The 57,671-nt window shown below is 34.1% G+C and carries 46 protein-coding genes (1 of these 46 running past the window's edge); 22 read left to right on the top strand and 24 right to left on the bottom strand.

Annotation, left to right across the window (positions count from 1 at the left end):
• Positions 1 to 689, top strand: the 3' end of a protein-coding gene (locus J2W48_RS21260) for a family 43 glycosylhydrolase (RefSeq protein ID WP_310284014.1). It extends 919 nt beyond the left edge of the window; 689 of the gene's 1,608 nt are visible here — the last part of the coding sequence; its start codon lies off the left edge, out of view; its stop codon occupies positions 687 to 689.
• A 5-nt stretch (positions 690 to 694) separates the two neighbouring features.
• On the opposite strand, the gene J2W48_RS21255 is transcribed toward J2W48_RS21260, so the two are convergent.
• The 4 genes from J2W48_RS21255 to J2W48_RS21240 all read right to left on the bottom strand — a co-directional run bounded on the left by J2W48_RS21255 (position 695) and on the right by J2W48_RS21240 (position 4,172).
• A complete protein-coding gene (locus tag J2W48_RS21255; protein WP_310284013.1) occupies positions 695 to 1,804 on the bottom strand; it encodes a hypothetical protein in 1,110 nt (369 codons plus the stop codon).
• Positions 1,801 to 2,217, bottom strand: a complete 417-nt coding sequence (locus J2W48_RS21250) for a hypothetical protein (RefSeq protein WP_310284012.1) — start codon at positions 2,215 to 2,217, stop codon at positions 1,801 to 1,803. The genes J2W48_RS21255 and J2W48_RS21250 overlap by 4 nt, the downstream gene beginning before the upstream one ends.
• Positions 2,218 to 2,397: 180 nt before the next feature.
• Positions 2,398 to 3,129 carry a LytR/AlgR family response regulator transcription factor gene (locus J2W48_RS21245; RefSeq protein ID WP_310284011.1) on the bottom strand — a complete coding sequence of 244 codons (732 nt, stop codon included), beginning with the start codon at positions 3,127 to 3,129 and terminating at the stop codon, positions 2,398 to 2,400.
• Positions 3,129 to 4,172 (bottom strand): sensor histidine kinase, encoded by a 1,044-nt coding sequence (locus J2W48_RS21240; protein ID WP_310284010.1) that lies wholly within the window; start codon positions 4,170 to 4,172, stop codon positions 3,129 to 3,131. Before J2W48_RS21240 ends, J2W48_RS21245 begins: the two co-directional genes overlap by 1 nt.
• A 268-nt stretch (positions 4,173 to 4,440) precedes the next feature.
• Between J2W48_RS21240 and J2W48_RS21235 the strand changes: the two genes are divergently transcribed.
• The 3 genes from J2W48_RS21235 to J2W48_RS21225 are packed head-to-tail and all read left to right on the top strand — an operon-like array spanning position 4,441 to position 10,204.
• Entirely contained in the window at positions 4,441 to 5,601 is a 1,161-nt protein-coding gene (locus tag J2W48_RS21235; RefSeq protein ID WP_310284009.1) for an efflux RND transporter periplasmic adaptor subunit, read from the top strand.
• Positions 5,602 to 5,607: 6 nt separating this feature from the next.
• Positions 5,608 to 8,754 (top strand): efflux RND transporter permease subunit, encoded by a 3,147-nt coding sequence (locus J2W48_RS21230; RefSeq protein ID WP_310284008.1) that lies wholly within the window; start codon positions 5,608 to 5,610, stop codon positions 8,752 to 8,754.
• 43 nt (positions 8,755 to 8,797) lie between these two features.
• Positions 8,798 to 10,204 carry an efflux transporter outer membrane subunit gene (locus tag J2W48_RS21225; protein WP_310284007.1) on the top strand — a complete coding sequence of 469 codons (1,407 nt, stop codon included), beginning with the start codon at positions 8,798 to 8,800 and terminating at the stop codon, positions 10,202 to 10,204.
• Positions 10,205 to 10,339: 135 nt separating this feature from the next.
• Here J2W48_RS21225 and htpG read toward each other — a convergent pair whose 3' ends face one another.
• Entirely contained in the window at positions 10,340 to 12,223 is a 1,884-nt protein-coding gene (gene htpG / locus J2W48_RS21220) for a molecular chaperone HtpG (protein ID WP_310284006.1), read from the bottom strand.
• Positions 12,224 to 12,405: 182 nt separating this feature from the next.
• Here htpG and J2W48_RS21215 point away from each other — a divergent pair, with 182 nt between their 5' ends.
• The 3 genes from J2W48_RS21215 to J2W48_RS21205 all read left to right on the top strand — a co-directional run bounded on the left by J2W48_RS21215 (position 12,406) and on the right by J2W48_RS21205 (position 14,671).
• Positions 12,406 to 12,906 carry a lipocalin family protein gene (locus tag J2W48_RS21215; RefSeq protein ID WP_310284005.1) on the top strand — a complete coding sequence of 167 codons (501 nt, stop codon included), beginning with the start codon at positions 12,406 to 12,408 and terminating at the stop codon, positions 12,904 to 12,906.
• A 17-nt stretch (positions 12,907 to 12,923) separates the two neighbouring features.
• Positions 12,924 to 13,619 (top strand): YiaD family glycine zipper/OmpA-like lipoprotein, encoded by a 696-nt coding sequence (locus tag J2W48_RS21210; protein ID WP_310284004.1) that lies wholly within the window; start codon positions 12,924 to 12,926, stop codon positions 13,617 to 13,619.
• Between the two features lie 101 nt (positions 13,620 to 13,720).
• A complete protein-coding gene (locus tag J2W48_RS21205; protein ID WP_310284003.1) occupies positions 13,721 to 14,671 on the top strand; it encodes an ABC transporter ATP-binding protein in 951 nt (316 codons plus the stop codon).
• Here J2W48_RS21205 and J2W48_RS21200 read toward each other — a convergent pair.
• The 4 genes from J2W48_RS21200 to J2W48_RS21185 form a co-directional block, all read right to left on the bottom strand.
• On the bottom strand, positions 14,668 to 14,952 hold the full coding sequence (locus J2W48_RS21200; protein WP_310284002.1) for a GNAT family N-acetyltransferase: 285 nt from the start codon (positions 14,950 to 14,952) through the stop codon (positions 14,668 to 14,670). The genes J2W48_RS21205 and J2W48_RS21200 overlap by 4 nt on opposite strands.
• 8 nt (positions 14,953 to 14,960) lie before the next feature.
• On the bottom strand, positions 14,961 to 15,356 hold the full coding sequence (locus J2W48_RS21195; RefSeq protein WP_310284001.1) for an OsmC family protein: 396 nt from the start codon (positions 15,354 to 15,356) through the stop codon (positions 14,961 to 14,963).
• 3 nt (positions 15,357 to 15,359) lie between these two features.
• The gene (locus J2W48_RS21190) at positions 15,360 to 16,241 is read right to left on the bottom strand and encodes a pirin family protein (RefSeq protein WP_310284000.1); all 882 of its coding nucleotides are present in this window, start codon (positions 16,239 to 16,241) and stop codon (positions 15,360 to 15,362) included.
• A 133-nt stretch (positions 16,242 to 16,374) separates the two neighbouring features.
• The gene (locus J2W48_RS21185) at positions 16,375 to 17,475 is read right to left on the bottom strand and encodes a DNA alkylation repair protein (protein WP_310283999.1); all 1,101 of its coding nucleotides are present in this window, start codon (positions 17,473 to 17,475) and stop codon (positions 16,375 to 16,377) included.
• Between the two features lie 191 nt (positions 17,476 to 17,666).
• On the opposite strand from J2W48_RS21185, the gene nadC reads away from it, so the two are divergent.
• From nadC to priA, 5 genes are all read left to right on the top strand, one after another.
• The gene (gene nadC / locus J2W48_RS21180) at positions 17,667 to 18,524 is read left to right on the top strand and encodes a carboxylating nicotinate-nucleotide diphosphorylase (RefSeq protein WP_310283998.1); all 858 of its coding nucleotides are present in this window, start codon (positions 17,667 to 17,669) and stop codon (positions 18,522 to 18,524) included.
• A gap of 111 nt (positions 18,525 to 18,635) precedes the next feature.
• The gene (locus J2W48_RS21175; protein WP_310283997.1) at positions 18,636 to 19,556 is read left to right on the top strand and encodes a YihY/virulence factor BrkB family protein; all 921 of its coding nucleotides are present in this window, start codon (positions 18,636 to 18,638) and stop codon (positions 19,554 to 19,556) included.
• A 6-nt stretch (positions 19,557 to 19,562) separates the two neighbouring features.
• A complete protein-coding gene (locus tag J2W48_RS21170; protein ID WP_310283996.1) occupies positions 19,563 to 19,994 on the top strand; it encodes a DUF2147 domain-containing protein in 432 nt (143 codons plus the stop codon).
• 6 nt (positions 19,995 to 20,000) lie between these two features.
• Entirely contained in the window at positions 20,001 to 20,741 is a 741-nt protein-coding gene (gene bla-B1-FLAV / locus J2W48_RS21165) for a subclass B1 metallo-beta-lactamase (protein ID WP_310283994.1), read from the top strand.
• A gap of 27 nt (positions 20,742 to 20,768) precedes the next feature.
• Positions 20,769 to 23,216: a replication restart helicase PriA gene (gene priA / locus J2W48_RS21160; RefSeq protein ID WP_310283992.1), complete on the top strand. Its 2,448-nt coding sequence runs from the start codon at positions 20,769 to 20,771 to the stop codon at positions 23,214 to 23,216.
• A 2-nt stretch (positions 23,217 to 23,218) separates the two neighbouring features.
• Here the strand turns inward: priA and J2W48_RS21155 are convergent, their stop codons facing one another.
• A complete protein-coding gene (locus J2W48_RS21155; protein ID WP_310283990.1) occupies positions 23,219 to 23,917 on the bottom strand; it encodes a LytR/AlgR family response regulator transcription factor in 699 nt (232 codons plus the stop codon).
• A gap of 177 nt (positions 23,918 to 24,094) precedes the next feature.
• Here J2W48_RS21155 and rpsF point away from each other — a divergent pair, with 177 nt between their 5' ends.
• The 8 genes from rpsF to ligA all read left to right on the top strand — a co-directional run bounded on the left by rpsF (position 24,095) and on the right by ligA (position 40,914).
• Positions 24,095 to 24,436, top strand: a complete 342-nt coding sequence (gene rpsF / locus J2W48_RS21150; RefSeq protein WP_029269562.1) for a 30S ribosomal protein S6 — start codon at positions 24,095 to 24,097, stop codon at positions 24,434 to 24,436.
• Between the two features lie 5 nt (positions 24,437 to 24,441).
• The gene (gene rpsR / locus J2W48_RS21145) at positions 24,442 to 24,738 is read left to right on the top strand and encodes a 30S ribosomal protein S18 (RefSeq protein WP_007138295.1); all 297 of its coding nucleotides are present in this window, start codon (positions 24,442 to 24,444) and stop codon (positions 24,736 to 24,738) included.
• Between the two features lie 65 nt (positions 24,739 to 24,803).
• A complete protein-coding gene (gene rplI, locus J2W48_RS21140) occupies positions 24,804 to 25,244 on the top strand; it encodes a 50S ribosomal protein L9 (protein WP_310283989.1) in 441 nt (146 codons plus the stop codon).
• Between the two features lie 139 nt (positions 25,245 to 25,383).
• Positions 25,384 to 25,857, top strand: a complete 474-nt coding sequence (locus tag J2W48_RS21135; RefSeq protein WP_310283988.1) for a DUF6495 family protein — start codon at positions 25,384 to 25,386, stop codon at positions 25,855 to 25,857.
• A 1,401-nt stretch (positions 25,858 to 27,258) separates the two neighbouring features.
• Positions 27,259 to 35,763 carry an Ig-like domain-containing protein gene (locus J2W48_RS21130; RefSeq protein ID WP_310283987.1) on the top strand — a complete coding sequence of 2,835 codons (8,505 nt, stop codon included), beginning with the start codon at positions 27,259 to 27,261 and terminating at the stop codon, positions 35,761 to 35,763.
• Positions 35,764 to 35,807: 44 nt separating this feature from the next.
• Positions 35,808 to 36,740, top strand: coding sequence for a PorP/SprF family type IX secretion system membrane protein (locus tag J2W48_RS21125; protein ID WP_310283985.1), 933 nt, complete (start codon positions 35,808 to 35,810; stop codon positions 36,738 to 36,740).
• An 11-nt stretch (positions 36,741 to 36,751) separates the two neighbouring features.
• Positions 36,752 to 38,686, top strand: coding sequence for an OmpA family protein (locus J2W48_RS21120; protein ID WP_310283982.1), 1,935 nt, complete (start codon positions 36,752 to 36,754; stop codon positions 38,684 to 38,686).
• Positions 38,687 to 38,907: 221 nt separating this feature from the next.
• Positions 38,908 to 40,914 (top strand): NAD-dependent DNA ligase LigA, encoded by a 2,007-nt coding sequence (ligA, locus tag J2W48_RS21115; protein WP_310283980.1) that lies wholly within the window; start codon positions 38,908 to 38,910, stop codon positions 40,912 to 40,914.
• Positions 40,915 to 41,022: 108 nt separating this feature from the next.
• On the opposite strand, the gene J2W48_RS21110 is transcribed toward ligA, so the two are convergent.
• The gene (locus tag J2W48_RS21110) at positions 41,023 to 41,610 is read right to left on the bottom strand and encodes a DUF4142 domain-containing protein (RefSeq protein WP_310283979.1); all 588 of its coding nucleotides are present in this window, start codon (positions 41,608 to 41,610) and stop codon (positions 41,023 to 41,025) included.
• A gap of 101 nt (positions 41,611 to 41,711) precedes the next feature.
• Positions 41,712 to 42,197: a DNA-deoxyinosine glycosylase gene (locus J2W48_RS21105; RefSeq protein WP_310283978.1), complete on the bottom strand. Its 486-nt coding sequence runs from the start codon at positions 42,195 to 42,197 to the stop codon at positions 41,712 to 41,714.
• Between the two features lie 164 nt (positions 42,198 to 42,361).
• On the opposite strand from J2W48_RS21105, the gene J2W48_RS21100 reads away from it, so the two are divergent.
• Complete coding sequence (locus J2W48_RS21100; protein WP_310283976.1) at positions 42,362 to 43,387, top strand: helix-turn-helix domain-containing protein; 1,026 nt, start codon at positions 42,362 to 42,364, stop codon at positions 43,385 to 43,387.
• A 196-nt stretch (positions 43,388 to 43,583) separates the two neighbouring features.
• On the opposite strand, the gene J2W48_RS21095 is transcribed toward J2W48_RS21100, so the two are convergent.
• From J2W48_RS21095 to J2W48_RS21065, 7 genes are all read right to left on the bottom strand, one after another.
• Entirely contained in the window at positions 43,584 to 44,783 is a 1,200-nt protein-coding gene (locus tag J2W48_RS21095; RefSeq protein ID WP_310283974.1) for an NAD(P)/FAD-dependent oxidoreductase, read from the bottom strand.
• Between the two features lie 51 nt (positions 44,784 to 44,834).
• Positions 44,835 to 47,633, bottom strand: coding sequence for an AsmA family protein (locus J2W48_RS21090; protein ID WP_310283973.1), 2,799 nt, complete (start codon positions 47,631 to 47,633; stop codon positions 44,835 to 44,837).
• Positions 47,634 to 47,653: 20 nt separating this feature from the next.
• Positions 47,654 to 48,451 (bottom strand): MlaD family protein, encoded by a 798-nt coding sequence (locus J2W48_RS21085; protein WP_310283972.1) that lies wholly within the window; start codon positions 48,449 to 48,451, stop codon positions 47,654 to 47,656.
• Positions 48,452 to 48,477: 26 nt separating this feature from the next.
• A complete protein-coding gene (locus J2W48_RS21080) occupies positions 48,478 to 49,257 on the bottom strand; it encodes an ABC transporter ATP-binding protein (RefSeq protein WP_310283971.1) in 780 nt (259 codons plus the stop codon).
• A gap of 1 nt (position 49,258) precedes the next feature.
• Positions 49,259 to 50,014 carry an MlaE family ABC transporter permease gene (locus J2W48_RS21075; RefSeq protein WP_310284045.1) on the bottom strand — a complete coding sequence of 252 codons (756 nt, stop codon included), beginning with the start codon at positions 50,012 to 50,014 and terminating at the stop codon, positions 49,259 to 49,261.
• A gap of 407 nt (positions 50,015 to 50,421) precedes the next feature.
• Positions 50,422 to 52,695, bottom strand: a complete 2,274-nt coding sequence (locus tag J2W48_RS21070) for a glycosyltransferase (RefSeq protein ID WP_310283970.1) — start codon at positions 52,693 to 52,695, stop codon at positions 50,422 to 50,424.
• Positions 52,676 to 53,734 (bottom strand): glycoside hydrolase family 130 protein, encoded by a 1,059-nt coding sequence (locus J2W48_RS21065; protein WP_310283969.1) that lies wholly within the window; start codon positions 53,732 to 53,734, stop codon positions 52,676 to 52,678. Before J2W48_RS21065 ends, J2W48_RS21070 begins: the two co-directional genes overlap by 20 nt.
• A 275-nt stretch (positions 53,735 to 54,009) precedes the next feature.
• Between J2W48_RS21065 and J2W48_RS21060 the strand changes: the two genes are divergently transcribed.
• Positions 54,010 to 55,101 carry a DNA topoisomerase IB gene (locus tag J2W48_RS21060; protein ID WP_310283967.1) on the top strand — a complete coding sequence of 364 codons (1,092 nt, stop codon included), beginning with the start codon at positions 54,010 to 54,012 and terminating at the stop codon, positions 55,099 to 55,101.
• Here the strand turns inward: J2W48_RS21060 and J2W48_RS21055 are convergent.
• From J2W48_RS21055 to J2W48_RS21035, 5 genes are all read right to left on the bottom strand, one after another.
• On the bottom strand, positions 55,090 to 55,557 hold the full coding sequence (locus J2W48_RS21055) for a DUF1440 domain-containing protein (protein ID WP_310283965.1): 468 nt from the start codon (positions 55,555 to 55,557) through the stop codon (positions 55,090 to 55,092). The two genes, J2W48_RS21060 and J2W48_RS21055, sit on opposite strands and share 12 nt — an antisense overlap.
• Complete coding sequence (locus J2W48_RS21050; protein WP_310283963.1) at positions 55,554 to 56,072, bottom strand: DinB family protein; 519 nt, start codon at positions 56,070 to 56,072, stop codon at positions 55,554 to 55,556. Before J2W48_RS21050 ends, J2W48_RS21055 begins: the two co-directional genes overlap by 4 nt.
• Before the next feature lie 25 nt (positions 56,073 to 56,097).
• Positions 56,098 to 56,475 (bottom strand): VOC family protein, encoded by a 378-nt coding sequence (locus J2W48_RS21045; RefSeq protein WP_310283962.1) that lies wholly within the window; start codon positions 56,473 to 56,475, stop codon positions 56,098 to 56,100.
• 74 nt (positions 56,476 to 56,549) lie between these two features.
• Positions 56,550 to 56,759, bottom strand: a complete 210-nt coding sequence (locus J2W48_RS21040; protein WP_310283961.1) for a hypothetical protein — start codon at positions 56,757 to 56,759, stop codon at positions 56,550 to 56,552.
• 11 nt (positions 56,760 to 56,770) lie between these two features.
• Entirely contained in the window at positions 56,771 to 57,151 is a 381-nt protein-coding gene (locus tag J2W48_RS21035) for a DoxX family protein (protein ID WP_310283960.1), read from the bottom strand.
• Positions 57,152 to 57,671 lie beyond the last annotated feature (520 nt).

Below are 57,671 nucleotides of genomic sequence, written 5' to 3'. Positions count from 1 at the left end.
AGGAAACAATAGTGTATTGTGGGGATCGATGGGCAAATTTTGCCGGCAATGGATTAGGATATAATCAATGGTGTCCTATGTCATTCGATGGAAGTACACCGTATTTTAATTCTCTTAATTCCTGGAATCTCAATGCCAAAACTGGTATTTGGAAAGTAGCCAAAGACAATAATTATGTTATGAATGGCAGTTTTGAAGCTGACAGAAGATATATTCCGAGTCCTGTAAAACCGATTCAAATAAAATTAACTGGCTGGAATGATGAGGTTTTAGAGGGAAATAAAATTGGGCTTGACAGTATAAATTCGCCGGTTATAAATTATTTTAATACAGAAGCCGACAGAAAAATTGTAATAGGAGAGAAAAGTTTAAATATTAGTGATAAGGTTAACTTTAAACGAAAAATATTCCAAATTATAACGTCTTCACCGTATGTAAAACTGGAAAATGGTTTATACAATCTGACTGCCAAAATAAAAAACAGTAATGGTTTTAACAATTTGGAAATGTATGTTCTAAGCAACGGTAAGAGGTTGAAATACAATATTGAAGAAGAAAACGGATTATGGAAAACAATTCATATTTCTAACATTCCGGTTAAAGGAGAGAAAGTAGAAATTGGTTTTTTGGCTGATGGTACAGCAAACGCTAATTGTCAGGTTGATGATGTAACTTTTATTAAAAAATGATTAGATTATTTGTCCACAATATTTAATTCATTGTTGTTGGCAATTCCCCAGCTGATTCCGAGAAAGGAAACCAGATTGTCTGTTTTTTCAAAATTTTTACCAAAACCTCCCGTGATGGTAAATCTTTCATTGATCTTATATTTTAAATTGCCCACCGATCTGTAATTGTCTTTTTGATTAGTTCTGTTTATATATTCGTAGGCAATAGCAAAATCATTCAATTGCAATTCAATTTTGGCTCCTACATCAAAGTTTTTTTCTTTTTTATAAGATAACAGAGTGGTATCATAAGTCATTTCATCAATCAAATATCTTGAGTATTGATAAATGCTAAGATAATTATTAGTGATTTTACTTAATTTAAAATTGGCGTTTAACGTTAACCAGCCACCATATAGTCCCAACTTTCCTGATTGAAACTCATTCTCATCAAAAAAGTGATTATAAGCAGTTGCAATATCGGCTGTAAATACAGGTTTTGAAGCTTCTAAAGTATCAATTACACCATAAATATCAGAAGTCAGTTTTTTGTATTCTTCCAGTTTTGATAATTTATTAATCTGATCTAAATTCCATTTATTATATTCAGCTGTCCCGGATTCATGCGGGTTTTTGTCAAGAGTTAATTGTTCGTCTGTTATTTTTTTAAATCTATCCAATTTCAGAAGCAGGTTATCAATAGATTCCTTTCTGTCTTTTCTGTTGATAGTCAGAAAATTTGTTCGGATTCCAACTGATACATTCTGGATAGTATCTTTTTTTACTGAAGCTAATGAAAAGGAAAGATTCTTATAAGGTTTGGAATAACTTTTTTGATTTTCTTTAATTACATAATCGGTCAAGTTTCTGCCTTTGTTGGCAAATACCCAATATGGAGTGAATTCTAAAGCATAATCAGTAGGGAAACCGCTGTTTCCTGAACTAATGCTATTGATCAGACTCAGTGTAAACGCTTGTGTAGCAGAGGGGGTGCTTATGATAGTCGGAGAATAATCAAGTATAGTAAAAGCCGGAGCGTTCGGTAACTCCAAATCAGTTATTTTAATAGTATTTGATTCTTGCGAAAAGATTTTCAAAGTAACTAAAAACAGGAATATTATTGATCTCGTTTTCATTTGATTTCAATTATTTTAGTTACTAATAAAATTATTTTATCATCTGAAATAAGTATTTCATCTTTTGCACATTTGTAAATTTTGCTGACATGAAAACTCCCGGGCTGATCATCATCTTCAACCAAATGATAATGTATTTTTAATTTATCTATAAAATCATCTGTATCTTTTACTTTCTGTAAATCAAAATAAGTTATTATTATGATTCTGTATTTATCTTTAAAATCAGTTGTTTTACCAACTTCGAAAAAATTGATATTGCCATCACCAGGATTAGAATCATTTATGGTGGCTTTTTTCCAGGTTCCCATTTCTTCTTTCTCTACCCAGGTGCGCGATAAATATTTGTAATCAAAATTGACCTCTAAAAATAATTTTGAATGTTTGGCTTCTTTGGTTTCGAAAATTTCCATGGTTTTAAAATAAAATTCTACATGATTTTTTATACAGAATAAAATTACACAAATACTTCTTACTCAGAACATATCAACTGAATATTTTTAGTTTATTTGAAATAATCTTACTGATTCAGTAAAACAAAACACCTGCAATATAAAGCTTGCAGGTAATATATTGAGGTTCTTTAAATATTATCAGCTTATCCATTTATCAACAATTATTTTGAATGTTTCCTTGTATTGCTCGCCAACAGTTATTTCAGTGGTAGTAATGAATACTGAATTTTTGCTAATGGAATTTATTTTGTCAAGTGATACAATATAAGAGCGGTTGATACGCATAAATTTTGATGAAGGCAATTTTTCTTCTAAAGCCTTTAAGGATATAAGTGAAAGCACCGATTTTTGAGAATTGTCAAAATGGACTTTTACGTAATCTTTTAAACTCTCGATGAATAAAATATCTTTAAGAGAAATGCGAACCCATTGATATTCCACTTTTAGGAAAATAAATTCATCATCTGCATTAATAGGCTGATAGTGATTGGAAGATTCGTCAGTTATTTGAAGTATTTTATTGGCTGCTCGTAAAAACTCCTCATAACTAAAAGGTTTTAATAGATAATCTACCGCATTTACGCGGTATCCTTCTATAGCATAATGATTATAAGCGGTAGTAAAAACAATCTTTGGCACTGGTCCGGGTTGTTCGTGTAAAAGTCTCGCTAACTCCATTCCGGTTAAATTTGGCATATTGATATCCAAAAAAACAAGATCCGGCTGTTTTTCTTTAATTAAAGTCATTGCTTCGACCGCATTATCACAGCTGGCACTTAATTCTAGAAAGGGAGTCTGATTAATAAAGGTTTCAACCAGCTTTAATGCCAGTGGTTCATCATCTACTGCTATACATTTTAATAGTGTCATTATTCTAAAGTTATTTGCAGCTTTACATTATACATTCCGTTTTTGGCTATACCGGCTATCAGTATATGTTTTTGAGGATAAATCAAATGAAGCCTTCGTTTGGTATTTGTTAATCCGATCCCACCTTCATCTGTTGTAGAAGATTTTTCGAAGTAGGTGTTTTCTACTTCAAATTCCAGATTGCTTCCCTTCTGCGTAAGCGAAATATGAATCTCACTTTTATCCGTTGCATGAATGCCGTGCTTAAAAGCATTCTCTACTAAAGGTAGCAATAACATAGGAACAATTGGATAATCATTTATTTTTTCCGGTATTTTTGTCGTAATCGTCAGTTTTCTGTTGGCTCGAAGTCTCATCAGAGCAATAAAATCCCTCATAAATTCGGCTTCTTTAAGCAATGTTGTTCTCTCCTCAGTACTGTAAAGAAGATATCGCATCATTCGGCTTAAAGTATGAAGTGCATTTCTTGAATCTTCAATGTCGGTATAAGTTAAGGAATAGATGCTGTTTAGTGAATTAAAAAAGAAATGCGGATTAATCTGTGCCTTAAGCATTGCTAATTCAGCCATTGTTTTATCCTGTTCCAATTTTTGTTTGTGCTGTGCAGCTTTTTGCCAATAATGCAGCATTGCCCAGCTGGTGCTGATACCCAAAACGAGCAGGGTAAGCATTAAAACATAATTATCAAAATAGGGATTTCTATATTTTTTAAATCCCAGAACTTCACTGATTTTAATATGAAGATCTGTCTGCGAAGTATAACAATAGGCAATAATCTGCATGGCAAAAATCGTGAGAAAAGCCCAAATTAAAAATGCAGAAGTATTATCTGTTATAATGGTTTTGGGAACTATGATTTTGGCATTAGTATAAAAGATAATAATTAATAATATCAACAGGATAATCTGCCAAAGCCAAAAGACAGACGGCAGTACCACATTCCAGGTGATCGGAATATAAAACAACATAATAAATCCCAATAATAACCACCCCAGAATGTGCATTACAGTAAGGAAATAAGGTTTGTAGAAGTTTGCTGCCATTATCAATTTTGTTTTATTGAGGTAATATTACATTTTATTTGATTGTAATTTTGAACCAATCGTTAAAAACAGATTTACAGTCCTTATAAACCCCATTAGAGCCGACGAGTTTCAAAACTAAACACTTGTTTAATTTTAAAAAAAAATCCATCGGTTGTCAGGTTATCTCTATCGATTGTCTCCTGCCGTTCGTCTATTGAAACTTTTTTGTTTCTTATATTTTAGTTCTTTTGTCCCTTAATAAATTGATAATTACACATTATTTCCGATGAATAAGCAATCCTTTTTAAGCATTCTCGCAGCATCAATTGTTATCGCATCTTGTGGTAAAAATGACAAATCGGTTCCGGCCGGAGGCGCACAGCAGGTTAAAGAATATAAAACGCTGATTTTAGAGCTAAAATCAGCGACTTTAAATACAGACTTCCCGGCCAGTATTCAGGGACAGCAAAATATAGAAATACGCCCAAGGGTTGAGGGGTATATCGACAAAATTTTTGTAGATGAAGGGGCAGTTGTAAAAACCGGACAACCGTTATTTAAAATCAGCGCTCCGGAATATGAGCAGCAGGTTCGCACCGCAGCAGCAAGTATCAAAAGTGCTCAGGCAGAAGTGAGTGCGGCAAAATTGGCTGTTAATAAAGTAACACCTCTTGTCGAAAAAGGCATCATCAGTAAGTACGATTTAGAATCGGCACAGTATTCTTATGAATCAGCTTTGGCAACTTTGGCACAGGCAAATGCAGCTTTAGTAAATGCTAAAACCAATTTAGGGTATACAACCGTAACAAGTCCGGTAAATGGTGTTGTGGGGTCTATTCCCTTTCGTTTGGGAAGTTTGGTGAGTTCAAACAATGCAGATCCGTTAACAACAGTTTCCAGTATCGGTAACGTTTATGCCTATTTTGCATTGAATGAAAAAATGCTTTTGAATTTTACTCAAAATACAGGTTCAGGAACTACGCTGGCTGAAAAAATAAAAAAATTGCCCGAGGTTTCATTACTTCTTTCAGATGGTTCCACTTATGATGAAAAAGGACGTATCGAAACTGTGAACGGATTAATTAATACAGAAACTGGTACCGTGAACATAAGGGCCCGTTTTCCAAATCCAAAAGGAATTATCAGAAGTGGGAGCAGTACAACGGTAAGAATTCCAAAAGAAGTAAAAGAAGCTTTGATTATTCCGCAAAGTGCCACTTTTGAGCTTCAGGATAAACTTTTTGCAGTAGTGGTGGGAAAAGATGGTAAGACTAAAAATACCAATATTAAGGTACTAGACAATACTGCAGGAAATTATTATGTAGTAGAAAGCGGTCTTAAGGCGGGAGAGCAAATTGTTTTGGAAGGCGTTGCAGCGCTTAAAGACGGAACTCAAATCAAAGCCCAAAATCAAAATCCTGAAACTGTTTATGCCGACTTAAAATAAAAACAAATGTTTAAAATATTCATACAACGACCAGTACTTTCTACAGTAATATCTGTTATTATCGTAATTCTGGGTGTTTTGGGGCTTGCGGCACTTCCTATTGCGCAGTACCCGGATATTGCACCGCCAACGGTAAATGTATCAGCAAGTTATACGGGAGCCAATGCAGATGTGGTACTTAAAAGTATCGTAATTCCGCTTGAAGAACAAATTAATGGTGTAGAAAACATGACATACATGACTTCTACAGCAACAAACGACGGAAATGCTTCTATCAAAATCTTTTTTAAAGTAGGTACCAATCCTGATTTGGCTGCAGTAAACGTACAAAACAGGGTTTCGAGAGCCACAAGTTTATTGCCGGTAGAGGTAACTCAGGCTGGGGTTACGGTAACCAAAAGCCAGAGTAGCAACTTATTAATTTTCTCTTTGTACAGTGACGACAAAGCTTACGATCAGACTTTCCTTCAAAATTATGCTAAAATTAACCTTGTGCCGCAAATCCAGCGTGTAGTAGGAGTGGGAGATGTAACCGTTTTTGGGGCAAAAGATTATTCAATGAGAATCTGGCTGAAACCGGATGTTATGCAGCAATACAAACTGATTCCGAGCGATATTTCTGCAGCTTTAGCTGAACAAAATATTGAAGCTGCACCAGGTAAATTTGGTGAAAACGGAAATCAGGCCTTTCAATATGTAATTAAGTATAAAGGACGTTTAACCACTGATCAGGAATTTGGAGATATCATCATAAAATCGGTTGGAAACGGACAAATGCTGCGATTAAAAGATGTTGCTAAAGTAGAATTAGGATCTCTAAGTTATGCCGCAACAATTAAAACAAACGGTGTAGAATCAGCAGCAATGGCAATTAGCCAGACTCCCGGATCAAATGCCCGCGATGTAATCAACAATTCTAAAGAACTGATTGAAGAAGCAGCAAAAAATTTCCCGAAAGGAGTAAAATATACGCTTCTTGTTGATGTTAACGAAAATTTGGATGCTTCGATCGAGAAGGTAATCCATACTCTGATTGAAGCTTTTATACTGGTTTTCATTGTAGTATTTATTTTTCTTCAGGATTTCAGGTCAACTTTAATTCCGGCGATTGCGGTTCCGGTGGCGATTGTTGGAACATTTTTCTTTCTGAATTTATTCGGATTTACGATCAATTTATTGACACTTTTTGCAATGGTGCTTGCTATTGGTATTGTCGTCGATGATGCCATTGTCGTCGTTGAAGCAGTGCATGCCAAGCTCGACAGCGGCTATAAATCATCCAAAAAAGCAACGATTGACGCGATGGATGAAATTTCCGGAGCGATTATTTCGATTACGCTGGTAATGGCGGCTGTATTTATTCCGGTTACTTTTATTACGGGATCAACGGGGGTTTTTTACAAGCAGTTTGGTATCACATTAGCCGTTGCGATTATTCTTTCGGCAGTAAATGCCCTGACTTTGAGTCCGGCATTGTGTGCTTTGCTTTTAAAACCGCATGCTGACGATCATAAACACAAAAGTTTTATTCAAAGATTTTATATGTCATTTAATGTTGCATTTGATAATGTAACAAATAGATACAAACGCTCGGTTAGTTTTCTTTCTGTCAAAAAATGGATTGTTCTGGCTTCTATTCTTATTGCCGGAACAGCCTTATTTTATATGATGAAGACAACGCCATCCGCTTTCGTTCCTGCGGAAGATCAGGGAACTGTTTTTGCCAACATCAGTTTACCGCCATCAGCTTCTATGGAACGTTCTGATGTAATAGCGAAGCAGGTAGACAGTATTGCCCATACGATTCCAGGGGTTAAAAACACACTTCGTATTGTGGGACAGAACTTTACAGCAGGAGCGGGAAGTGCCTACAGTATGGTTATAGTAAAACTGGAAACGTGGAACAAACGTGACTTAAGCGTTGATGAGGTAATTGGTCAGCTTTTTGCCAAAACAAGCGGCATTCGCGAAGCTAATATTTTCTTTATTTCACCGCCAACCATTCAGGGATTCGGGCAAAGTGGCGGATTCGAATTCCAATTGCAGGATAAAGGAGGGCATAGTACGGCAGAATTTTTTAAGGTAAATACAGAATTTTTAGAAAAGCTGTCGAAACGTCCTGAAATACAATATGCAACAACGCCGTTTAATCCGGGTTTTCCGCAATATATGATGGATATTAATCTGGCTAAAGCCAAAGATGCAGGTGTAACAGTCAATTCGATTTTGTCAACAATGCAGGGGTATTATGGCGGATTGTATGCTTCGAATTTTAATAAGTTCGGAAAACAATATCGTGTAATGATTCAGGCTTCTCCTGAATTCAGAACCAATACAGAAGGTTTGAATAAGATCTTTGTCCGCAACAGCGCTGGTAACATGGCGCCAATTACGGAATTTGTAACCATGACCAGAGTGTTTGGACCAGAATCAATCTCAAGATTTAACTTATTTACTTCTATTTCGATTACTGGAGCGCCAAATCCTGGATATAGTTCCGGAGATGCAATTAAAGCAATTCAGGAAGTGGCTGCAGAAAATCTCCCGGCAGGTTACGGATACGAATTCTCTGGTTTAACTCGTGAGGAATTGGCATCAGGAAGTGAAACTATTTTCATCTTTATTTTATGTCTTGTGTTTGTTTATTTCCTGTTAAGTGCGCAATACGAGAGTTATATTTTGCCTTTTGCGGTACTATTCTCCATTCCGTTTGGATTGGCGGGAGCGTATTTATTCTCGATTATATTCAGATTAAACAGTAATATTTACCTGCAGATTTCACTAATCATGTTGATTGGACTTCTGGCGAAAAACGGAATTTTGATTGTCGAATTTGCCCTCGAAAGAAGACGAAAAGGACTGCCGATTGTTGAAGCTGCAATTGAAGGGGCCGTAGCGCGTTTACGTCCAATTTTAATGACCTCTTTTGCTTTTATTTTCGGACTTGTTCCGCTAATGTTTGCTTCAGGAGCGGGTGCTGTCGGAAACAAATCAATCGGTACCGGTGCTGTTGGAGGAATGTTAACCGGAACCATTTTGGGAGTATTTGTTATTCCGGTATTGTTTATCATTTTCCAGACTTTACAGGAAAAAATAAGTGGCCCGGCCAAAGAAAACTATGATGACGAAGGTGATGAGGATGGTGAAGTATAACTAATAGAAGCTCATAAAGAGTAGTAATTTAATGAAAAGAGAAATGATTCATAACGCAAATAAATATATTATAATGGTAACTGCAGCCACACTTTTAAGTGCGTGTTCGGTTACCAAAAAATACGAGCGTCCGTCGACCATTTCGACGGATAAGCTGTATCGCGATCAGGCTGTAGTCGATTCGACTACGATTGCCAATATGCCGTGGCAGAGTGTTTTTAAAGATGAAAAATTAAATGCCTTAATTCAAAAAGGATTAGATCAGAATCTTAATCTGAAAAATGCGATTGAAAACATTGTGCAGGCAAGAGCTTCTTTACGTCAGAGTAAACTGGCGTATTATCCAACATTGAATCTGGACGCAAATGCAACTCATACCAAACAATCAGAAGCAGGATTAAACTTTCCGGCCGGAATAAATATCAATACCCTGACAACAACCTATAAATTAGGTTTAAGCACCTCCTGGGAAGCTGATATTTGGGGAAAACTAAGCAGTTCGAAGAGAGCAGCTTTGGCCTCTTATTTGGCTACAGATGCTGCAAAACAAGCCGTACAAACACAATTAATAGCTGACATTGCTAATAATTATTTTTTGTTATTAGCGTATGATAAACAATTGCTCATTACACAGGAAACATTAGAAAGCCGTATTAAAAATGTGCAAACGATAAAAGATTTAAAAGAAGGTGCGATCGTTACCGGTGCTTCGGTAGTACAGAGTGAGGCTAATCAGCATGCAGCAGAAGTTTTGATTCCGGATTTAAAACAAAGTATCCGTGAAACCGAAAATACTTTGAATATTTTGTTAGGACAAGCTCCAGGACCAATTGACAGGGGAACTTTAGAAAATCAGGTCATTCCTGAAAATCTTGCAACAGGGCTGCCTTCTCAATTGCTCCAGAATCGTCCGGATGTCCGTCAGGCTGAATTTAATTTGAGGAATGCTTTTGAAATGACCAATATGGCAAAAACTTATTTTTACCCAAGTTTAACCTTGACAGCCAGCGGCGGATTTTCTAATTTGCAGTTGACGGATTTCTTTACGAATTCGGTTTTTTATTCCTTAATAGGAGGATTGACACAGCCGATATTTAATCAGGGAATCAATAAAACAAGATTGACAACCACGCAGTCACAACAAGTGCAGGCGTATAATGATTTTCAGCAAAGTCTTTTGACAGCGGGCCAGGAAGTTTCGAATGCGTTGTATTCTTATCAAATGGCTGTTGAAAAACAAGATTCAAGAGAAAAACAAATTGCAGCTTTAGAAAAAGCAGTCGATTTTACACAGCAGCTTTTGGAGTACAGTTCAGCTACTAATTATACAGATGTATTAACATCAGAACAAAACCTTTTATCAGCACAATTAAGCGGTATAAATGATAACTTACAGAAATTACAGGCAGTTGTTGATTTGTATCGTGCGCTTGGTGGTGGATGGAAATAAATAGTTTTAGAAAATTATTTATTTCTCTTAATTTTAAAAAGGAGGAGTTGTAATATCATCTTTTGAAATTGGCCTGTAAAAAAACCTGCAAATGATAAGTTTGCAGGTTTAATTAACTATTTTTGACTGAAAAGCCTATTTAATCAAATCAAAACTTCTCTTTACAAAAGCAGTAAGTTCTTCTCCTTTTAATAGATTTTGAGATAATTTTGCCAAATCTAAAGCTTGTTTAACTAAACTTTCCTGTGTTGACTTATCTTCAGTATTTAAAATGCTGGAAGCCAGATCAGAATTGGTGTTTACTACCAAATTGTACATTTCCGGCATATTTCCCATTCCAAACATTCCACCACCACCAGATTGGCTCATTTCTTTCATTCTGCGCATAAATTCCGGTTGTGTAATGATAAACGGAGCAGCCTGACTATCCATAGCCTCTAGTTGAACTGAATATGCTTTTGGAATATAGGCTTCTAATGACGTTTTTAAACTTTCTTTTTCTTCATCAGACAATTTAGAAATCGTGTTTTCGTCTTTTTTAATCAAATTATCGATATGATCAGAATCAACACGTACAAAAGTTACATCTTTATTATCACCTTCAATTTTTTGAATCAAATGCGAAATAATTGGAGAATCTAAAAGTAATACTTCGTATCCTTTTTCTTTTGCAGTCTGAATATAAGAGTGTTGCGCTTCCTTGTTTCCGGCATAAAGAACAACCAATTTTCCGTCTTTATCGGTTTGGTTTTCTTTTAGTTTTTCTTTTAATTCTTCCAAAGTGAAATAAGTATCATCTACAGTTGGATACAAAACGAAAGCACCTGCTTTTTCGTAGAATTTATCCTCAGAAAGCATTCCATACTCTAAAACGATTTTAATATCGTTCCATTTAGCTTCAAAATCAGCACGGTTTTCGTTGAATAACGCTTTCAATTTATCAGCAACTTTACGAGTGATGTAGTTAGAAATTTTCTTAACGGCACCATCTGCCTGTAAACCTGAACGGGAAACATTCAGCGGAATGTCCGGAGAATCAATAACACCTTTTAACATAGTCAAAAATTCAGGCACAATTCCTTCTACGTTATCGGTAACGTAAACCTGGTTTTGGTACAATTGAATTTTATCTTTTTGTATTTGCATGTCAGATCCCAATTTTGGGAAATACAAAATACCAGTAAGGTTAAAAGGGTAATCTACATTTAAATGAATGTTGAATAATGGCTCTTCGAACTGCATTGGATACAATTCTCTGTAGAAGTTTTTGTAATCCGCATCAGATAATTCAGTTGGCTGTTTTGTCCAGGCCGGGTTTGGATTATTGATGATATTATCTGTCTCAACAGTTTCGTTTACATAATCTTCTGGAGCATCTTCCGGTTTTGGAAGTGTTTCTGTTTTGGTTCCGAATTTAATCGGAATAGGCATAAACTTGTTATACTTATTCAATAAACCGCTGATTTTTGAATCTTCTAAAAATTCTAAAGAATCTTCAGCAATATGAAGTATAATTTCAGTACCACGTGAAGTTTTGTCAGCTGGTTCTAAAGTAAATTCCGGGCTTCCGTCACATGTCCAGTGCGCGGCTGGTTCATCTTTGTATGATTTGGTAATGATTTCTACTTTTTCTGCAACCATAAAAGCAGAATAAAAACCAAGACCAAAATGACCGATAATTCCAGAATCTTTAGCAGAATCTTTATATTTATCCAAAAATTCCTCAGCTCCTGAAAAAGCAACCTGATTGATGTATTTTTCTACTTCATCAGCAGTCATACCCAAACCCTGGTCAATAATATGGATTTTTTTGCCCTCTTTGTCAACTTTGATTTCGATAACCGGATTTCCGTATTCTACTTTCGCTTCGCCAATACTAATAAGGTGTTTTAATTTTAAAGTAGCATCAGTACCGTTTGAAACCAACTCACGCAAGAAAATTTCGTGATCGCTGTATAAGAATTTTTTGATTAAAGGGAAGATGTTTTCTACCGAAACATTAATTTTACCTGTTGTCATATTTTATAAATTAAGTTTAAAGTTATGTCTATCAGTTTCTTCAAATAGAATACCAATTTAATATAAATGACAAATTGTCGTAATGTTAATTTTGAAAGAAAAAATATCAAATTATAAAACAAAAATTATTATTTGAATTGTACCTTTGTAGGAGTATTAATTCTAAATTAATTGATAGAACAATGAAAAAAATTATTTTTGTATGCATGATAGCCGCACTGGTTTTTGCATGTAAGTCTGCGTCCTCAGGTGCAGCAACTACCGACACAACACTTTCTAAAAAACTGGACAGACCAACTCAGGTAGCCATAAAAGGCAATTGGGTAATTACTGATGTATCGTATGCCGGTTCAGATTATATCAAAGTTAATTCTTTTGATATTGCCGATTCTAAATGTTTTATTGGAAGCACATGGAATTTTATTTCAAACAATAATAAAGGAAGTATGACCTTAACATCTTCAAGCTGTACTGCTTTTAGTTCTCCAATTGTCTGGAGCATCAATAATCAGGGACTTTTTGTTCTTAAAATTGTTGAAGCAGGAACAAAATCCAAAAATGTTAAAGAAGGATATTTGTTAAAAGTAGCCGGACTGACGGAAAATTCATTTCAGTTAATTGACAATATTAGCGTTGGAGGTCAGACTAAAGATGTAACATACCAATTTCAAAGAACTAATTAATTTTAAAAAGATATAAAATGAAAAAGATAAAAGTTTTAGGTTTAAGCAGTTTGCTTGTATTAGTTAGTTTTTTTGCAAGTTGCGATTCAGTAAAAAATGCCAATAATACCCAAAAAGGTGCTGGAATAGGTGCAGTAGCCGGTGGAGTTATTGGAGGTATTTTAGGAAATAATTTAGGTAAAGGCGGAAATACTGCTTTAGGTGCTGCAATTGGTGCTGCCGTAGGTGGTGGAACAGGAGCACTTATCGGAAACAAAATGGACAAGCAAGCCCGTGAAATTGATCAGGCCCTGCCAGGCGCAAGTGTTGAAAGAGTTGGAGAAGGAATCAAATTAACTTTAAATGAAAATGCAGTTCGTTTTGATACTAACAAATCAACGTTGACTTCTCAGGCTAAAGCAAATCTTGACAAAATTGTTCCGGTATTTAACGAGTATGCCGATACTGATATTAACATATACGGTTATACAGACAGTACAGGAAAAGCAGAATATAATTTAACGCTTTCTGAGCAAAGAGCTGCTGCTGTAAAAAATTATTTAGTTTCTAAAGGATTAAAATCTTCCAGATTTAAAACTACAGGATTAGGAATTGCTGACCCAATTGCTTCGAATGATACCGCGGAAGGAAGAACTCAAAACCGTCGTGTTGAATTTGCTATTACGGCAAATGACAAAATGGTAAATGATGCTAAAGCTGAAGCTGCCAAATAATTCAAATACATATAATTTAAGAAAGCTGCTTCATAATGAAGCAGCTTTTTTTTTGACTTTCGGAATTAAACATTGTAAATTTGGACTTTCAAAAATAACTTATGCTTGACATTCAAAATATTTCCTTTTCGTATACTGAAAATTACCCTGTAATTAAAAATTTAAGTTTTACAATCGGCAACGGGCAAAATATAGCTGTCATTGGCGAAAGCGGATGCGGAAAAAGCACTTTGCTGAAGTTAATGTACGGTTTGTATGATTTAAATGAGGGTAAAATTTTTTATGATGAAACTCCTGTTTTAGGGCCTAAATATAATTTGATTCCGGGAATGCCTTATATGAAATATCTGGCTCAGGATTTTGATTTGTCGCCTTATGAAACCGTGTCCGAAAACGTAGGTAAGTTTCTTTCCAATGGTTTTGCCAACATGAAAAAATTGCGTGTTCAGGAGTTGCTGGAAATGGTTGAAATGGAAAGTTTTGCAAATGTAAAAACTAAATTTCTAAGTGGAGGCCAGCAGCAGCGTATCGCCTTAGTTCGCGTTCTGGCACTTGAACCCAAAGTCATTTTGCTGGATGAACCTTTTAGCCAAATTGATGCTTTTCGTAAAAATGCCTTACGACGAAACTTATTCAGATATCTGAAACAAAAACAAATTACCTGTATTCTTGCCACTCATGACAGCACTGATGCTTTATCATTTGCTGACGAAGCAATTGTCATGCGAAATGGTGAAATTGTTATAAAAGATAATCCTGCAGCAATTTATAAAAATCCACCTTCTAAATATGTTGCCTCTCTTTTTGGGGAAGTAAACGAAATTTTGACGCATTTGATAAAATCTTCCGAGGATGAAAATGAAAAAACATTAGTGTATCCGCACCAATTGATAATGGTGGAAGAATCGAATCTTGAAGTCAAAATCAGAAGAACGTATTTCAGGGGAAATCACTATTTGATTGAATCTGTTTACAAAAGACAATTGATATTTTTTGAAAGCGAATTTGATCTGCCTTTAGAAATTACAGTTTTTTTAGGGCTTAGCTCTTAATGAAATAAAACGTCCCGAATTTCTTCCGTTTTATCGAAAACGCTTTTGGCAAAAGGACAAAGCGGAATAATTTTTAAATGATTATTTCTGGCGTAATCCACAGCACCCATAACTAACTTTTTACCAACACCTTTACCGTTAAATTCTTCATTGACTTCTGTATGGTCAATGATAAATTTGGCATCTCCAGCCCAGGTATAAGTCATTTTTCCGGCTTGTTTTCCGTCTTCGATAGCTTCAAAATAGCCTTTTCGTATGTCGTTGATTTGATGAATTTCCATAATTATATTTAGATTAAAGTTGTTTTTATATTAATTGAGTGGGTCAATATTTTATGAATTGGGCAGCTGTTTGCGATGGTTTCTAATCGTTGCCTTTGAGTTTCATCTATTTTACCGGATATTTCAATTTTTCGGGTAAATAAAGAGGCATTTTGATCGGCATCTCTTTCAAAATCTATTTTAATGTTAATTTCTGATACATCCCATTGCTTTCGATTAATATACATTCGTAGCGTAATTAAAGTACAGGAAGCCAATGAAGATGCCAGAAGTTCTGAAGGGATAAAGCCTAAATTCCGACCTCCCATTTCCTGAGGCTCATCGGCAATAACAATATTTCCGCTGGCAGATGTTATTTCCGTTCGATACAAACGCGTATCAATTTTTGCTGAGAGAGTCTCCATAAATTATTTTATATGAGGTGTTGGTAAAGGAACAAATTCTGTTTCGCCGGGAACTTTTGGGAAAGTCTGTTCTGTCCAGTCTTTTTTGGCTTTTTCGATTAGGTTTTTATCCGAAGAAACAAAATTCCAAAATATAAAGTGCTCTTCAGGAAATGGTGTTCCTCCAAATATATAAACAGTAGTATTTTCGGCTATTTCAAACTCGCATAAAGTACTGTCATTTGTAATTAGAATCTGTTTTGGATCGTAAACATACTCACCACTTTTGATGCTTCCTTCTAAAATATACAAGCCACTTTCTCCAAATAAATCCTTCCCAATGTTTATTTTCTGAGCCTTTGTACTTTTAATTTCAATAAAATATAACGGACTATAAACCGGAACAGGAGATTTTTTCCCGAAAGCTTCCCCGGCGATTAATTTATAGGAAACACCATTTTCTTCCCAATTCGGAATCGCATCAGTTTCAACATGAGCGAAATTTGGTTCCATTTGCTCTAATTCTTTTGGAAGCGCCACCCAGATCTGCAATCCGTGAAGAATTTTGTCTGAATGTCTTAAATATTCAGGCGTTCTTTCAGAATGTACAATTCCTTTTCCGGCCGTCATCCAGTTTACGGCACCCGGTTTTATTTCCAATTCTGTTCCTAAACTGTCGCGGTGCATAATGCTCCCTTCAAACAAGAAAGTAAGCGTTGAAAGACCGATATGCGGATGCGGGGGAACATCCATATTTTGATATTGATTTAAATGTGCTGGTCCCATGTGGTCGATAAATACAAATGGACCAACGGCTCTTTTTTCACGAAAAGGCAATAATCGGCCTACCATAAAATTGCCTATGCTGGCAGCACGTTCTTCGATAATTAAACTGATATTTGACATGGTTGATTTGATTTTAAACAAAATTACAGCTATAGTCTAAATCTATAACTTAATTTAGATTAAGTAATTTATTTGGGATATTATATAAAAGTAAGAAAAACTTATTGGGTATGTTTCTATGTGTAAAAATAAATCATTCAACAAGTTCAAATTCTAAAACTTCACTTTCGGTTCCGTTAATAATAATCGACAATTGATGAATTCCCGTATGAAAAACGCGGGTTGTAATAATTTTGAAAGATTGATTCCTGTCAACCTTAATTGATTGATTGGGATGATAGATTTTTTCACTAATCTTAAATACTTTTTTAGCCAAATGACCTTTAGCTTTTTTATAATGAACCGCATATTCCAACCGAATCGTCTTGGCTACTTCATTTTTATTATTTAAATGAAATTGAAACTGCAGATAATCTCCAATCTTTACAATCGGCGTTTTGATTTCAAAAGAAGAAAGTTCAATATTAGTACTTTCTAATCCATAATGACTCAGAATTTCAGGATGACCTTGTTTCAATAAAGTACGACAGCCGTGTTTGATAATTCCATCAGTTTCTTTTGTGATACCTTTCCATTTTGAAGCAATTTCAAGAACAATTTGCGGATTATCTTTGGCAATATCATTTAAGTTATTGGCAACACTCCTGCGAACATATTCTGAAGGATCATTTTTTAGATTTTCCAAAACAGGCAAAATAGGAGCAGGATCTTTTTTTAGAAATGGAATAGCCATTGCCCACGGTAATCTCGGGCGTGAACCTTCGCTGGCTAATCGTCGTACATGATGATTTTCATGCAACGACCATTTTATCATCTCCTCAATCATTTTTTCTTTATATTTTAAAATGAAAGGACGAACCGCAAATTCACAGCTGATGAATTGTGTGATAGAAACAAAGGCTTTTACCGAAGTTTTAAAATCATCTAAACCATACATTTCGATATAATCTGCAAAAAACAGGAAAGCCAGATTGCCATCTGTAAACTTATTTTTCTTTAAATTTTCAATGATTTTATCAATTAAAGAAACGGTTTCTTCTAAATTTTCAGGCATAAATTGATATAACACAACTGTTGTGTGCTTCATTCGTTCTTTCCATTCTTTTCGATCAAAATCCCCATCGAAAATAGTATCGATAAATTTTTGTTTGTTGAATGTTGGATATACTTCCGCAACAACATGACTGAATTTTTCGTAAAATGTAACCGAATAAATATCTTTAATTAATCCCATAGTTTTGATTGAATAAGCCAAAGATATTTAATGTTCTTTGAATTTTAGAACTATTATGAGATTAAGTTTAGCTAAGATTTTACTTTTAATCTTTCCGGATTTTTATGATGGTTTGTTAATTTTAAAATCAAACCGAAACTTTTAAATCCACAAAATATATCCTATTTTAGCATCTTATAAAATTTAAGAAAATGATTAGCGAAGTACAATTTCAAACCGAATTACAACTATTGATCAGCAATGCAATTCGAGAAGATGTAGGCACGGGTGATTATAGTTCATTGGCTTGTATTCCTGAATCGGCAAAAGGACAAGCGAAGTTATTAGTGAAAGATCAGGGAATTATTGCCGGTGTGGCATTGGCAAAAATGATTTTTAAATATGTAGATTCAGATTTAAAGGTTAAAACTTTTATTGATGATGGGAAACAGGTACAATATGGTGATGTTGTTTTTAAGGTTTCAGGAAGTTCACAATCTATTTTAAAGGCTGAAAGAGTGGTTTTGAATACCATGCAGCGTATGTCTGCCATTGCAACAAAAACGAATCAATACGTTCAGCTTTTGGAAGGAACGGGTGCTAAAATTTTAGATACACGCAAAACAACTCCTAATTTCAGGGCTGCAGAAAAATGGGCAGTAAAAATAGGAGGAGGTGAAAACCACCGTTTTGCATTGTATGATATGGTAATGCTCAAAGACAATCATATTGATTTTGCAGGTGGAATTACACACGCAATTGCAAAAACCAAAGAATATCTAAAAGCAAATAATCCGGATCTGAAAATTATCGTCGAAGCCAGAAATTTAGATGAAATTCGTGAAATTTTAATGAGCGATGGGGTACACAGAATTTTAATTGACAACTTTAATTATGAAGACACAAAAACTGCTGTGGCTTTAATAGGTTCGAAATGCCAGACAGAATCTTCAGGAAATATTAATGAAAAAACAATTCGCGAATATGCTTTATGCGGCGTTAATTATATTTCGTCAGGAGCTTTAACCCATTCTGTTAACAATATGGATTTGAGTTTAAAGGCTTATTAAAATAATTATAAAAATTGTATATGATAATGTTCTTGTTGTCTTATACAAATTAAAATTTGATTTAAATATATTTAGCAATCAAAATCTAAGAAGTCTAAAAATCTAAAAAATATGTCTCAAGAAATAGAAAATCGGATTGAAAAAATTCCGGTATTACGTTCTGTAGTACGGTTTCTCAAGAAGATAAAATTACCCTGGCTCGAAGGCTTTTCGTTGTACGATTTATTAGAAATGTATACGCTTGGAATTCTGGAAGGGGCTTTTTCTTATCATGCAAGTGCTGTTTCTTTCAGCTTTTTTATGGCATTGTTTCCATTTGCGTTATTTATATTAAATTTAATTCCATTTATTCCAATTGAAGGCTTTCAGGCAGATTTTCTACAGTTTGTACAACAGGGAGTTCCTCCAAATACGTATGATGCAATCAATAAAATTATTTCCGATATTTTAAATAATAGTCATTCAGGATTGTTGTCATCAGGTTTTTTGCTTTCTATTTTTTTAATGGCGAATGGTATTAACGGAATTCTTAGCGGTTTTGAATCTTCTAAACACGTATTTGATAAGCGAGGTTTTTTTAGTCAGTATTTGGCAGCAATAGCGATTTCACTCATAATGACAATTTTATTGTTTGTAACCGTTGCAACTATTGTGTTTTTTGAGGTTATAATTCAAAAAACAATTATTCAGGATGTATTAAGTGACAGAATTCCGCTTATTATTTTAGGGAGATATCTGTTTGTTATTTTGATGATTTTAATAACTTCTTCAATATTATTACGGTACGGTACAAAACAATACAATAAAGTACCTTTTATAAGTATTGGTTCCGTTTTTACGACCATACTAATTGTTATATCTTCGTTCTTTTTTGGGATTTGGGTTATAAAATTTTCAAAATACAACGAACTTTATGGTTCTATTGGGACATTATTAATTCTAATGTTTTATATTTGGATTAACTGTATGATTCTGCTTTTAGGTTTTGAACTGAATGCTTCAATCAGAAAATTAAGACTTAAAAATAAATAAAATAGTATGAGAAATTGGATGTTAACGATTGGATTGTTTTTTCTAACATTTAGCACTATACATAGCCAAAGTGTTATTGGAAAATGGAAAACAATTGATGATGAAACTGGTGAGGCAAAATCAGTAGTAGAGATTTACGAAAAATCTGGAAAAATATATGGTAAGGTTGTAGAAATACTTCGTGCCAATCATAAAAAAGATGTCTGCACTAAATGTGAAGGCGCTGAAAAAAACAAACCAATTTTAGGTATGGTGATTATTAACGGACTTAAAAAAGATGGTTCCGAATATAACGGAGGGACAATTTTAGATCCTACAACCGGAAAAAAATACAAATGTTATATCTCGCTGGAAGCTCCTGATAAATTAAAACTTCGAGGATATGTTGGTTTTGCTATGATGGGAAGAACGCAATATTGGACACGGACGAAAAATTAAAAATGCATGAAAAAAATAGTATCAATACTTCTTTTTTTATTTCTGGCATCAAATATTTTTGGACAATCTAAAAGTCCATTACAAATAAGTCATCTTACAGGTGACTTTTATGCTTATAAAACTTTCAATAAATACAAAGGAGCACTGATTTCAGCCAATGCCATGTATCTGGTTACAGATAAAGGTGTTGTAATGTTTGATTGTCCTTGGGATGAAACGCAATTTCAGCCTTTGTTAGACAGTATTAAGGCAAAGCATCATAAAAATGTTATTATGTGTTTTGCGACGCATTCTCATGGCGATCGTGCCGGTGGACTGGATTTTTACAAGAAAAAAGGAATAAAAACCTATACCATACAATTAACAGATGAAATCCTGAAGAAAAACAAAGAAAAAAGGGCAGAATTTATAAGTCCCAATGATACTATATTTACTGTTGGCAATCATGTTTTTAGAGTTTATTATCCCGGAAAAGGACATGCTCCTGATAATATTGTAGTTTGGTTTGATAAAGAACAACTGCTTTACGGAGGTTGTTTCATAAAAAGTGCAACAGCAGATGATTTAGGTTATTTGGGTGATGCTGATGTTAAGGAATGGAAAAAATCTATTGGAAAAGTAAAGGAGAAATTTAAAAAGCCATTATATATTATTCCAGGCCATGATGATTGGAGTAGCACAGAATCGTTGAACCATACCTTAAAAATGGTTGATGAATATTTGATTAAGTCTTCGGATAAAAAATAGTTTCCCAAATCCTATAAAATATTTTACATGTTTTTTGTCGAAGTCATTTTGCCACTTTCTTTAGCGAAAACACTCACTTATCGTGTTTCTGAAGCTGAATTCCATTTCATTAAAAAAGGAATGCGGGTGGCAGTACCTATTAAAAGCAAGATATATACAGCACTTGTTTTAGATATTCATGAAAATGCTCCGGCCTTATATGAAGCCAAAGAAATTCATCAAATTTTGGACGAGAAACCAATAGCGACTGAAATTCAGATCAAACACTGGCTTTGGGTGGCAAATTACTATATGTGCGGTATCGGAGATGTATATCGTGGTGCTTTTCCAACAGGATTATTATTAGAAAGTGAAACCATGATTTCCTGTAAGCCAGAAATTTTTGTAAATGAATCTGAACTTTCTGATGACGAATTTCTAATTTATGAAGCGCTTCATCATCAAAGTTCTCTTAAAGTTCAGGAGATTGCTTCGATTTTAAATAAAAAAAAGATTCTGCCCATTCTTCAAAAATTAATGGACAAAAATATCATTGTTTTAGAAGAAGAAATCAAAGAAAATTACAAGCCAAAATTGGTTAGGTATGTAAAATTACATTCGAAATACGAATCTGATCATGGTTTAGAAGAATTACTTAATGTTTTAAAAAATGCCAATAAGCAAAAAGAAATTGTGTTAGCCTATTTTCAGATAAGTGCATCAGAAAAAAAGCCATTAACTGTAAAAAGGCTTGTTGAGTTTTCAAATTCTACTTCTCCAATAGTAAAAGCATTAATTGAAAAAGAAATTTTTGAAGAATATTATCTGCAACATGACAGGGTTTCTTTTGATGGTAAAGCTTCCGAAAAGCAATTGCAATTAAGTGAAACTCAGGAAATCTCTTTTAATTCAATCAAAGAAAATTTTTCTGAAAAAGAAGTTTGTCTGCTTCATGGGGTCACTTCGAGCGGAAAAACAGAAATTTACATTAAATTAATTGAAGAATATTTACTTACAGGAAAACAAGTTTTGTATTTGTTACCTGAAATTGCTTTGACAACTCAATTAGTTTCACGTTTGCGACTTCATTTTGGCGATAAGGTAGCTGTTTTTCATTCTAAATACAGTAATAATGAAAGAGTTGAAGTGTGGAAACAAACACTTGAAAACTCTGATAAAGCGCAAATTATAATAGGAGCAAGGTCCGCTTTGTTTTTACCTTTTAGCAATCTTGGATTATTGATAGTTGATGAAGAGCACGAGCAGACTTTTAAGCAAACCGATCCTGCACCACGCTATCATGCCCGGGATTCGGCAATAGTTTTGGCAAATTTACATAAGGCTAAAGTCCTTTTAGGATCTGCTACCCCAAGCATTGAAACTTATTTTAATACACAAACAGAAAAGTATGGCTTGGTTTCGCTTACAGAACGTTATAATAATGTGCGGATGCCTGAAATTGTACTGGTTGATTTAAAGGATAAACATTTCAGAAAAAGAATGACAGGTCATTTTAGTGATCTTTTAATTGAAGAAATTGCAGAAGCTTTATCCTTAAATGAACAGGTAATTTTATTTCAAAACAGGAGAGGATACTCACCGATAATAGAATGTTTGACTTGTGGACATGTGCCGCATTGCCAACAATGTGATGTGAGCCTTACTTTTCACAAACATAAAAATCAATTGCGTTGTCATTACTGTGGTTATGCGATTGCGAAACCAACACATTGCCATAGTTGTTCCAGTATCGATTTGACTACAAAAGGTTTTGGAACTGAACAGATAGAGCAGGAATTGGTGTCTCTTTTTCCAAAAGCGAAAACGGGTAGAATGGATCAGGATACAACCAGAGGAAAATTTGGTTTTGAAAAAATAATTGATTCTTTTAAAGATCGTGAAATTGATATTTTGGTAGGAACACAAATGTTGGCTAAAGGTTTAGATTTTGATAATGTAAGTTTAGTCGGGATTATGAATGCTGATAATATGCTGCATCATCCTGATTTCAGGGCTTTTGAACGAAGTTTTCAGATGATGACACAAGTAGCGGGAAGAGCCGGAAGGTCAGAGAAACAAGGGAAAGTGGTAATTCAGACTTATAATCCAAACCATAATACCATTCAGCAGGTTACGACCAATAATTATGCAGGAATGTATAAGGAACAGTTATATGACAGGCAGATTTATAAATATCCCCCATATTTCAGGATTATTAAACTGACTTTAAAACATCGTGATTTTGATAAACTGAAAGAAGGGTCGATGTGGTTGTATCAGGTTTTAAGCCAGAATTTGAATATTCCGGTTTTAGGTCCTGAAGAGCCTGCCATTAGCAGAATCAGAAATGAATATATTAGAACGATTTTGATTAAAATACCTCAAAACCTGTCATTGGGAGTAACAAAAACAAGCATTCAGAAAATGCTTAATAGTTTTGAGGCTGTTGCCCAATACAGAGCAATAAAGGTTAATGTAAACGTAGACTTTTATTAAAATTATGAAGATGCGGATAAGGCTCTTGCCAAATCTTCTTTTTTATTACGGCTAAGGGGGATTTTTGTAATGCCTATTTCGGCAAACTTGCTGTTAAACCGCTCTACCTTATCAATGTTTATGATGTAAGATTTATGGACACGGATAAATTTTTCTTTTGATAAATCATTTTCAAAAGACTTCATCGTTGAGAGTACCAGATTACTGTCATCTTCAGTAACAACCCTAACATAATCACCGAAAGCTTCAATCCATTTTATTTTAGCAGTAAAAATTTTGAGTTTTTTAAGATTGCTTTTAATAAAAATATGTTCGCCTTCTTCTTCTTTCACATCTTTTTTAAGTAGATGTAAGTCGATTGCTCTTTTTACAGATGCATTAAAACGATCAATGGCAATTGGCTTTTGAAGATAATCGGTAGCATCGTAATCAAACGCTTTTAAAGCATATTCAGCTTTAGAGGTTATAAATATAATTTGTGGTTTGGATTTTAATCCGTCAAGGAAGTCAAATCCGTTAATTACAGGCATTTCAATATCAAGAAATATCAAATCTATATCATTTACCGAGATGCAGCTTTTTGCTTCGATAGCATTCGAAAAATCACCAACGAGGTGTAAACCGGGGTGATTATTAGCTAACTTTGCAATAATAGTCCTTTGTATAGAACTATCATCTACAACAACACAGTTTAGTTTCATAAAAGTTAAATTTTAATAAATTTGGGTTCCAATAGTAAATGTATTACTTTTTTTGGAAAGAAAACTAAATGCAAGTGCTGTTTTTTGGTATTTCAACGAATAAAGCCAAAAATATATTGTGTATTCAAAATTAATCCTTACTTTTGCACCCAATTTTAACAAATAAATATTGTATTTATGAATCATTATGAAACTGTTTTCATTTTAAATCCCGTTTTATCTGAAGTTCAGGTAAAGGAAACAGTAACGAAATTTGAAGAATTTCTTACTAGTAGAGGAGCTGAAATGGTATCTAAAGAGGATTGGGGCCTGAAAAAAATGGCTTACGAAATCCAAAACAAAAAAAGTGGTTTTTATCACTTATTTGAGTACAAAGTAGCTGGAGAAGTTCTAATTGCTTTTGAAACTGAATTTAGACGAGATGAAAGAATCATGCGTTTCCTGACTGTAAGTCTTGACAAACATGCTATTTCTTGGGCTGAAAGAAGAAGAGCTAAACTTAAATCTACAAAAGCGTAATTATCATGGCAACATTACAACAATCTGCTTCAGGAAAAAAAGACGGGGATATCAGATATCTTACGCCTTTGAACATAGAAACCAACAAAACTAAAAAGTATTGTCGTTTCAAAAAATCAGGTATCAAATATATTGATTATAAAGATGCTGATTTCTTATTGAAATTTGTAAATGAGCAAGGAAAAATTCTTCCTCGTCGTTTAACAGGAACTTCATTAAAATACCAAAGAAAAGTGTCTGTAGCTGTAAAAAGAGCTCGTCACTTAGCTTTAATGCCATACGTGGCCGATTTATTAAAATAATATTAAACTAAAGTTGTTGGTTTCCCGATAAAGGAACCTAACTTCTCAAATATAAGGACAACAACATGGAACTTATTTTAAAACAAGACGTACAAAACTTAGGTTTTAAAGATGACGTAGTATCTGTTAAAGCGGGTTACGGTCGTAACTTTTTAATTCCTCAGGGTTTTGCTGCTTTAGCAACTCCTTCGGCAAAAAAAGTTTTAGCTGAAAATCTAAAACAAAGAGCACATAAAGAAGCTAAAGTTGTAGCTGATGCTAAGGGATTAGCTGAAAACTTGAAGGCTCTTGAAATTAAACTTACTGCAAAAGCTGGTGGAGAGAAACTTTTTGGTTCTATCACTAACATCGACATTGCTGAAGCTTTAGAGAAATCAGGTAATGCTATCGATAGAAAATTCATTACTAGCGGAATCGTAAAACGTACTGGAAAATATACAGCCAGCATCCGTTTACACAGAGATGTTATTGTAGAATTGCCATACGAAATTATCGCTGAAAAGTAATAATTTAAATTACTATATAAAATCCCGATGAGAATCGGGATTTTTTTGTTTAATAAATAAAAAGAATAATCAAGACTTAAAGTTATTTGCCTGAGCATTGCTTATAGCACATGACGTAAGGCATAAAGCCTGATAATAAATGAAATACGCAAGATTAACAAAAGAACAATTTGATGAATTACATACAGAATTTGCCAACTTTTTAGCGGCACAAGCTATAGATAAGGCAGAATGGGATTCTCTTAAAATAAATAAACCTGAAGTTGCCGAGCAGGAACTAGACGTCTTTTCAGATTTAATATGGGAAGGGGTTTTGTCAAGAGCTGAATATCTAGAACATTTTTCTGTAAACCATATTTTTTTGTTTCAGTGTTTTGAAACTCATGTTCAGTCGATAGTATTAAAATCTTTAGTTCCTGAAACTAATTTTTTAACAAAAGAAGGTTTGCAATGGTTAAGTGATAATATGTTTACAGAAACAATTGAAATGAAAGTTGGTAAAAAAGTTTTTACTGAGGATCGTAATTTTTCAATTTTTGAATTGATTCAGCAGGGAGCCTTTTTAAGTGACGGACAGCTATTCAAACAAATTAATACTATAATAGAATCTTAAATTAGGTATAGCTTACAACTATGTACTTTAGTACTTTGCTATAGCTTCTAAAAAATATTAGTCACAAATTACACAAATTTAATAGTTCTAATTTGTGACTAATAAATGGTGTTACAACCTTGCAGTCTTTCAGTCTGTTAGCCAAATTTATGGACTTTTAGTTCATAATAGTGTAGTTTTTATTACCAGGAGTTTATTAAAAAGGTAAACGTTTATGTTAAATTGTTTGACTCTTTTTGGTTTTTTAACATTTGTTTATACTTTTCTATTTTTTTCGCCTCTGCTTTTTGCTTATTTTTTTCGAATTGTTTAAGAAATTTCACATTTAATATTTTTATGTAGGTATTACTTTTCAAATAATTTTTTATTACTGGTTTTCAGGTGATTATGAATTGTAAAAAGTAATTTTAATCTTACAAATTGATATTTTTACAAAAAAAGTTAGTTTTTTTTATGATTTCTGTAACAGTTCATTTTGTGTTCTAAAGCCCATATTTTACTCATGTTTTTATTGTTTTTCTTTTTTGCTTATTTTGTGCTTTATAAAAAAATAAGAATTTTACACTTGTTTTATATTTAGCTTTTTCTTAATTTTAACTGAAGAAAGGTTAAACAAATAGAATTTATTCTTTTTTAAACTAAATAAACCTGTCTTAAAAAAGAAAATTAGTTTTCCTTCTTTATACTTTCATAATCTTAACTTATAAGTTCGAATTTTAAATAACTTAATTCATTAACTTATGGAATTGAAATTTACACTCTTTATCAAGTTTGCATTAGGGATTATTGTCATTTTAACTTTGTTTATTGCTTATTGGAATAAATTTAAGTTTGTATCAAAATTCAATTTTAATTCAATAATAAACTTATTGTACCAATTTAAATATTCTGGTAGCTTTTTATTTCCAAAACCCTGTTGATGTTTTAGAAATAAAAAGCATTGTTATGTTTAATTCCACCATTTGATTGCTTTTTTATTAAATTTCTGATTCAATTTTCAGTATAATTCTTGAACATACGAAATTATAGACAGCTTAATCAACTGTCTGTAATACTGATTATATAGTATTAAAAAATCCCCTTATATTATTACATAAATTTTCTTTTACTGAAAATTAATCCTGTTACAAATCACTTCATTTGGAAGATTGATTCGGATCAATATTCCAAATATTTTGAGATATTTTTTTATTCAAAGGAAATAAAAAATACTCTGCAGTGTATTTTTATATCCATCAAATACAACATGAATTATTTACAAAATTTAATCTAAGGTTAACTGGGGTAAGGTTCTAAGTTTCTGTTTTTAATTAATTAATTATTAATGTTTTTTATAATTGCTTAAGCATATGTGCTTATCGCAACAGGTATTTTATTGTCCATTTTCTAATCTTCCAAATTATGAAAAAATTCTTTACTTTTTGTAATCTCATCTTTAAGAAGAGATTATTAGGACTATTTTTTTTATTGGTTTTATGTAACAATGCATTTTCGCAAACGGTTTGCAGACCCATTTCTCAAACGAACAGCCAGGGTGGATTATTATGTATTGGCTTAAATGTAGATAGTCCGGCGAATGCCTACGATAATGACGCAGGCCTAACGACTTTTGCAACTCTTACAAACGCTGTAGGAGTAGGCTGTTTCGTAGAAGAGACCCTAACGCTGAATCAGACAGTACAAGCTGGAGATCAGATTGTTCTTTATCTCGGAACAGGGAATGGTTTATTGGACGTTGGATTGTTATCCAATGCTTCTATTCAGACAAAGCTTTCGGGGGTAAATGTAGGTCCAAGAGTGGCTTTAAATAGTCCCCTTTTGAATTTAAGTTTATTACCCGGAAATGCTATTGGAGTTGTTAAGTATACTGTAACAGCACCGACTAATCAAATTCAGGTTCAGGTTGGAGGACTTTTAAGCCTTCTTGTAAGTTTAAGAATTTATGATGTTCGTTTAGATTTTGCCAAACCTACAGTTACAGGTGGTTTAACCCAAACTGTTTGCGCAGGAAATTCAACAACACTAACAGCTACTCCGGTGGCAGGAACTACTGTTGCGTGGTATGATTCACCAACATCTGCCACAGCGTTAGCAACTACAAATTCTTTTTCAACTCCAGCGTTAACTTCTAATACTACCTATTATATAGGAGTCACCAGAGCAGCAGGTTGTGAAAGTAATGAAAGAGTGCCTGTTGTTATTAATGTATCAAATCCTGTTGCTCCGGTAATAAGTAATGTTGGTACATTAATATGTTCGACTGGTACTACCCAGCAAACTACTTTGTCTTTAATTAACCCTATACCCGGAACTACGTATAGTTGGTTTAATGTATCAAGCGGGGGGACAGCTTTAGCCTCGGGAAATACATACGCTCCAACAGTTCCGTTAGGGACAACAAGTTTTTATGTTGAAGCATCTATAGGAAGTTGCCTAAGCCCCGCAAGGACACAAGTTGATGTAATTTCAAATGCTGTACCTGATGCACCAACAGTCCTGACCCAAAGTGTAACAATACAATCGGGTCAAAATGCTATATTGAATGCTGCAGATCAAGCAGGCGTTATACTGAATTGGTATGATGTGCCTACAGGTGGTACAGCATTGGCTACAAATACAACGACATATACAACTCCTGTTTTAACGAGCTCAAAAATTTACTATGTTGAGGCACAAAGCGCAACTGGAAATTGTGTAAGTGCTGTAAGAGTTCCGGTTACCGTAACTGTTCAGTCATCAGCTTTAGGAGGTTGTTTAGAAGCTAATAGTCAGCAAACAACTCAAAATGGCTTATGCTTATTATGTAGTACTACAAATCCGAATAACTCTGTAGATGGCAATCCTGCAACTGCTGCCAGAATTACAGTTCCTGTAGGTTTAATAAATGGATGGGTTCAGCAAACCCTGCAATTTAATAATCCTGGGAAAGAAGGAGATATTGTTGATGTAGAACTTGAATTGCCTGGAGGACTGGTTGACGTTGCATTATTAGGAGCAGTTAGTTTAGCAACTTATAATGGAGCAACATATAATAATGACAGAATTCAAATTAACAATCCTCTAATTACCTTACAATTACTAAGTGGAGATCGTTTTAGAGCCAGTGTAGTTGCAGGAGCTAATTTTGATCGTGTTGAAATTAGATTAGGGGGATTGGCAACAGTATTGACGAGCTTAGATATTTATCAGGCAAGCTATAGATACAAAGCACCCGCTGTTTCTGGCAATACATCTATTTGTAGTGGACAAAGTACTACGTTGACAGCAACTCTGGCAGTTGGAGAAACCGTAAATTGGTATTCGGCTTCAACAGGTGGCGCTTCATTAGCGAGTACCGCAGCTTATACAACCCCTGTTTTAAATAGTACTACTACTTATTATATAGAGATAACCAGAAATGGTTGTGTAAATAGCGAGCGTTTACCAATATTAATATCAGTTAATAATCCTGTTGCGCCAACAATTGATGCAGCCGGAACAACCATTTGTAATGGACAGACAACTACACTAAATGTACTGGCACCAGTTGTTGGTACAGATTATAGATGGTATGATGCAGCTTCTGGAGGAAATTTATTGGCCACAGGAACTTCTTTTACTACTCCCGCTTTAACTGGAAATATCAGTTATTATGTTGAAGCTTCTATTGGAAGTTGTACAACTGCTAACCGAACTCAGGTGAATCTTACAGTTAATCCATTACCAGCTGTCCCGGTTCCTGCTTCTTCAGATGTGGTTATTCAGTCTGGTCAGGATGTCGCATTAACAGTTTTAAATCCTGCTCCGGGAATTTCGTATGATTGGTATAGTGCCCCAACAGGTGGCACTCTTTTAGCAGCCAATACAAGTACTTATATACCAAGTCCGGCTTTAACTTCAAATGCAACATTTTATATTGAAGCCAGGGATTTATTGACAGATTGTACAAGTAGTGCAAGAGGTGTAGTAAATGTATTGGTAATCAGTAGTGTCAGTAATTGTTTGCAGGCAAATTCGCAAGTAACAACTACAGATCAGACTTTACCAGTTTCCCTATGTATTTTATGTACAGCGATTAATCCGGATAATTCTGTCGATGGAAATATAAATACTTTCGCCCACCTTTCAGTACCAATTGGTGTAGGAGGCTATATCCAGCAACAACTAACTTTTGCTTCACCAGGCCAAACGGGAGATATTATAGATGTTGAATTAGAAATTCCCGGAGGTCTTCTTGATATAAGTGTTTTATCTTATGTTAGTTTAGCGACTTATAACGGAGTTACTTATAATAATGACAGAGTTGCTGTTAATAATAGTTTATTGAATATTCAATTATTATCAGGAAATAGATTTAAAGCAAGTCTTATAGCAACAGCGCCATTTGATCGTGTTGAAGTAAGATTAGGTGGTTTAGCTACCGTATTAACTAACTTATATATTTACGGAGCTTCTTACAGATTTCCGCAAGCTATGATAACCGGAGCAGCAACACCAATTTGTGCCGGGGGAACAGCTACATTGACAGCCACTTCTACAGGCACAGAAACCTTTACATGGTATGATGCTCCAACAGGAGGAAATATAGTGGCTGTTAATCCAACACTACCGTTAATCGCTACTACAATATTTTATGTTGAAGCAACACGTGGAGGAACCTGTATCAATAGTGTTCGCCAACCTGTTACGGTTGCTGTATCTCCATTTGCAACAGCTGCAGATTTAACGATTACTAGCCCTTTAGAAGCATCGTGTACAGGAGAAATAGTTTTGTCTCCAACATCTGCTTTAGCCGGGGCACAATTTAAATATTATACAGATCAAAATAAAACTCAGGAAATTACCAATGGAACTATTGCAGGAATAACTTACTCAAAGGATCCAACAACAGGAGCACTTACCATTACAGGGCTTACTTCTGCTGGAGCTCCTTATAATTATTATGTTTCGGTTAGTAATCCGATGACATGCGAAAATGAGCCCAATACTTTAGATGAGGTTGTTGTTAATTACCCAACTCTTACACCTCTCTCAGTTATTGCTATACCATTGGTAGGTTGTGGCACTGCTAATTTAAGAGATGCTATAACAGGTTTTGATACATCCGGAAATACAACTTATACTTTCTATGATTCATTAAATAATGTTATACCTGCAGAGGCTGCAGCAAATATAAATACAAGTGGTGTTTACTCAATTCAGGCTCAAGGTAGCGGTGTTACGTGTTCGTCTTTTATTCTCCCTGTAACAGTTATCATTAACCCGTTGCCAAGTTTGAGTGTAAATCCTTCGATTTCTGTAAATGCTGGTTCTGATGTTTCATTAGATGCAACATCCGACGGAACATTGGCATGGTTTGATCCACAAGGAAATGCTTTAGCAGGTCCGCCATTTACAACTGGAGTACTTAATACACCTGGAGTTTACACTTATACAGTTGTAGCCAGTAACGCTAATTGTTCAAGAACGGGGACAGTTTCTATTAATGTTATAGATCCAAATAGTTGCCAATTATTAGCTGAAAGAGTTTATGCTACTGGACAAACCCAAGGTTCAATTATAACAGGAACAGTTACAAATGGAGCAAATGCCATTGATGGAAATCCACAAACCTTTTCAACAATCACAACAGGGCTAGGCCTTTTAGGAGTTGGTACTACATGGCAAAATTTAACATGGCCAGCCAATATCGTAAAAGGAACCCCGGTAACCATAAAATTAGGATCTGAATATAGTGCATTAGCCGTAGGACAAAATTTATCAGTAATAGGAACTATAAGCGGAGTTGATATTGGAACAATGCAATCAGTATCAGGATCATTATTAAATTTACTATCAGGCGATAATTCTTTTGAGTATACTTTTGTTCCGGCAGATGGAACGGGACCACAAGATTATGATGGAATAAGAATTCAATCAGCATCTCTTTTAAGTGTTGCACAGAATACTAAAGTGTTTGATGCTTATTATACAAGACAAGTTCCAACAGTAGCTTGCACACCGGGAGATATCCAGGATATTTTCTATGGAGCTACAGATTTAGGTCTTCCCATAGGTCCTCTTACCGCTACAGTAGGTGTTAGCGACGCATTTAATGTTGCGGATAATGATATTACCACTTTTGCCACAATGTATAGTGGTGTTGGGGTTCTTGCCGCAGCAGATTTGACGGTTGCATTTAAAACACCATCTATAGCAAGTGATACTTTAAGAATAGTGGTTTCAAGACCAGGGGCTCTTTTAGATTTAAGTGTTCTTTCAGGATTTAGTATTCAGCGTTATTTAGGTAATGTTGCCGTTGGTGCTCCTATTCAAAATACAAGTTCATTATTAAGCCTGAGAGTTTTACCGGGAACCACTTTGGCTACCATACTTTTATCTACTTTACCTGAACCTTATGATAGAGTTAGGATTCGTTTTGGAGGAGTTGTAGGAGTTTTAGAAAGTTTGAGAGTTCATACAGTAGATCGGGTAGCAAATACTTCAGTAATAGGAGGTGATCCTGATAATAAGGTAGTAGTTTGTCCAGGATCACCAATTACACTTCAGATACCGCCGGATGCATGTTCTACTTACAGATGGTATGATTCACCGACAGGAGGTACATTGTTAGCTAGTGGTGCTACATATACCATTCCGGCAAATTTACCGGTGGGTATTTATAAATATTATGTACAACCAGTACGATATACTTGTGAAGCTTTAGCGAGAGGAGAAGTAACTGTTGAGGTTAAGGCTTCAAGCCCGGAACCTGTATTAACAGACATTACACTAAATGGAGCAGTTGATACTTCCATTTGTTCTCCAACAGGAACAGTGACTTTAGCAGCAAGTTTAAGTGGTACATCAACCTTAACAAACCCAATTTATTATTGGTATAGTTTTGACGGATTAACTAGTCAGTTAATTGCAGGAGAAACTACGTCTCAATTAATTGTAAATGGTTTGACGGCAGGAACCTATACTTATTTTGTGGGAGTTAGTTCAGATGAATTTTGTGAAACTGCAGCAGCAGACAGAAAGCAAATTACATTTACAATATTGCCACCTTCTGATGCAAATGACATTTTAATTGATAATGTTGCAGTTTGTCATAATATCCCAGCCTCATTAACACCTATGGCAAGTTTATTATCAAATCCAATATTTTATTGGTATTTTGATAGTAATAAAACCCAACCTGTTACGAATGGTTTAGTCGTAAGTGGCGTAACTTATACCATCAGTTCTACAGGTGTTTTAACAGCTTCTGGATTAACCCGCGCTATGAGCCCAATTACATATTATGTGGGAGTTTCAAGTGATATAACTTGCGAAAATATAGCAGGAACTCTTCGATCAGCGAGTATAATAATAAACGATCCACTTACACCAACTACTCTGGATAATACGCAGGATTTCTGTCTGGTAAATGCACCAACGGTTGCTAATATTCAGGTAAATGAAACAAATGTAGTTTGGTACAGTACAGCTACAGGAGGTACAGCAATTGCCCCGGGAACAGCACTGACGAGCGGAGTTTATTATGGAGCTGTTTTAGATCCTGTTACAAGTTGTGAAAGTTCAGTTCGTTTAGAAGTGACTATTAATATAACTGATCCCGGAACGCCAACATTGGTAACTGCAGGTACTCAAAACTTCTGTTTATCAGATACACCAACATTTGCCAGTATTTTGATGAATGAACCCAATGTAATCTGGTATAGCGCATCAACAGGCGGAGCACCAATTGTATTAACAACTGCCCTGACAAGCGGAGTTTATTATGCAGCTATTTTAGACCCTGTAACGACTTGTGAAAGTACAGTAAGATTGCTGGTAACCGTTAATGTAACAGATCCCGGAACACCAACGCTTACAAATCCGGGGATTCAAAATTTCTGTTTAGTAAATGCACCAACTTTCGCAAATATTTTGGTTAACGAAGCAAATGTAATTTGGTATAGTACTGCTACAGGCGGAACAGCAATTGCATTAACCACTGCCTTAACAAACGGTACTTATTACGGGGCTATAAATGACCCGGTAACAGGTTGTGAAAGTACAACAAGATTAGTAGTAACCATAAATATAAATGATCCCGGAACACCAACATTAACAAACCTAGGTGTTCAAAACTTCTGTTTAATTGATGCACCAACAATCGCTAATATTCAGGTAAATGAGGCAAATGTAGTTTGGTACAGCACTTCAACTGGCGGAACAGCGATTGCGTCAACTACCGCATTAGTAAACGGAGTTTATTACGGAGCCATTTCAGATCCGATAACAGGTTGTGAAAGTTCAGTTCGTTTAGAAGTAACTATTAATATAACTGATCCCGGAACGCCAACAGCTACAAATACTACACAAAGTTTCTGTATCTCGAATGCACCAACGATCGCAAGTATTCAGGTAAATGAGGCAAATGTAGTTTGGTACAATACACCTACAGGAGGAACGGAGATTCCTGCAACAACCTCATTGACAGCCGGAGTTTATTATGGAGCTATAAAAGATCCTTTAAGTGGTTGTGAAAGTCTTGCAAGGCTACAAGTTACAGTAACTATTGATAATCCTGCAGCAACACCAACTACAAATTCTGCTACTCAAAACTTCTGCTCCATAAATACCCCAACAGTGGCTAACATTCAGGTAAATGAGTCAAATGTAGTTTGGTACAGCACGTCAACTGGCGGAACAGCGATTGCGCCAACTACCGCATTAACTACTGGTTTATATTATGGCGCTATTTCGAATACCTTAGGTTGTGAAAATCCTTTACGATTAGTAGTAACGATAAATGTAAATATTCCTGAGGTAGTAACTACAACAAATACAACGCAAACATTTTGTTTATCAGCTGCACCAACTATAGCAGATATTCAGGTAAATCAGGCAAATGTAGTTTGGTATAGTACAGCAACTGGCGGAACGGCCCTGGCTGCAAATACACCACTAACGGCGACAACTTATTATGCCACAACACTAAGCAACACAATGAATGGTTGTGAAAATGCTACACGTTTAGCCATAACAGTTGGTTTTGAAAATGATGCTTTGTACCCAATTACTTCATCTGATGATACACCATGTGTTTTTCAGGGAATAACGTATTCAGTAGCAAACGGAAAATCAAACTATGTTTGGTCTGTTTCAAGCGGAACAATTACTTCTGGCGGAGGAACCTCTGATGGATCAGTAACAGTTTCATGGTCAGATGTTGGTCCGGGAACAGTAACGGTGACTTACATTAATACATGCGATGAAACCACTACAAAAACATTGAATGTTACTGTAGCCACATGTTCAGATCTTACCATAACAAACACAGTTAGTAATCCGACACCAAATTTTGGAGAGGAAGTTGTCTTTACCATAACAGTTAATAATGTTGGCGAAGGGACTATTATTAATACGCTTGTTAGTAATTTATTGCCAAGTGGATATAGCTTAGTTTCATCTTCTACATCGGCTGGGACATACGATCCGTTAACTGAAATCTGGACTATTCCGATTTTGAATGCTGGTGAAAGTGAAACATTGGAAGTTAGGGTTGTAGTATTGCCAAATGGTGATTACTTAAATGTCGCCACTATCGAAATTTCAACTCCTTTAGATGTTGACCCAACCAATAACTCTGCTTCCGCTTTTGTAGAACCAATTTGTTTAACAGTCTATAATGAGTTCACACCTAATAATGACGGAGCAAATGATCTTTTCAGAATTGATTGTATTGAAGCCTATCCAAATAATGAACTTAAAGTTTTCAATAGATATGGCTCATTGGTTTACAGTAAAAAACATTATGAAAATGATTGGGACGGAACTGCGAATGTATCAGGGGTTGTTAACAGAGGGGATATGCTACCAACAGGTACTTATTTTTACGTGATTGACACTGGTGACGGAAAGGTTAAAAAAGGATGGTTGTCTGTGATGAGATAAGCACCATTGTAATCATCTAATTTATAAACTAAATAAGTATCGTTATGAAACTATATATAAAATCATTAGAAACGTATTTAATTTTAATATGTTCTTTTATCACACTTTGTGCCAGTGCACAACAAGATCCGCAGTATACACAATATATGTATAATACAATGGCAGTTAATCCGGCTTATGCCGGTTCGACAGGAAGTCTGGAAGCAACACTTTTGCATCGTTCACAATGGGTAGGAATTTCAGGTGCTCCTGAAACACAATCCTTTTCAATCCATAGCCCTCTTCAAAATGAAAAAATTGGTTTGGGATTAAGTGTGGTAAATGATAAAATTGGTCCGTCAAGCGAGTTATATCTTGACGGGAATTTTTCTTATTCCTTGCCATTAGGATATGAAAAAAGACTGGCGTTTGGTTTAAAAGCGGGTATGCGAATGCTAAATATTGATTGGTCTAAGGGACGATATTATGACCCAAATGATGTTTTGTTAAATCAGAATATCGATAATCAAATAAAAATCGCCCTTGGAGCCGGAGTCTATTATTATACTGATAAATGGTATTTAGGCTTTTCAATTCCTAATTTTATTGAGAATTCATATTATGATGATGTCCAGGAATCTATAAATTATGACAGGTTGCATTATTATTTTATGGGAGGTTATGTTTTTGATCTGAATCCGAATTTAAAATTCAAACCGGCGTTTTTAGTAAAAGCGGTAAGCGGTGCACCAATCACTGGTGATGTTTCTGCCAACTTTATGATTCATGAAAAGTTTGTCCTTGGTGCTTCATACCGAACAGATGATTCCGTTAGTGCACTGGCAGGTTTTCAGATTTCACAGAGCTTTTATATCGGATATGCTTTCGATTATACCATAAGTGAACTAAACAAGTATAATGATGGTTCACACGAAATCATCTTACGTTATCAGTTTAATAAAAATCAGAGTAAAATCAAATCTCCTCGATTCTTCTAAAAAATAAACTTATGAAAAATATATATATCCTAAGTTTAGTATTGAGCTTTACGGTTTGTTTTGCTCAGACTAATTTAAAAAAGGCTGATGCCTTGTTCAAAAACTATTCTTACACTGATGCTTCAAAAGCTTATGAAGAAATTTTACAGAACATCAAAAATCCATCTACACAAACGTTAAAGAATGCAGCCGATTCGTATTACTTCATTTCAGATGCAAGAAATGCTCTTAAATGGTATCGAAAATTATACGAAGTTCAGGGTAATAACTTAACAGATATTTACTATTTACGTTACATTCAATCTATGAAAGGAGTTATGGATTACGATGAAGCAAATCGCATTATTAAAGAATATCTGGATAAAAAAGGGGATAAGGAAGAGATTAACAAATATGTGACCCAAAAGAAGCAGATGGATAGTCTCTCTAAGGTAAAATCGCTTTATGAAGTAAAAAATCTGGATATTAATACAAGCAAGTCCGATTTTGGTGCAACATTTTTTCAGGATAAAATTGTTTTCACTTCAGCCAGAGATACAACCAAGTTTAGCGAAAAATTGTATAGCTGGAACAATCAGCCTTTTTTAAATTTATATGTTGCCGACAGAAATCCTGCCGATGGAAGTTTATTCAATGAAGTTGTTTTTCTGCCAAATGTAATGACTAAATATCATGAAGCTACGGCTAGTTTTGATACCAGCGGAAAAACAATCTATTATACGACAAATATTGTTAAAAAGAATAAATTGATTGTAGATGAAACAAAAACTAATAATTTCCAGATTATTAAAGGTGATATAATCGATAACAAATTAGAAAACCCACAAAGAATATTCTTTAATAGTAATGATTATTCAGTAGGACATCCATCATTAAGCGAAGACGGACAATGGCTTTTCTTTGCATCAGATATGCCTGGAGGATATGGTGAAACTGATTTGTATATGGTCAAAATTGCCGCTGACGGAACAATGAGTTCGCCTCAGAATCTTGGTCCAAAAATTAATACTATTGGTAATGACCTTTTTCCATTTTTTCGAAACGGGGTACTTTATTTTTCCTCAGACGGACATTATGGATGGGGAGATCTGGATGTCTATGAAAGCCAATTTTTATCCGATGGAAGTTTTTCAGAGCCAAAAAATTTAGGAGCTCCTATAAACAGTAATAGGGATGATTTTGCTTTTATAATTGATAAAACCAATCGTTATGGTTATGTGTCATCAAACAGAGATGAAGGAAAAGGGGATGATGATATCTATTCTTTTACTAAAAGAGATCCGGTTTGTAATCAGAATATTTCTGGAAAAACAATAGACAGAAAGACAAAACTCCCTCTTAGCGATGTTACCATCATGGCTTATAACTCTTATAACGATATTCTTAGCGAGACCAAATCTAATTTTGAAGGCAAATATGTTATAACTGTACCTTGCGGAAAAGTTGCTAAAATGATTGCAGCAAAACCCAATTACAGCAGTGATGAAAAAACAGTTGAAACGACAAATCAGCACGAAGGCGAAATTAAGGATGTGAATTTTGAACTTAGCAATTACGATGATTTAGTGGTAAAAAAGAAAGGTGTCGAGAAAGTAGATGTTAATCCAATTTATTTTGATTATGATAAATATAACATTACACCTTTGGCAGTAGAGGAATTGACCAAAGTAGTTTTCATCATGCAAAAATTTCCAAATATCCGAATCAAAATTGAATCGCATACAGATTCTCGTGGAAAAGATGCCTATAACATGAAACTTTCAGATAACAGGGCAAAATCTACACGTGATTATTTGATTTCCCAAAATATTGATGCTTCACGAATAGAAAGCGCTATTGGTTATGGTGAGAGCAGATTAATCAATAAATGTAAAAATGGCATAAAATGTACAGATGATGAACATGTCCTGAACAGACGTTCGGATTTTATTATCATTCAAAAATAATTTATGTTTTTATTGTATAATGTAGTATGGCAATTCAAAACATCAATTTTGATAAACCATTTGGAAGTTGGTTTTTTATAAATTAATGAAAATGGAGAAAATCAAGTTGCATCTTTTTGCAACTTGATTTTTGTTTTTTAAAACTTCTCTTTTTATGTAAAAATTAATTAAAATAATTCTAATTTTGAACATCACTTTATTATGCTTCATCACATTATTTTATGAATATTCAAGAAACAATCCAGACATTACGCGAAGAACTTAATCTACATAATCATAATTATTACGTTCTTGATAATGCAACTATATCCGACTATGATTTTGATAGTAAACTAAAGCAGCTTCAGGATTTAGAAAACCAGTATCCTGAATTTTTTGATGAAAATTCCCCAACCCAGAGAGTAGGAGGAACGGTCACCAAAAATTTTAAAACCATTGCACATCAGAACCGCATGTATTCTTTAGATAATTCGTATTCTAAAGATGATTTATTAGATTGGGAAAATCGAATCCAAAGAGTGTTAGGAAATGTGAATTTGCAATATACCTGCGAATTAAAATACGATGGGGCCTCTATAAGTCTTACTTACGAAAACGGAAAATTAGTTCAGGCCTTAACACGAGGAGATGGTTTTCAGGGTGATGAGGTTACAAATAATATTAAAACCATTCGATCCGTTCCATTAAAATTAAAAGGAAATTATCCTGATAAATTTGATATCCGGGGTGAAATTATCCTGCCATTTGCAGGTTTCGAAAAAATGAACCAGGAATTGATTGAAATAGGAGAAACGCCTTATTCTAATCCAAGAAATACAGCTTCAGGAAGTTTAAAATTACAGGATAGTGCTGAGGTGGCCAAGCGTCCTTTAGAATGTTTATTGTATTCTGTAACCAGTAGTAGTTTACCTTTTTCTACACAAATTGAAGGATTAGAGTCAGCCAGGAAATGGGGTTTCAAAGTGCCGGGCGAAGCTAAATTGGTCAATAATATGCAAGAGGTTTTTGATTTTATTGATTATTGGGATGCTCATCGTCATAAATTACCTTATGAAACAGATGGTGTTGTTGTAAAAGTAAATAATATTCAACATCAGGAAGAATTAGGTTATACCGCAAAATCCCCACGTTGGGCAATGGCTTATAAATTTAAATCAGAACAGGTATCCACCCAGTTAAAATCAATTTCTTATCAGGTTGGACGAACCGGGGCTATTACACCTGTAGCAAATTTAGTACCTGTTCAGTTGGCCGGAACAATTGTAAAAAGAGCCTCGTTGCATAATGCCGATCAAATTGAAAAATTAGATATCAGGATAAACGATACTGTTTTCGTAGAAAAAGGAGGCGAAATTATTCCGAAAATTATAGCTGTCGATTTAGAAAAACGTCCAGAAAATTCAGAAAAAACAAATTACATCACGCATTGCCCGGAATGCCAGTCAGAATTAGTTCGGAATATAGGTGAAGCGAATCATTATTGTCCTAATTTCTACGGATGTCCGCCACAGATTATTGGCAGGATTCAGCATTATATTTCAAGAAAAGCTATGGATATTGAAGGTCTTGGCGGCGAAACTGTTGCCTTGTTATTCAAGAACAATTTAGTTCATAATTATGCTGATTTATATGAATTAAAAGTAGAAGATATTTTGCATCTGGAAAGAATGGCCCAAAAATCTGCCGAAAATCTGGTAAAAGGTGTTGAGCAGTCTAAAAATATCCCGTTTGAAAGTGTTTTGTTTGCTCTGGGAATTCGTTTTGTAGGTGAAACCGTAGCAAAGAAATTAGCCAAACATTATAAAAATATAGATGCTTTAAGCAAGGCTTCGTTAATGGAATTGATTTTAGTGGATGAAATTGGAGAACGCATTGCCAGAAGCGTCATTGAATTTTTTGAAAACGAAGAAAATAAAAAAATTATTGAGCGACTAAAAGGTTATGGTGTTCAGTTTGAAATTGTAGAAAACATAAATCCTGATGCTACAGATAAATTTATCGGAAAAACATTTGTTGTCTCAGGTGTTTTTAGTCAGTTTTCAAGAGATGAATTAAAGAAAACAATCGAAGACAACGGCGGAAAAGTAGGAAGCTCCATTTCTGCTAAAACTGATTTTGTCGTAGCAGGAGAAAATATGGGACCGGCAAAATTAGAAAAAGCCATCAAACTGAATGTTAAAATTCTGTCTGAGGAAGAATTCATAAGTAAACTAAATGAAACCGAATAATAAATTCTGATTTGATCATCCAAAAAAATAAGTCCAAACCCTACGGTTTTATAGTATGGTTTGGACTTAATTATTATAATTGGTTATATTTTATGAATCAATAAACAATTATTTTTTATTTATTTCGTCTTTAAGCAATTTTGCATGTTGTAAATGCTCTCTTAAAGAAGTTACATTTTTTGCTGCCCATGCTTTAATTTCTTCATCATTTGCATTTTCTGCCGCAATTTTAAATTTATCAATAGCATTTTCATGTCCGTCAATCATAGCATCAACAAATTTTTTGTCAAAATCGGTTCCGGTTTTTTCATTTAGCTTATTGTATTCTTCTTTTCCGTCTTCAGTTATAGAGGTAGGTAATGAAAAATTTCTGCTTTCAGCAAGGGATTTTACTTCGGTTGCTGATTTTTCATGTTCATCAACAAGCATTTTTCCAAATTTCTTTACTGCAGGATTTGTACTTTTTTGTTGGGCTAATTTACCAATTTCTATTTCAGCAAGATTAATTTCAGCAGCATCAACTAAAAATTCAGAATCGTCTTCTTTAGTTTCACGATCTTCAAATTTTGCATCATTTTGATCTTCCGCAACTTCTTTAGGATCTTCTTGTTTTGCTTCATTTTTGCAAGAACCTAAACTCATAACAACAACTCCGGCAGCCAAAACAGCCTTACTTAATAAAAATACTTTTTTCATGATTTCTGATTTTAAAATTTATAATGTAAAAGTACAGGAAATACAATCGAGCTTTTTTACACATAAATTTAAAAAAGTTATATCATTCAAATATTGTTAAATTATTTGAAGTCACTGATAATTTTCCATTCCTGTAGTTTAGACTCAAATGTCTTCCCAGCATTTGCAGGACTCGTAGATGGTAAAGTAATTAAGTCGTAGGGTTTATTTAAAGTCACATATTTTTTAAATAAGGAAGCTGCTTTTTGCCCATTGAAAGCTATTGTTTTAATATTTGGATGTTTTTTTAAAAACAGATTAAAATCGTTTGAAATTTCATTTTTGATGGCACTATCAAGACTTCCAATCCTGTCGCAAAATTGTAAAACATCCCATAAGGCAATATTGTTTTTTATTAAAACTGCTTTTCTGGTTTCATAATTATCCGAAAAACTTTCGTTTAAAATTTCAAACATAAATCGCCAAAAGTTATTGCGGGGGTGGCCATAATATTGTTGAATTTCAAGGGATTTTGTACCGGGCATGGTACCTAAAATCAATATAGTTGCATTGGGTGTGGATATAGGGGCAAAAGAGAAACTTTTCATAGACAGGGTTGTTTTAGAAGTAATTATAAAACAATTCACAAAAATTATATAACAGAATTTAAGGTGTTTTAAACGAATTTTGGGAAGTTGATTTTTAAATTCCAATCAATCTAATTTATTCCCATTTATCAGTAACAATACAAAGAACCCTAAATCTTAGCGAAATGAAAATAATTACTATAAATACACATAAAATTAAAAATATTTTTGAAGAACTTACATCAAGTTTTACAGGAAAAATATCTTTTGATTCTGATGAATATACATTAGAAGTCAGCAACAATTTTGCCAAAGGTTCTATTGTCGGATCTTCTTTTAATGATGCTATTTTTTGTTTGCAGTTTGATATGGTTTTTTATGAAGATACCAGAATAAGTATTGCAAACCCGCATATTTCACCTGTTTATTTTGCCTATTGCTCGAAAGGAAATTTATCCCACAGTTTTGGTTTGTCAGAAACGCAAATAAAACTGAAAAAGTTTCAGACAGCAATAGTTTCATCTAAGCAAAATGAAAATAATATTTTATTTTTTGAAGAAAATGTAAATGCAAAACTTACACTGATTGTGGTAGGAACTCACGAGTCAAAAAATAACCAGCAAAATTCTTTGAATCTTAAGGTTAAAGAAACATTCTTTGAAAAAACCGATGTTGAAAATTTCTTTTATGTTGGTTCTTACAATTTAAAAATTGCTGAGAAAATAGAACAGTTAAATGCTGTATCACAAACCGGAATTGTCCGTAATTTATTGAAAGAAGGTATCTTGAAAATTATATTAGCGATGGAAATTCAACAACACTCTGATGATATGAAAAATCATTCAAAAGAAACAAATTGTCTGACTCTGAGAGAAATGGAAGAAATTAAACAACTTTCTGACTTTATAAAAAGTAATCCTGAAGAACAATTTACCATAAAATCATTAAGTAAAAAATCAGGTTTGTCTCCAAACAAATTGCAGGAAGGTTTTAAAATGATTCATGACCGTACTGTAAATGACTTTATTACACATATGAGAATTTTAAAAGCTGAAATTTTGATTAGAAATTCGGATTTAAACATTTCAGAAATAGTGTATTGTATTGGGTTTACCAGCAGAAGTTATTTTTCTAAAATATTCAAACAAAAGTATAACTGCAGTCCAAAAGAATATAAATTCAAACAAAGTCCGCTGGCTATTACAGCTTAATATGTAATGTTTTTAAACTTGCAGTCAGTCTGTCAGCCAAATCAATCTATTGACTTTCAGTCGATAGTGGCTTGGTTTATTGATTTTTACCCTAAATAAAGGTTCTGAAACACTACGTAATTTAGTAATTCAGAACCTTTATTATTTAGTTTATGAGATGTAGAATATTTTCGATGGCAAATATAAAAACTACAATTTATCGATGAAATTTATAATATTCTAAATCCGGATGTTGCTTATTTTCGATGGAAGCTAAAATTGAATTCAGCCCAATAACGCTAAAAGTGATTCCGTTACCACCAAATCCTAAAATGTAATGTTCGTTTTTTTTGGAATCAGGTTTACCGAAATAAGGTAATCCGTCTTTTGTTTCTCCAAAGGTTCCAGCCCAGGAATAATCTATTTTGAAATTAAGGTCAGGAAATTTTTTTTGAAATTGTTTTAAAAGATAGTGTTCCTTTTTGGGAAGCATTTCGTCTCTCTTTTCAGGGGTTTTAAAGTCCTCATCGCCACCGCCCATTATTATTCTATTGTCAGCTGTAGCTCTAAAGTATAAATAAGGCTCAGAGGTATCCCAGAAAATATAATTCGTAAAATCATTGGGTAAGTCTGGTATTGTTTCAGAAGTGATTACAAAAGTGCTTTTTAAATCAACAACTTTTTCTTTTAATGTTTCTGTACTTTCATAGCCACTGCAATGTATGACATGATGGGCAGTGATCTCAAAATCAGTATCAGTGGTAACTACAAACGTATCATCTTGATGAGATATTTTTGTAATATTAGTGCGGTCATAGATCTGAAGTCCTTTTTTGGTACAATATAAAAGTAAATCCAGTGCAAATCTATAGGGGTCCATTACTGCAGCAGTTTCAGATTGTATGGCTGCCAGTGCATTAAGCCCCAACTTTTTCAGATCGTTTTTATCTAGCCATTTAACTTTAAGACCATTTTCTTTTCTGGAGCTGAATTCGTTTTCTAAAAAAGGAATGTGTTTTTTTACCGAACAAAAATAGATGCTTTTTTTTAATTCAAAATGGCAGTCACTTTTAATTTCGGCAACTATTTTTTTTAAATCATAAATAGCGTTTATACCGTTTTGATAACTATCTACAGCGCATTTTAAACCTCTTAGTTTTATAAGTTCGTGAAGGGGAACATCAATTTCATATTGGAGCAGGGCAGTACTGGCGGCAGTGCTTCCGTTGCAAATGTCACGCCGGTCTATAATCACTGCCTTTTTTCCTTCGGTAATTAATTTATAGGCCGTTAAAGCCCCTGTTATCCCTCCGCCAATAATTAAAATTGGAGTTTTTATATTTGATTCAAGCGAAGGATAACTCATTTCCATGGCATCTTTTAATGGCCAAAAAGTTCCGGTAGATTTTAACTTCATTTTTATATTTCAATCCTGTAAGAAAGAAAGTATTTATGATTATTAATTTAATTATTTTGTTTTGACTCTTTCCTTTCGAATAACTTTATTGTTTTTTTCGTCATAAACAGCATCTGATATTTCCTTACCGGTCTTACTAAATATTTTTATTTTGGGCTCTTCATGAGTTCCCGTTATTACGATTGGAAATCCTATAATACCAAATGGGGGAAGTCCTAATCGCATTCTTAAATCTAATAATCCATCAAAACTGGTTGTACCTTTTATAGTTGGTCTAAAACTGGCCACACTAAAGGTAAAGTCTTCAATATGAATGAGGTTGTTATCTATAGTTGTTTTAATTTCGATTCCTTTCATGTCAGGATTACTTAAACTATTCTGACCGGTTTTAGAGCTGATTCCATCTAATAATTTGAGGCCTTTTACTTTTACATCACGTAAATTCAATGTTCCTTTCCCTTCCAGGGACTCATAAATTGGCTCCATATTTCCGTTTAAGTCCCCTATGATTTTATAATCGACAGAGATTATGCCTTCTGCTTTTTCAGCAGCAGTAACCATGTTGTGAAACATCGGAATTTCTTTGTATGCCCTTTGTACGCTAAAATCTTTGGCTTTGAAATGAGCATCAAAATGTGCCATAGTCGGTGATTCGTCTTTGTAGGAAGCATCAATACCTACAATACAATCAATGATGTTAAAAGTGGTGTTTTCTAAATAAAAATTACTTTTTGAAATTCCGGCTTTCCCGGTGAGCTTGTTTAAAACCAATCCGTTATATTCTACTTTATCAGCATTAGTTGTCAAGGCAACATCTAAATTCTTAGGAATAATAACAACTCCGCTCATTTTTGGATGGTCTTCTTTTGCATATTCAACTTCAATATTTCGGTTTTTATTTTCTCCTTTTTCAAGTGCCATAAATTCATCAACATTAATCAGCCTTGATTTCATATTGAAATTCCCGCTCAAAGTTCCTTTAGATTCCAAAAAGTAATTAATGGTATTCAAAAGATAACCATTGATGTTGAAATCGGATTTTCCGTATGAGGCATAGAACTTTTCAAACCACATTTTTTCATTCTGAAAACGAAAATTTCCTTGCCTGATTAAAAATGTTTTAGGAAAAAGTTCCGAAGTTGCTTTAATGTTTTTTAGAAGGATTGTTCCTTTGTTGTCTAATTTATCATATTGTCCGGTGGTAGCATAACTTTGTTTTCCCTGCAGCGAAAGGTCTGCTTTGGCATATCCCGTAATATCCATTCCTTTTTGTGAAAACACCTTATAAATATTGCCAACATTCAGTTCTCCTTTAACTTTGGCTTTATAAGCTAAATCACTGAAGTCAGAAAAGGATGCATTAACATATACCGGATTCCCTTCAAATACAAAAGAAGCAGGTGCAACAGCGACAATTAAATCCTCAAAAGTCCCCTTTTTATTAAGTGCATTTGCCACAAAAGTAACATCTGTAATTGGGTTAGGGTAGGAGTCGGTTTTTAACCAGCCATTTCGCAATGAGATTCCACCTCGTGTTTTGGGAAATAATTTTTTTGAAGTACTAAATAAACCTTTTGCCTGAATATTGGTTTTTAAAATTCCTTTAAGGTCTATTGTATTTAAACCCAAAGCAGCATCAACCGTAGCCAGGTCCAAAGCCCCTTTTATACTGGAGTCAACATTCATTTCGCTTAGGCCCTTGCTTTTAAAGTAAGCATTAAAATAATCTTTTTCACCTACTTTAAAACGAAATGTTCTTAAGTTTACTAATAATTTTTCTACATCAAGTGAAGGCATAATGGCATTCAGGTCCATTTGAAACTCGGTTAATGGAACCGGTGCATCTTTATAGTTTACAGCACCTTCATCGATTTTTAAATTGAAAGCTAAATTCGGTTTTTGTTTTTTGGCAACATTGTAATTTCCTTTAAAAGTGAATAACAGATTACTTCTTCCTGACATTTCGGTATTGTCCATCCATGTCAGGTATTGGGGAGGCATTACTGATAATAAATCTTTTAGAGAAGCATTTTTAGATGCTGCCTGTATGTTTATTTTGTATCCGTCTCTTAAAATGGTAAATAATCCGGTGAATGTTAAAGGCAGTTTATTGATTTGCAATTCATTTTTTTGAAGAATGAAACTTAAGGAGTTTGTGTTGATTCGGGTTATCAGATCGGCATGTAATTCTTTTTTTCTGAGATATGCTGTACGATCATAATAAAAATCAACAGTATCAATTTTAGCATCTGTACTTAAGTCAAAAATATCTTCGCTTAAATTTCCTTTTCCAATATAATTAAAGCCTTTTGCGTCAACAAGAATTTTGGCTGAACGGTCATTATACCTGATATGACAGTCCTCAAAATCAATTCGTTCCAAACGAATTGCGGTTCCTTCTTCCGTAGAATCCTTTTTTTTGTCTTCAGGTGCAATATAAATATTGTAATTGGCTTCACCTTTTTGATTGACCATTATATTGACCAATGCTTTGGATACGTATAGTTTATTTATTTTAACCTCGTTATCAAATAATAATCTTTTAATATTTATTCCAAAGGCAACCTGTTCTGCTTTTAATAAAGTATCGTTGGTAAAAGGAGCTGAGCCGGTAAGGGTTAAATCATCCAATGAAACTGTTAGGGATGGAAAATGTGTAAAAAAAGAAAATCTTGATTTGGAAAATTCCATTTTGGAATTTAATCTTTCATTTGCAATTTTTTTGACTTCAGAAGCAACTGTTCCCGGGAAAAGTAGTGGAATCAAAAATAGCAACAACAAGATACTTGCTATTACTATTCCTGAAATTTTTGCAGTTTTTAAAGCAATATTTTTGAATTTTGAATTCATCCCTGCTGTGTGATTCGTTATTATTTAGTTTTTTTAGCTTCCTCAGCTTTTTTCTTTTCTTCTTTTAATTTTTCCTCTTTTGCTTTTTCAGCCTTTTCCTGTTCTTCTTTTTTTTCTTTGGTTTCTTCTATTTCTTTTTCTTTTTCTTTCTCTTTTTCTTTCTTCTTAAAGTAGCCTTTCAAAAGAAAATTACTTTTAGCGGCTTCCATATTTTCACTAAAGCCCCGGGTACCTTTTTCTAAATTCGAAATTGTATTATCCATAGCGTTTGCCATGCCCGGATCACGAACCAGCCTTGCCAAAGCTCCATCACCATTGTTCATGCTGTGGCTAAATATGGCTAACTCTTCGGAAATGACGCCTACATTATCCATACTTTTTTTGACACTTTTCATGATGTCATTCATCTCGATTCCGTTAAGTGAAGCAATACGGCCATTATTTTCAATCACTTTCTGCGATTTTATGCCAGGAGAAATAGTAAGTACTTTATCTCCCATCAATCCATCTGAACCAATACTTGCTTTTGCATCGGTTTTAATAAATTCACGAACATCGTCTTTGATGACCATTCCTACCACAACGGTAGAATCATTGACCAGCCGAATCTCATCTACAGTACCAATGTTGATTCCGGAAAATCGGACATTATTACCAATCTCCAAACCACTGACTGTTTTAAAGCTTGATGTAATTCGGAACGTAGATCCAAAAAGATTTTTTTGTTTGCCAATAAAATAGATTGCCATTATAAAAAGCAATAAGCCTATTGTTACAAACATTCCTAATTTCCAGGCAGATCCAGATTGCTTATCCATGATTTTTGATTTTAATTTGATTTTTTTTATTCAAAGAACGAGCGTACCCATTCGTCTTCACTTTTTTCTAATTCTTCGTATGTTCCTTCGGCCTGTATGACACCCTCTTTTAAAACAATTATACGGTCTGCCGTTAGTTTGGCACAGGCCATATCGTGGGTAATTATTATTGAAGTTGTTTTGTGTTTATCCCTGATATCCAAAATCAATTCACTGATTTCTCTGGATGTAATAGTATCTAATCCTGTTGTTGGTTCATCATATAAAATAATTTCAGGTTTCAGGATTAATGTTCGGGCCAGCCCAATTCTTTTTCGCATACCACCAGATAATTCAGCAGGCATTTTCTCAATCGCATCACTTAGGCCCACATTGTCTAAGGCCTCAATAACCTGGTTTTCAATTTCATCGGCAGTCAGGTCACGTTGATGTTTTCTAAGGGTAAATGCCAAATTTTCGTGAACAGACATAGAATCATAAAGGGCACCACTCTGAAACAGAAATCCAATTTTGATTCGCATTACATTCAGTTCTTCTTTTTGAAGTTCTAAAACATTTTCGCCAAATACACTGATCTCGCCTTTGTCAGGATAGATAAGCCCGACAATGCATTTTATCAGTACAGATTTCCCTGAACCCGAACGTCCCAGAATTACCAGATTTTCTCCCTGAATAACAGTAAAATTCACTCCTTTTAAAACATGATTGTCACTGCCAAAAGTTTTATGCAAATCTTTTATTTCGATAATTGCAGTCTGTTTGTCAATCATCGTATTTTGTGCTGTATTTTCTTTTTCCTTTATCATCTTAAAAAAATAAATCGGTTACCTGAACAGCTAACATATCAATAATAAAAATTGTTAATGAAGCCGTTACAACGGCTGAATTTGCTGCTTTTCCCACACTTTCTGTTCCATTTGAGGCAGTAAATCCTTTATAACATCCAATCATTCCTATGAAAAAACCAAAGAAAAAAGTTTTAATAGTTGCCGGTATAACATCTAAAAATTCCAATGACTGAAAAATTTGTGTTAAAAAGCGGTAGAAATTAACGTCCCCATGAATATTAATCCCTACAAAACCACCAATTATTCCAACAGCATCTGCAAAAAACACAAGGATTGGAACCATTAAAGTAGTGGCTAAAATTCGGGTTACTACTAAGTATTTATAAGGATTTATGGCAGAAACTTCCATAGCATCAATTTGCTCCGTAACTTTCATCGAACCTAATTCGGCACCAATTCCTGAGGATATTTTTCCTGCGCAAATCAGGGCGGTAATTACAGGGGCTATTTCCCTGATTAATGAAAGTGCCACCATTCCGGGAAGCCATGATTCAGCACCGAATTTCACTAATGTTGGCCTGGATTGAAGCGTTAGTACCAAACCCATTATAAATCCGGTAATGGCAACCAAAGGCAATGACTTGTAACCAATAACATAACATTGTTTTAGGAATTCCTTTGTTTCATAAGGCGGAATAAAAACCTCTTTAAAGAATTTAGCGGCAAATTGTGTTGCGGTTCCTATTTCAGTAAATGTATTTTTTAAAATCAAAATAGCTGGTTTTTAGTTGCTTATAATTATAAACAGAATTTACGGCCTTTGTTTATCTATTGATTAAATTTAGGTTAGTAGTATAAATTATCCATTACATAACTTTATAGTAAGTTTATATAATTTGCACAGAAACACAATAAACAAGGCAAAGCTGCGTTTCTTCATATTTTCCGATAAAAAAATCCCTGAATAAGGGAATTTTTTCAGATTTTACTGTTCTCAGATATAGTTTATAACTATGTACTTTAGTGAAGTGGATTTTGCTTAGCTTCTAAAAAAATATTAGCCACAAATTACCCGGATTTTTGCAAATTAATTAGTGCTAATTCGTGTAATTTGTGGCTAATAAATAGTGTTCCAGCCAAATAAATCTATGGGACTTTTTGTTCATAGTGATTTAGTTCAGTTTAGGAATTGATTATCAAATCTGCTTTTGTTTTAATCAGATCAATAACTTTTCCTTCAGATGTTGTCTTAAAATCTTCCATTAATAATCGGGCTGTCAGGTAACAAATTGTTGATTCGGCTCCCTGGTTAAGATTGACATTTTCTTTTTCAAGTCCGTCATATCCGCCTCCACTAACCGGATTATACATAATTTGCCCTAAATGATTTTTCCCTAAAAACCAGTTAAAAGCTGTGTTCATGTATTGTTTATGAACCGGATTTTTAAAAGCTTTATAAAATGCATTTAAGGTTTGAATAGTGTAGGAAACATCAATTGGCTGCTCACCAAATTGTTGCGGTTCAGAATCCTTATGATACCATCCGTCATTAGAAATAACTTTGAAGCCGTTTGCTGTAAACATTTTTGACAGTAAAAAATCAAGCGATTCCAGTGCAATTTTTTTATAGATTGGTTTGTTTGTTACCAAATAAGCATATAACATAGATTCTGGTAAAACACCGTTTCCATAGGTAAGATAATTTTCAAACCATTTCCAGTCCTTAGTAGCGTGAATTTCATAATTAGAAACCAATTTTGCGTTCAGCTTGTTAATAATTGCAGACACATATAAATTAGGTGCCACACTATTATATAAATACAAACCTTTTGTAGCAAAACCAATAGAACGTGGCGATTGGATAGTTTCTGCCCATGGCAGGCTATTTAATAAACAGGTTGAAGCTTTATGTACAATCGCTTCCGGTAAAATATCTGAAATAGACAATAAGGTTCCTAATGCCCAGACACCCCTTGCATTTGAATCTTCCAGGTTCACTTCAGCATTTTGCTCTATATGTTCCCTGTTATGTTCATCAACATAATTTATGAAATCACCACCAGGTTTTTGGCAACGCTGGATGAAATCTAAATAAATCAGGATATACGGCAAGTCTGATTTATCTTCAGTTTGTTTGTAGTGCATACAGAAAGCAATTAAAGCACGTGCATTGTCATCTAATGTATAACCAGATGATAAGTCAGGAACTGAAATTTTACTAAATTGAATGATACCTAAATTGGTAGTCATTTTCTTTATGTGGTCTAATTGAATAGTAGGATAACTATATTGGACTTTTGTAGCATCATCAAATAATTTTTTATAGATATTCATATGTGCTATTGCTACATTTTCCCAAGATGATGCACAAGTTTTGCGAAAAGCATTAATTCCCATATCTTCTCTTAAATTCTCATCAGAAAGTAATTTGATTGCCGCTTCGGCAAACTGATTTTCATTACCAATGTCAACCAGAATTCCTGAATCCGAAGACAACACCTCTAAGGTATGCGGGATTTTTGATGCTACGATTGGGCAGGCACAACTCATAGCATAAGAAAAAGTTCCGCTTACAGCCTGATTAGGGTCTTTGGAAGTAAACATGTAAATGTCGGTTGCTTTTAGATATTCTAAAAGCTGATCAGTGTCTAAATATGCATTTATAAATTGTACGTGGTTGCGTAAATTTAAATCGTCAACCATTTGCTCAAGTTTTTCGCGATACGTATCTACACCGTCAATTACTAAATTAGGATGTGTCCTGCCGATAATCAGATAAAGTACATTTGGTGTATTTTCAATAATTTTAGGCAAAGCTTTCAGGCCGGTTTCAATATTTTTTCCCTCTCCCAAAAGACCAAAAGTTGATAATACAAGTCTGTCCTCAATATTGAATTTTTGTTTTGCATGGAAAGGTAAATCATAGACTACAACATGGGTTCCATGAGGGACATAGGTAATTATTCCTTTTTCAATTCCATAGTCTCTTATCAAAATTTCCTCTGATTGGTTTGTCATTACAAAAATAGAGTTGCTATAACTCAGGAGTAACCTTACAAAAGTTTTTAATTCGTTGTTTGGATTCGGGATTACGCTATGAAAAGTAAATGTTACAGGTTTTTTGATACCATTTAAAAAATCTAATAAAAAATCGCCATAATTTCCTCCAAACAAACCAAATTCATGTTGAATATGAACCAGTTTTACCGTTTCGTCTTCATTAATTTGTTCAGCAACTTTGGCATACTCCTCCTTGTTTTTAGTGTTCAGTGTATAAGCCTGTGTAGGATTTGATTTGGGTTTATCTACCAATTCGCAAATTTCACAGGTTACTGATTTGCCAAATACATCCTCAATTCCTTTTATAGAATCGAGTGTATAAGTTGCTATTCCACACTGAGTAGGCGGATATGTAGACATAAAAATTATTTTTGATTTAGTTTGTAGAGTTTTCATGGCGATTATTTTTAAGTTCTTTTAATAGGTCATTGAGGTTTACAGAGGCTACTGCAATTTTATCGTCTGCAGCACCATAATAAATATAAAGGCGGTCATCAAAAACAGCAGTTCCGGTAGGGAAAACCACATAATTAACATAGCCGTGTCTTTCATAATATTCTGATGGCGTTATTAATGGTTTTTTTAATCTTGCCAAAACTTTTGAGGGATCATCAATATCCAGCAGAGCCGCACAGGCATGATAGACTAATCCTTTCTCTCTTTTTTCGGCAGCGTGATAAATTAACAGCCATCCATCAGGAGTTTCAACAGGAGGAGCACCCGGGCCAATATGACTTGTTTCATGATCAAATTTGGGTTCCATCACCAAATAGTCAGGCAAATTCTTTAAATTGTCTTTCCAAAAATCTTCAGTCAGATCTTTCTTTTTCTCAAAACTAAAAATTTGTATTGAAGGAAACAGTCGGTGTAACCCAACGAATTTTCCATTGATTTTTTTCGGAAAAAGAACCACATTTTTATCCCATACAAATAACTTTTCCTGAACAATCTCTGATAAAGGATAATTTCTTTCCACGTTGAATGCAAGTATTTTAGCAATACTCGGATTCTGCAAATGCTTTCTGATAAGATTTGTAAAATCATTCAAAATAAATTTAGGCGTGATAATACCTTTCTTTTTGAATTTTTTTAAATCTTTTGAAACCGCAAGTGCCCCACAAGCATTTATTCCATCATACGTTACATAAGTAAGATAAAACAAATCATCAATTTTTGAAATTCTTGGATCTTCCACACCATGGATTTCATATACATATTCCGAAGCAAATACAGGTTCTCGATTTCTTTCAATAACTGTAGTTGGACCTTCTAACCGGCAATAGCCAACAGTCGAAAAATTTCCTCTTTTTGTTGCTCTGTAAAACATGTGAACTGTATTTTCATCCTGATAAATTGCAGGATTTAAAACGCCTGATTCTTCAAAAGCCCTTTCGGTTTTTTCTAAAATTACGCCATGTTTTGTAGCTAATTCCATATTTTAAGTTAATTTCTATAAAATTATTTCACAAACAAGGGGAGGTTTAATCCAATCGGCTAAAAAATTAACCCAAAAGGTTTTATATGGGAATTATATAAGGGAATCAGATGATTAAAGGAACTTTTATAGTCAATAAAAAAATCAATAGGATTAAACCGAAACATTTTATTAAATAAAATTTGTACAGAGTTAGTAATCTTTCAAAAACAACGATTTCTATCGGACATCAAAATGAAGAGAATTGTGAGGTCTTATTAAAATATAAACTGATCATGAACACAAATAGAAAATCGCAGGAGAAATTAATGACCCTTTTAATTACAAAACCGGAATTGGCTGTAGAAAAATTAGATTTGGTTTATGTAAGCGATAAATCAATGCCTATACAACGATGTAAGGAAGGTGATACTTTTGTTTATAAAAAAAATGGAAGGTGTATTAAACAGAAGAACGAATTAAAACGCATTAATAGTCTGGTGCTTCCGCCTGCCTGGGAAAATGTCAGGATTACTGAATTATCCAACGGGCACCTTCAGGCTGTTGGGCTTGATGACAAAAACAGAAAGCAATACCGCTATCATCCTAAATGGAATCTGATTCGGAATCAGACCAAGTTTTATAAGATAGCCGATTTTGGAAAAAGATTACCTGCGATAAGAAAACAGGTCGATGCCGATCTGGAAAAAAAAGAATGGTCAAAGAATAAAGTCGTTGCTTTAGTAATCCGACTCATGGAAGAAACCCATATTAGAATTGGAAATGAAAAATATGCCAAAAACAATAAATCATACGGACTTTCTACTTTGCGAAAAAGGCATATCAACATCAATAAGGATGCAATCCGTTTTGAATTCATCGGAAAAAAGGGAAAACAGCACACTATTACAATCCGAAATAAAAAGCTGATAAAATTAGTAAGCAAATGCGAGGAAATTCCGGGCTGGGAAGTTTTTAAATATTATGATGAAAATGGAGAAAGAAAAACCCTTGACAGCCATATGGTTAATGTATATCTTCATGAAATATCAGGTGAGTATTTTAGTGCCAAGGATTTCAGGACATGGTCAGCATCTGTTATTTTCTTTGAAACGTTAATGGAACTGGGAATTGCTGAAGATGAAAAGGAAGTTAAAAAAAATATTCTTACGGCCTATGACGCCACAGCTCAGGCTTTAGGAAACACCAGGACTGTTTGCCGGAATTATTATGTACATCCATTATTGATTGCAACGTATGAAGACGGATCTATTAAAGAATATTTTGATAAGATTAAAAGAAGCAGAAGCAATAAGCTATATTTTTCCCGTACTGAAACTGTTTTTTTAGAACTCATTCAAAGTTATCAGCCTGAATTATCGATTTAAAGAGTAATACTTTCGGGCGATAAAAGCAATAGGAAGCCCAACACAGAATATCAGAATCAGCACCGCTAAAATCAAAGGAAAATCTAAATGTTTCTCAGGTAAATTTGCAAATGTAAGGGGCAGTACAATAAGATTCATTACAATCCAGACAAAAATTCCATATAAAAATCCTGAAATTAAAGTGTTCTTTTTTAAAAAGGGAAGGTATGGATAAAGGCTAAAATAAAACCAGGCAAAAATGATAGCAATAAAAAAGTGTAAACCCAATCCGTACCCTATCATTTGCGAACCTCCGGTAAAAGCTTCTTTTTTAAAAATACCGCTGGCAATTGACTGCAGGATTTTTATTGCCGTTGTTTTTTGAAATACGATGGTGTAGAAAAAAATAGCGGCAAGTATGTCAAGCGTACCGGCAATTAATCCCGCCAGGAATATCGATTCTGTTTTCGATTTCATATGATGAGTTTATGATTTATGTAATTAAAAATGTCGTTTAACTGTTTGGTATGTCTTTGAGTATGAATTAGTGCAAAATGGATCCACTCATAAATAGTAAATTTTTCAGAGCCCGGAAGCTGAAAATCCAGACAAGTCAGGGTCAAATCATATTTTTCACAACTATTCAATAAATCGGATTCTATTTTCAGCAGAGATAAACTCAGGGAATTTTTATTGTAGTCGATAATTTTTGGTTGCAGGAAATCAGGAGAATCCATTTTTATAGCAAAGTTTAAAAAAACAGCTTCAAGTTCTTTTATCTTTTCATTGGGTTTTCTATTTGTTTTTTCGGTATTACCTGCAAATAATGCAGGATAACCGGAACAGGCAATAATAATATGCTGAACCACTTGTCCGGCAGTCCAGCTTCCTATGTACGGTACAACATTGCATTCTTCCTGTGAAAAAGAAGTAATAATTTCGGTTAGCTTTCTGAATGTTTCAACAATATTTTTCTGAAGTGCCTTTTTCATTTTTATTGTTTTAAAGATTAGAAAACTATTTATTTACAGATGTTATCCACCAGACATTGCCAAACGGGTCAGTTACGCCACAAGTTCTTCCGTAGTCCTGATCGCTTAATTCCATTAGTGATACAGCACCATTTTCTAAAGCTTTTTGATACGTTTTATCTGCATTAGGAACATAGATAAACAAATTTGAGGTCTGTTTTCCCCAGTCTGTGATTTCATCGGTTACCATTATTGTACTTCCGTTTAGGGTAATTTCGGCGTGCATAATAGTTCCGTCTTCGCGAAGTGATTTTGTGTTGGTTTCAGTAGCTCCAAATACATTTTTTGTGAAATCTATGAATTTTGAAGCGCCTTGTAAAATCAAATAAGGCATTATGGTCTGATGTTCTGCTGGAATATTCATTTTTATATTATTTTAAATTAGTGATAAACCCAAAATTACAATTTTAAATATTTAAAAATCAATAATTTATGGTTTTACTGAAGTACTTCACATTGATACCCAAAAGAATTCATGAGGGCTATGATTTTATTATTTGAAATAGATACAGCATGAATCCGCAGAATCTTATCACAATCTTCAAGATCAAAGTTGATGACACTATTTGGGAAATGTTCAAGAAGTTGCCCAACAATCACTTTTGATTGCTCCGCTTCCTGAACATTTGTTTTAAAGACCTCGATCATCGATTTTAAATTTATACAGGATTATTTTTATAACGTTCCAGCTTATGATGATAGCTATACGAAATCATTAAAACCGCCAGAACAATCAACGGGAAGAAGCCCTGAAAATCAAAACCGTCAACAGCGAAATGACTGATAGAAGCAAATATAAAATCGAAAGCAAAACCCGCATAAGCCCATTCTTTAATACGATTTGGTACTTGCGGAATAATTAAAGCCAATACGCCTAATATTTTGAAAACCACCAAAGCATTTCCGAAATACTCAGGATATCCCAGATGCCTGAGGCCTTCTTTTGCCATTTCAGATTGAGAGGTAAGGGCAGGCATAACACCTTCAAATAAAAAAATAAGAATGGTAGCAGTCCAAAAAATGATTTTTTCTTTTTTCATTGGTTTGTTTTTAAATAGTTGTTAGTTAATTATTTAATACAAATCTACTATTGTTCTTTCTTTATCAGAATAGGTATTTCTGACTATTTTAGGGTCATTTAAGACAAGTTGAGGGGGTTAGATTAAGAGTTGAGAGTTAAGAGTTGAGAGTTGAGAGTTAAGAGTAAAGAGTTAAGAGTAAAGAGTTAAGAGTAAAGAGTTAAGAGTAAAGAGTTAAGAGTGGAGAGTAAAGAGTAAAGAGTAAAGAGTTAAGAGTGAAGAGTGAAGAGTGAAGAGTAAAGAGTTAAGAGTAAAGAGTTAAGAGTGAAGAGTGAAGAGTAAAGAGTTAAGAGTAAAGAGTTAAGAGTGAAGAGTGAAGAGTAAAGAGTAAAGAGTAAAGAGTAAAGAGTAAAGAGTAAAGAGTAAAGAGTTAAGAGTTAAGAGTTAAGAGTAAAGAGTAAAGAGTAAAGAGTAAAGAGTAAAGAGTAAAGAGTAAAGAGTAAAGAGTAAAGAGTAAAGAGTAAAGAGTAAAGAGTAAAGA

Source organism: Flavobacterium piscis (assembly GCF_031457575.1).
Taxonomy (GTDB): domain Bacteria; phylum Bacteroidota; class Bacteroidia; order Flavobacteriales; family Flavobacteriaceae; genus Flavobacterium; species Flavobacterium piscis_A.
Note: the sequence above shows the minus strand (reverse complement) of the source record. Positions and strands in the feature narration are given on the sequence as shown.

Excerpts from the sequence above, each read along its gene's own strand:
- J2W48_RS21255 (WP_310284013.1), bottom strand. The coding sequence starts at position 1,804 with ATGAAAACGAGATCAATAATATTCCTGTTTTTAGTTACTTTGAAAATC.
- J2W48_RS21250 (WP_310284012.1), bottom strand. The coding sequence starts at position 2,217 with ATGGAAATTTTCGAAACCAAAGAAGCCAAACATTCAAAATTATTTTTA.
- J2W48_RS21245 (WP_310284011.1), bottom strand. The coding sequence starts at position 3,129 with ATGACACTATTAAAATGTATAGCAGTAGATGATGAACCACTGGCATTA.
- J2W48_RS21240 (WP_310284010.1), bottom strand. The coding sequence starts at position 4,172 with ATGGCAGCAAACTTCTACAAACCTTATTTCCTTACTGTAATGCACATT.
- J2W48_RS21235 (WP_310284009.1), top strand. The coding sequence starts at position 4,441 with ATGAATAAGCAATCCTTTTTAAGCATTCTCGCAGCATCAATTGTTATC.
- J2W48_RS21230 (WP_310284008.1), top strand. The coding sequence starts at position 5,608 with ATGTTTAAAATATTCATACAACGACCAGTACTTTCTACAGTAATATCT.
- J2W48_RS21225 (WP_310284007.1), top strand. The coding sequence starts at position 8,798 with ATGATTCATAACGCAAATAAATATATTATAATGGTAACTGCAGCCACA.
- htpG (WP_310284006.1), bottom strand. The coding sequence starts at position 12,223 with ATGACAACAGGTAAAATTAATGTTTCGGTAGAAAACATCTTCCCTTTA.
- J2W48_RS21215 (WP_310284005.1), top strand. The coding sequence starts at position 12,406 with ATGAAAAAAATTATTTTTGTATGCATGATAGCCGCACTGGTTTTTGCA.
- J2W48_RS21210 (WP_310284004.1), top strand. The coding sequence starts at position 12,924 with ATGAAAAAGATAAAAGTTTTAGGTTTAAGCAGTTTGCTTGTATTAGTT.
- J2W48_RS21205 (WP_310284003.1), top strand. The coding sequence starts at position 13,721 with ATGCTTGACATTCAAAATATTTCCTTTTCGTATACTGAAAATTACCCT.
- J2W48_RS21200 (WP_310284002.1), bottom strand. The coding sequence starts at position 14,952 with ATGGAAATTCATCAAATCAACGACATACGAAAAGGCTATTTTGAAGCT.
- J2W48_RS21195 (WP_310284001.1), bottom strand. The coding sequence starts at position 15,356 with ATGGAGACTCTCTCAGCAAAAATTGATACGCGTTTGTATCGAACGGAA.
- J2W48_RS21190 (WP_310284000.1), bottom strand. The coding sequence starts at position 16,241 with ATGTCAAATATCAGTTTAATTATCGAAGAACGTGCTGCCAGCATAGGC.
- J2W48_RS21185 (WP_310283999.1), bottom strand. The coding sequence starts at position 17,475 with ATGGGATTAATTAAAGATATTTATTCGGTTACATTTTACGAAAAATTC.
- nadC (WP_310283998.1), top strand. The coding sequence starts at position 17,667 with ATGATTAGCGAAGTACAATTTCAAACCGAATTACAACTATTGATCAGC.
- J2W48_RS21175 (WP_310283997.1), top strand. The coding sequence starts at position 18,636 with ATGTCTCAAGAAATAGAAAATCGGATTGAAAAAATTCCGGTATTACGT.
- J2W48_RS21170 (WP_310283996.1), top strand. The coding sequence starts at position 19,563 with ATGAGAAATTGGATGTTAACGATTGGATTGTTTTTTCTAACATTTAGC.
- bla-B1-FLAV (WP_310283994.1), top strand. The coding sequence starts at position 20,001 with ATGAAAAAAATAGTATCAATACTTCTTTTTTTATTTCTGGCATCAAAT.
- priA (WP_310283992.1), top strand. The coding sequence starts at position 20,769 with ATGTTTTTTGTCGAAGTCATTTTGCCACTTTCTTTAGCGAAAACACTC.
- J2W48_RS21155 (WP_310283990.1), bottom strand. The coding sequence starts at position 23,917 with ATGAAACTAAACTGTGTTGTTGTAGATGATAGTTCTATACAAAGGACT.
- rpsF (WP_029269562.1), top strand. The coding sequence starts at position 24,095 with ATGAATCATTATGAAACTGTTTTCATTTTAAATCCCGTTTTATCTGAA.
- rpsR (WP_007138295.1), top strand. The coding sequence starts at position 24,442 with ATGGCAACATTACAACAATCTGCTTCAGGAAAAAAAGACGGGGATATC.
- rplI (WP_310283989.1), top strand. The coding sequence starts at position 24,804 with ATGGAACTTATTTTAAAACAAGACGTACAAAACTTAGGTTTTAAAGAT.
- J2W48_RS21135 (WP_310283988.1), top strand. The coding sequence starts at position 25,384 with ATGAAATACGCAAGATTAACAAAAGAACAATTTGATGAATTACATACA.
- J2W48_RS21130 (WP_310283987.1), top strand. The coding sequence starts at position 27,259 with ATGAAAAAATTCTTTACTTTTTGTAATCTCATCTTTAAGAAGAGATTA.
- J2W48_RS21125 (WP_310283985.1), top strand. The coding sequence starts at position 35,808 with ATGAAACTATATATAAAATCATTAGAAACGTATTTAATTTTAATATGT.
- J2W48_RS21120 (WP_310283982.1), top strand. The coding sequence starts at position 36,752 with ATGAAAAATATATATATCCTAAGTTTAGTATTGAGCTTTACGGTTTGT.
- ligA (WP_310283980.1), top strand. The coding sequence starts at position 38,908 with ATGAATATTCAAGAAACAATCCAGACATTACGCGAAGAACTTAATCTA.
- J2W48_RS21110 (WP_310283979.1), bottom strand. The coding sequence starts at position 41,610 with ATGAAAAAAGTATTTTTATTAAGTAAGGCTGTTTTGGCTGCCGGAGTT.
- J2W48_RS21105 (WP_310283978.1), bottom strand. The coding sequence starts at position 42,197 with ATGAAAAGTTTCTCTTTTGCCCCTATATCCACACCCAATGCAACTATA.
- J2W48_RS21100 (WP_310283976.1), top strand. The coding sequence starts at position 42,362 with ATGAAAATAATTACTATAAATACACATAAAATTAAAAATATTTTTGAA.
- J2W48_RS21095 (WP_310283974.1), bottom strand. The coding sequence starts at position 44,783 with ATGAAGTTAAAATCTACCGGAACTTTTTGGCCATTAAAAGATGCCATG.
- J2W48_RS21090 (WP_310283973.1), bottom strand. The coding sequence starts at position 47,633 with ATGAATTCAAAATTCAAAAATATTGCTTTAAAAACTGCAAAAATTTCA.
- J2W48_RS21085 (WP_310283972.1), bottom strand. The coding sequence starts at position 48,451 with ATGGATAAGCAATCTGGATCTGCCTGGAAATTAGGAATGTTTGTAACA.
- J2W48_RS21080 (WP_310283971.1), bottom strand. The coding sequence starts at position 49,257 with ATGATAAAGGAAAAAGAAAATACAGCACAAAATACGATGATTGACAAA.
- J2W48_RS21070 (WP_310283970.1), bottom strand. The coding sequence starts at position 52,695 with ATGAAAACTCTACAAACTAAATCAAAAATAATTTTTATGTCTACATAT.
- J2W48_RS21065 (WP_310283969.1), bottom strand. The coding sequence starts at position 53,734 with ATGGAATTAGCTACAAAACATGGCGTAATTTTAGAAAAAACCGAAAGG.
- J2W48_RS21060 (WP_310283967.1), top strand. The coding sequence starts at position 54,010 with ATGAACACAAATAGAAAATCGCAGGAGAAATTAATGACCCTTTTAATT.
- J2W48_RS21055 (WP_310283965.1), bottom strand. The coding sequence starts at position 55,557 with ATGAAATCGAAAACAGAATCGATATTCCTGGCGGGATTAATTGCCGGT.
- J2W48_RS21050 (WP_310283963.1), bottom strand. The coding sequence starts at position 56,072 with ATGAAAAAGGCACTTCAGAAAAATATTGTTGAAACATTCAGAAAGCTA.
- J2W48_RS21045 (WP_310283962.1), bottom strand. The coding sequence starts at position 56,475 with ATGAATATTCCAGCAGAACATCAGACCATAATGCCTTATTTGATTTTA.
- J2W48_RS21040 (WP_310283961.1), bottom strand. The coding sequence starts at position 56,759 with ATGATCGAGGTCTTTAAAACAAATGTTCAGGAAGCGGAGCAATCAAAA.
- J2W48_RS21035 (WP_310283960.1), bottom strand. The coding sequence starts at position 57,151 with ATGAAAAAAGAAAAAATCATTTTTTGGACTGCTACCATTCTTATTTTT.